Annotated in this window: 58 protein-coding genes, 1 tRNA gene, 3 pseudogenes and 1 riboswitch (1 of these 63 only partly in view); of the genes and pseudogenes, 34 read left to right on the top strand and 28 right to left on the bottom strand. The window is 69.7% G+C overall.

The genetic code is table 11. The features are described from left to right. The 3 genes in view from FVE25_RS19635 to FVE25_RS19625 are tightly spaced (at most 50 nt apart) and all read left to right on the top strand, a layout consistent with a single transcriptional unit that may run on beyond the window. Window positions 1–115, top strand: partial view of a hypothetical protein gene (locus FVE25_RS19635; protein WP_157248465.1) — the 3' portion only. The gene continues 56 nt to the left of window position 1, outside the view; the window shows 115 of its 171 coding nt (coding positions 57–171); its start codon lies beyond the left edge, outside the window; the stop codon is at window positions 113–115. Next, entirely contained in the window at window positions 112–342 is a 231-nt protein-coding gene (locus FVE25_RS19630) for a DUF6412 domain-containing protein (RefSeq protein ID WP_157248464.1), read from the top strand. The genes FVE25_RS19635 and FVE25_RS19630 overlap by 4 nt, the downstream gene beginning before the upstream one ends. Window positions 343–392: 50 nt before the next feature. Continuing rightward, window positions 393–1,010, top strand: a complete 618-nt coding sequence (locus FVE25_RS19625; protein WP_157248463.1) for a YidC/Oxa1 family membrane protein insertase — start codon at window positions 393–395, stop codon at window positions 1,008–1,010. Here the strand turns inward: FVE25_RS19625 and FVE25_RS19620 are convergent. Continuing rightward, on the bottom strand, window positions 994–1,425 hold the full coding sequence (locus tag FVE25_RS19620; protein WP_246267202.1) for an ATP-binding protein: 432 nt from the start codon (window positions 1,423–1,425) through the stop codon (window positions 994–996). The genes FVE25_RS19625 and FVE25_RS19620 overlap by 17 nt on opposite strands. A gap of 148 nt (window positions 1,426–1,573) precedes the next feature. Beyond that, window positions 1,574–3,427 carry a PAS domain S-box protein gene (locus tag FVE25_RS19615; RefSeq protein WP_157248461.1) on the bottom strand — a complete coding sequence of 618 codons (1,854 nt, stop codon included), beginning with the start codon at window positions 3,425–3,427 and terminating at the stop codon, window positions 1,574–1,576. A gap of 102 nt (window positions 3,428–3,529) precedes the next feature. Here FVE25_RS19615 and FVE25_RS19610 point away from each other — a divergent pair, with 102 nt between their 5' ends. Continuing rightward, window positions 3,530–4,099: a methylated-DNA--[protein]-cysteine S-methyltransferase gene (locus FVE25_RS19610; RefSeq protein ID WP_157248460.1), complete on the top strand. Its 570-nt coding sequence runs from the start codon at window positions 3,530–3,532 to the stop codon at window positions 4,097–4,099. On the opposite strand, the gene FVE25_RS19605 is transcribed toward FVE25_RS19610, so the two are convergent. Continuing rightward, window positions 4,068–5,417 carry a purine-cytosine permease family protein gene (locus FVE25_RS19605; RefSeq protein ID WP_157248458.1) on the bottom strand — a complete coding sequence of 450 codons (1,350 nt, stop codon included), beginning with the start codon at window positions 5,415–5,417 and terminating at the stop codon, window positions 4,068–4,070. The genes FVE25_RS19610 and FVE25_RS19605 overlap by 32 nt on opposite strands. Further along, window positions 5,408–5,523: riboswitch (TPP riboswitch) on the bottom strand. (Overlaps the previous gene by 10 nt.) 131 nt (window positions 5,524–5,654) lie before the next feature. Continuing rightward, window positions 5,655–6,086, bottom strand: a complete 432-nt coding sequence (locus FVE25_RS19600; protein ID WP_157248456.1) for a hypothetical protein — start codon at window positions 6,084–6,086, stop codon at window positions 5,655–5,657. Between the two features lie 95 nt (window positions 6,087–6,181). On the opposite strand from FVE25_RS19600, the gene FVE25_RS19595 reads away from it, so the two are divergent. The 3 genes from FVE25_RS19595 (at window position 6,182) to FVE25_RS19585 (ending at window position 7,686) form a co-directional block, all read left to right on the top strand. Beyond that, complete coding sequence (locus FVE25_RS19595; protein ID WP_157248455.1) at window positions 6,182–6,766, top strand: hypothetical protein; 585 nt, start codon at window positions 6,182–6,184, stop codon at window positions 6,764–6,766. 21 nt (window positions 6,767–6,787) lie between these two features. After that, window positions 6,788–7,111, top strand: a complete 324-nt coding sequence (locus FVE25_RS19590; RefSeq protein WP_157248454.1) for a rhodanese-like domain-containing protein — start codon at window positions 6,788–6,790, stop codon at window positions 7,109–7,111. An 89-nt stretch (window positions 7,112–7,200) separates the two neighbouring features. After that, complete coding sequence (locus FVE25_RS19585) at window positions 7,201–7,686, top strand: DUF1203 domain-containing protein (protein ID WP_157248453.1); 486 nt, start codon at window positions 7,201–7,203, stop codon at window positions 7,684–7,686. Here FVE25_RS19585 and FVE25_RS19580 read toward each other — a convergent pair. Beyond that, a complete protein-coding gene (locus FVE25_RS19580) occupies window positions 7,679–8,557 on the bottom strand; it encodes an Fpg/Nei family DNA glycosylase (RefSeq protein ID WP_157248451.1) in 879 nt (292 codons plus the stop codon). The genes FVE25_RS19585 and FVE25_RS19580 overlap by 8 nt on opposite strands. Before the next feature lie 54 nt (window positions 8,558–8,611). Between FVE25_RS19580 and FVE25_RS19575 the strand changes: the two genes are divergently transcribed. Next, window positions 8,612–9,271, top strand: coding sequence for a GOLPH3/VPS74 family protein (locus FVE25_RS19575; RefSeq protein ID WP_157248449.1), 660 nt, complete (start codon window positions 8,612–8,614; stop codon window positions 9,269–9,271). Between the two features lie 7 nt (window positions 9,272–9,278). On the opposite strand, the gene FVE25_RS19570 is transcribed toward FVE25_RS19575, so the two are convergent. After that, entirely contained in the window at window positions 9,279–10,550 is a 1,272-nt protein-coding gene (locus FVE25_RS19570) for an LCP family protein (protein ID WP_246267201.1), read from the bottom strand. 249 nt (window positions 10,551–10,799) lie between these two features. Between FVE25_RS19570 and FVE25_RS19565 the strand changes: the two genes are divergently transcribed. Next, complete coding sequence (locus tag FVE25_RS19565) at window positions 10,800–12,149, top strand: hemolysin family protein (RefSeq protein WP_157248448.1); 1,350 nt, start codon at window positions 10,800–10,802, stop codon at window positions 12,147–12,149. A gap of 2 nt (window positions 12,150–12,151) precedes the next feature. Continuing rightward, the gene (locus tag FVE25_RS19560; protein ID WP_246267200.1) at window positions 12,152–13,162 is read left to right on the top strand and encodes a hemolysin family protein; all 1,011 of its coding nucleotides are present in this window, start codon (window positions 12,152–12,154) and stop codon (window positions 13,160–13,162) included. 330 nt (window positions 13,163–13,492) lie between these two features. On the opposite strand, the gene FVE25_RS19555 is transcribed toward FVE25_RS19560, so the two are convergent. Further along, window positions 13,493–13,575: transfer RNA gene (locus FVE25_RS19555), tRNA-Leu, on the bottom strand. 198 nt (window positions 13,576–13,773) lie between these two features. Here FVE25_RS19555 and FVE25_RS19550 point away from each other — a divergent pair. The 7 genes from FVE25_RS19550 to pknB all read left to right on the top strand — a co-directional run bounded on the left by FVE25_RS19550 (window position 13,774) and on the right by pknB (window position 22,463). Beyond that, on the top strand, window positions 13,774–14,514 hold the full coding sequence (locus FVE25_RS19550; protein ID WP_043619792.1) for an FHA domain-containing protein: 741 nt from the start codon (window positions 13,774–13,776) through the stop codon (window positions 14,512–14,514). A gap of 17 nt (window positions 14,515–14,531) precedes the next feature. Next, a complete protein-coding gene (locus tag FVE25_RS19545) occupies window positions 14,532–15,002 on the top strand; it encodes an FHA domain-containing protein FhaB/FipA (protein WP_157248444.1) in 471 nt (156 codons plus the stop codon). After that, window positions 14,999–16,276 carry a Stp1/IreP family PP2C-type Ser/Thr phosphatase gene (locus FVE25_RS19540; protein WP_157248442.1) on the top strand — a complete coding sequence of 426 codons (1,278 nt, stop codon included), beginning with the start codon at window positions 14,999–15,001 and terminating at the stop codon, window positions 16,274–16,276. Before FVE25_RS19545 ends, FVE25_RS19540 begins: the two co-directional genes overlap by 4 nt. A gap of 44 nt (window positions 16,277–16,320) precedes the next feature. Continuing rightward, window positions 16,321–17,688: an FtsW/RodA/SpoVE family cell cycle protein gene (locus tag FVE25_RS19535; RefSeq protein ID WP_157249021.1), complete on the top strand. Its 1,368-nt coding sequence runs from the start codon at window positions 16,321–16,323 to the stop codon at window positions 17,686–17,688. Next, on the top strand, window positions 17,685–19,151 hold the full coding sequence (locus FVE25_RS19530; protein ID WP_157248441.1) for a peptidoglycan D,D-transpeptidase FtsI family protein: 1,467 nt from the start codon (window positions 17,685–17,687) through the stop codon (window positions 19,149–19,151). The genes FVE25_RS19535 and FVE25_RS19530 overlap by 4 nt, the downstream gene beginning before the upstream one ends. Beyond that, complete coding sequence (locus FVE25_RS19525; RefSeq protein WP_246267198.1) at window positions 19,148–20,524, top strand: serine/threonine-protein kinase; 1,377 nt, start codon at window positions 19,148–19,150, stop codon at window positions 20,522–20,524. Before FVE25_RS19530 ends, FVE25_RS19525 begins: the two co-directional genes overlap by 4 nt. Before the next feature lie 91 nt (window positions 20,525–20,615). Beyond that, a complete protein-coding gene (gene pknB, locus FVE25_RS19520) occupies window positions 20,616–22,463 on the top strand; it encodes a Stk1 family PASTA domain-containing Ser/Thr kinase (RefSeq protein ID WP_157248439.1) in 1,848 nt (615 codons plus the stop codon). 126 nt (window positions 22,464–22,589) lie between these two features. Here pknB and FVE25_RS19515 read toward each other — a convergent pair whose 3' ends face one another. The 3 genes from FVE25_RS19515 to FVE25_RS19510 are packed head-to-tail and all read right to left on the bottom strand — an operon-like array spanning window position 22,590 to window position 23,963. After that, complete coding sequence (locus FVE25_RS19515; RefSeq protein ID WP_246267196.1) at window positions 22,590–23,174, bottom strand: anthranilate synthase component II; 585 nt, start codon at window positions 23,172–23,174, stop codon at window positions 22,590–22,592. Then, window positions 23,171–23,329, bottom strand: coding sequence for a hypothetical protein (locus tag FVE25_RS53885; RefSeq protein WP_181019639.1), 159 nt, complete (start codon window positions 23,327–23,329; stop codon window positions 23,171–23,173). Before FVE25_RS53885 ends, FVE25_RS19515 begins: the two co-directional genes overlap by 4 nt. A gap of 1 nt (window position 23,330) precedes the next feature. Continuing rightward, window positions 23,331–23,963 (bottom strand): class E sortase, encoded by a 633-nt coding sequence (locus tag FVE25_RS19510; RefSeq protein ID WP_157248438.1) that lies wholly within the window; start codon window positions 23,961–23,963, stop codon window positions 23,331–23,333. 115 nt (window positions 23,964–24,078) lie between these two features. Between FVE25_RS19510 and FVE25_RS19505 the strand changes: the two genes are divergently transcribed. Beyond that, on the top strand, window positions 24,079–24,357 hold the full coding sequence (locus FVE25_RS19505) for a cell division protein CrgA (RefSeq protein WP_181019638.1): 279 nt from the start codon (window positions 24,079–24,081) through the stop codon (window positions 24,355–24,357). A 34-nt stretch (window positions 24,358–24,391) separates the two neighbouring features. On the opposite strand, the gene FVE25_RS19500 is transcribed toward FVE25_RS19505, so the two are convergent. After that, window positions 24,392–25,246 (bottom strand): rhomboid family intramembrane serine protease, encoded by an 855-nt coding sequence (locus FVE25_RS19500; RefSeq protein WP_181019637.1) that lies wholly within the window; start codon window positions 25,244–25,246, stop codon window positions 24,392–24,394. A gap of 45 nt (window positions 25,247–25,291) precedes the next feature. Further along, a complete protein-coding gene (locus FVE25_RS19495) occupies window positions 25,292–25,828 on the bottom strand; it encodes a peptidylprolyl isomerase (protein ID WP_181019636.1) in 537 nt (178 codons plus the stop codon). A 159-nt stretch (window positions 25,829–25,987) separates the two neighbouring features. On the opposite strand from FVE25_RS19495, the gene FVE25_RS19490 reads away from it, so the two are divergent. Together FVE25_RS19490 and FVE25_RS19485 are read left to right on the top strand one after the other, a co-directional pair. Then, window positions 25,988–26,467 (top strand): YtxH domain-containing protein, encoded by a 480-nt coding sequence (locus tag FVE25_RS19490; RefSeq protein WP_157248435.1) that lies wholly within the window; start codon window positions 25,988–25,990, stop codon window positions 26,465–26,467. Between the two features lie 203 nt (window positions 26,468–26,670). Beyond that, window positions 26,671–27,744 carry an Rv3169 family protein gene (locus FVE25_RS19485; protein ID WP_157248434.1) on the top strand — a complete coding sequence of 358 codons (1,074 nt, stop codon included), beginning with the start codon at window positions 26,671–26,673 and terminating at the stop codon, window positions 27,742–27,744. 50 nt (window positions 27,745–27,794) lie between these two features. On the opposite strand, the gene FVE25_RS19480 is transcribed toward FVE25_RS19485, so the two are convergent. Further along, the gene (locus tag FVE25_RS19480) at window positions 27,795–28,244 is read right to left on the bottom strand and encodes a hypothetical protein (protein ID WP_157248433.1); all 450 of its coding nucleotides are present in this window, start codon (window positions 28,242–28,244) and stop codon (window positions 27,795–27,797) included. Between the two features lie 123 nt (window positions 28,245–28,367). On the opposite strand from FVE25_RS19480, the gene FVE25_RS19475 reads away from it, so the two are divergent. From FVE25_RS19475 to FVE25_RS19465, 3 genes are read left to right on the top strand one after another with little or no spacing between them, the layout of a single operon-like run. Further along, window positions 28,368–29,039, top strand: coding sequence for a response regulator transcription factor (locus tag FVE25_RS19475; protein ID WP_157248431.1), 672 nt, complete (start codon window positions 28,368–28,370; stop codon window positions 29,037–29,039). Beyond that, window positions 29,036–30,340, top strand: a complete 1,305-nt coding sequence (locus FVE25_RS19470; RefSeq protein ID WP_246267194.1) for an ATP-binding protein — start codon at window positions 29,036–29,038, stop codon at window positions 30,338–30,340. Before FVE25_RS19475 ends, FVE25_RS19470 begins: the two co-directional genes overlap by 4 nt. An 11-nt stretch (window positions 30,341–30,351) precedes the next feature. Continuing rightward, window positions 30,352–30,738, top strand: a complete 387-nt coding sequence (locus FVE25_RS19465; RefSeq protein WP_157248429.1) for a Rieske (2Fe-2S) protein — start codon at window positions 30,352–30,354, stop codon at window positions 30,736–30,738. 51 nt (window positions 30,739–30,789) lie between these two features. Here FVE25_RS19465 and FVE25_RS19460 read toward each other — a convergent pair whose 3' ends face one another. The 3 genes from FVE25_RS19460 to FVE25_RS19450 all read right to left on the bottom strand — a co-directional run bounded on the left by FVE25_RS19460 (window position 30,790) and on the right by FVE25_RS19450 (window position 32,648). Further along, window positions 30,790–31,182, bottom strand: coding sequence for a hypothetical protein (locus FVE25_RS19460; RefSeq protein WP_157248428.1), 393 nt, complete (start codon window positions 31,180–31,182; stop codon window positions 30,790–30,792). 9 nt (window positions 31,183–31,191) lie between these two features. After that, window positions 31,192–31,788, bottom strand: coding sequence for a PadR family transcriptional regulator (locus FVE25_RS19455; protein WP_157248427.1), 597 nt, complete (start codon window positions 31,786–31,788; stop codon window positions 31,192–31,194). A gap of 65 nt (window positions 31,789–31,853) precedes the next feature. Then, on the bottom strand, window positions 31,854–32,648 hold the full coding sequence (locus FVE25_RS19450) for an MBL fold metallo-hydrolase (RefSeq protein ID WP_157248425.1): 795 nt from the start codon (window positions 32,646–32,648) through the stop codon (window positions 31,854–31,856). An 88-nt stretch (window positions 32,649–32,736) separates the two neighbouring features. On the opposite strand from FVE25_RS19450, the gene FVE25_RS19445 reads away from it, so the two are divergent. Together FVE25_RS19445 and FVE25_RS19440 are read left to right on the top strand one after the other, a co-directional pair. Next, window positions 32,737–33,357, top strand: coding sequence for a TetR/AcrR family transcriptional regulator (locus FVE25_RS19445; RefSeq protein ID WP_157248424.1), 621 nt, complete (start codon window positions 32,737–32,739; stop codon window positions 33,355–33,357). Then, window positions 33,354–33,569, top strand: coding sequence for a hypothetical protein (locus FVE25_RS19440; protein ID WP_157248422.1), 216 nt, complete (start codon window positions 33,354–33,356; stop codon window positions 33,567–33,569). The genes FVE25_RS19445 and FVE25_RS19440 overlap by 4 nt, the downstream gene beginning before the upstream one ends. Here the strand turns inward: FVE25_RS19440 and FVE25_RS19435 are convergent. Genes FVE25_RS19435 through FVE25_RS19425 form a run of 3 tightly spaced genes read right to left on the bottom strand, consistent with a single transcriptional unit; the run spans window position 33,566 to window position 39,570 of the window. Further along, complete coding sequence (locus tag FVE25_RS19435) at window positions 33,566–36,127, bottom strand: LuxR C-terminal-related transcriptional regulator (RefSeq protein WP_157248421.1); 2,562 nt, start codon at window positions 36,125–36,127, stop codon at window positions 33,566–33,568. The two genes, FVE25_RS19440 and FVE25_RS19435, sit on opposite strands and share 4 nt — an antisense overlap. 51 nt (window positions 36,128–36,178) lie before the next feature. Beyond that, a complete protein-coding gene (locus FVE25_RS19430) occupies window positions 36,179–36,331 on the bottom strand; it encodes a hypothetical protein (RefSeq protein ID WP_157248420.1) in 153 nt (50 codons plus the stop codon). 35 nt (window positions 36,332–36,366) lie between these two features. Further along, window positions 36,367–39,570, bottom strand: a complete 3,204-nt coding sequence (locus tag FVE25_RS19425; protein ID WP_157248418.1) for an AfsR/SARP family transcriptional regulator — start codon at window positions 39,568–39,570, stop codon at window positions 36,367–36,369. A 113-nt stretch (window positions 39,571–39,683) separates the two neighbouring features. Here FVE25_RS19425 and FVE25_RS19420 point away from each other — a divergent pair, with 113 nt between their 5' ends. Continuing rightward, window positions 39,684–40,196 (top strand): universal stress protein, encoded by a 513-nt coding sequence (locus FVE25_RS19420; protein ID WP_157248417.1) that lies wholly within the window; start codon window positions 39,684–39,686, stop codon window positions 40,194–40,196. On the opposite strand, the gene FVE25_RS19415 is transcribed toward FVE25_RS19420, so the two are convergent. Both FVE25_RS19415 and pdxR read right to left on the bottom strand, forming a co-directional pair. Continuing rightward, window positions 40,156–40,752, bottom strand: a complete 597-nt coding sequence (locus FVE25_RS19415; RefSeq protein ID WP_157248416.1) for a YdeI/OmpD-associated family protein — start codon at window positions 40,750–40,752, stop codon at window positions 40,156–40,158. The two genes, FVE25_RS19420 and FVE25_RS19415, sit on opposite strands and share 41 nt — an antisense overlap. Before the next feature lie 10 nt (window positions 40,753–40,762). Beyond that, window positions 40,763–42,118 (bottom strand): MocR-like pyridoxine biosynthesis transcription factor PdxR, encoded by a 1,356-nt coding sequence (pdxR, locus tag FVE25_RS19410; RefSeq protein ID WP_246267192.1) that lies wholly within the window; start codon window positions 42,116–42,118, stop codon window positions 40,763–40,765. An 82-nt stretch (window positions 42,119–42,200) separates the two neighbouring features. Between pdxR and FVE25_RS19405 the strand changes: the two genes are divergently transcribed. Both FVE25_RS19405 and FVE25_RS19400 read left to right on the top strand, forming a co-directional pair. After that, complete coding sequence (locus FVE25_RS19405; RefSeq protein ID WP_157248414.1) at window positions 42,201–42,713, top strand: carboxymuconolactone decarboxylase family protein; 513 nt, start codon at window positions 42,201–42,203, stop codon at window positions 42,711–42,713. Between the two features lie 63 nt (window positions 42,714–42,776). Further along, complete coding sequence (locus FVE25_RS19400; RefSeq protein WP_157248413.1) at window positions 42,777–44,369, top strand: FAD-binding oxidoreductase; 1,593 nt, start codon at window positions 42,777–42,779, stop codon at window positions 44,367–44,369. Between the two features lie 12 nt (window positions 44,370–44,381). On the opposite strand, the gene FVE25_RS19395 is transcribed toward FVE25_RS19400, so the two are convergent. The 3 genes from FVE25_RS19395 to FVE25_RS53880 form a co-directional block, all read right to left on the bottom strand. Then, a complete protein-coding gene (locus tag FVE25_RS19395) occupies window positions 44,382–44,624 on the bottom strand; it encodes a hypothetical protein (protein WP_157248412.1) in 243 nt (80 codons plus the stop codon). Window position 44,625: 1 nt separating this feature from the next. Continuing rightward, the gene (locus FVE25_RS19390; protein WP_157248411.1) at window positions 44,626–45,747 is read right to left on the bottom strand and encodes a cytochrome P450; all 1,122 of its coding nucleotides are present in this window, start codon (window positions 45,745–45,747) and stop codon (window positions 44,626–44,628) included. Window positions 45,748–45,951: 204 nt separating this feature from the next. Further along, complete coding sequence (locus FVE25_RS53880) at window positions 45,952–46,155, bottom strand: hypothetical protein (protein ID WP_181019680.1); 204 nt, start codon at window positions 46,153–46,155, stop codon at window positions 45,952–45,954. 31 nt (window positions 46,156–46,186) lie between these two features. On the opposite strand from FVE25_RS53880, the gene FVE25_RS56320 reads away from it, so the two are divergent. From FVE25_RS56320 to FVE25_RS19370, 4 genes are all read left to right on the top strand, one after another. Further along, a complete protein-coding gene (locus FVE25_RS56320) occupies window positions 46,187–46,966 on the top strand; it encodes a M23 family metallopeptidase (RefSeq protein ID WP_281367864.1) in 780 nt (259 codons plus the stop codon). A gap of 187 nt (window positions 46,967–47,153) precedes the next feature. Then, entirely contained in the window at window positions 47,154–47,567 is a 414-nt protein-coding gene (locus FVE25_RS19380; RefSeq protein ID WP_157248409.1) for a hypothetical protein, read from the top strand. 86 nt (window positions 47,568–47,653) lie between these two features. After that, the gene (locus tag FVE25_RS19375; RefSeq protein WP_157248408.1) at window positions 47,654–48,265 is read left to right on the top strand and encodes a hypothetical protein; all 612 of its coding nucleotides are present in this window, start codon (window positions 47,654–47,656) and stop codon (window positions 48,263–48,265) included. 49 nt (window positions 48,266–48,314) lie between these two features. Further along, window positions 48,315–50,042: an RNA-binding domain-containing protein gene (locus FVE25_RS19370; RefSeq protein ID WP_181019635.1), complete on the top strand. Its 1,728-nt coding sequence runs from the start codon at window positions 48,315–48,317 to the stop codon at window positions 50,040–50,042. A gap of 666 nt (window positions 50,043–50,708) precedes the next feature. Here the strand turns inward: FVE25_RS19370 and FVE25_RS19365 are convergent. Next, window positions 50,709–51,038 (bottom strand): hypothetical protein, encoded by a 330-nt coding sequence (locus tag FVE25_RS19365; RefSeq protein ID WP_157248406.1) that lies wholly within the window; start codon window positions 51,036–51,038, stop codon window positions 50,709–50,711. Window positions 51,039–51,463: 425 nt separating this feature from the next. Between FVE25_RS19365 and FVE25_RS57035 the strand changes: the two are divergent. Then, window positions 51,464–51,619, top strand: a pseudogene (locus tag FVE25_RS57035) (helix-turn-helix domain-containing protein); the annotation flags it as partial. Here FVE25_RS57035 and FVE25_RS19355 read toward each other — a convergent pair. Together FVE25_RS19355 and FVE25_RS57030 are read right to left on the bottom strand one after the other, a co-directional pair. Next, window positions 51,571–52,569 (bottom strand): alanine racemase, encoded by a 999-nt coding sequence (locus FVE25_RS19355; protein ID WP_157248404.1) that lies wholly within the window; start codon window positions 52,567–52,569, stop codon window positions 51,571–51,573. The pseudogene FVE25_RS57035 and the gene FVE25_RS19355 sit on opposite strands and share 49 nt — an antisense overlap. A 35-nt stretch (window positions 52,570–52,604) precedes the next feature. Beyond that, a pseudogene (locus FVE25_RS57030) lies at window positions 52,605–52,889 on the bottom strand (UTRA domain-containing protein); the annotation flags it as partial. Between the two features lie 72 nt (window positions 52,890–52,961). Here FVE25_RS57030 and FVE25_RS19345 point away from each other — a divergent pair. Beyond that, on the top strand, window positions 52,962–53,339 hold the full coding sequence (locus FVE25_RS19345; RefSeq protein WP_157248403.1) for a nuclear transport factor 2 family protein: 378 nt from the start codon (window positions 52,962–52,964) through the stop codon (window positions 53,337–53,339). Between the two features lie 73 nt (window positions 53,340–53,412). Here the strand turns inward: FVE25_RS19345 and FVE25_RS56835 are convergent. After that, a pseudogene (locus FVE25_RS56835) lies at window positions 53,413–53,529 on the bottom strand (IS630 family transposase); the annotation flags it as partial. Window positions 53,530–53,646: the final 117 nt, after the last annotated feature.

Raw genomic sequence — 53,646 nt, 5'->3', positions numbered from 1 at the left:
CAACTTCATCCTCCCGATGGTCACGGTGCTGTTCAAGGTCGCCCTGGTCATCGGTGTCATCGCCCTGGTCGTCTTCATCGCCGTCCGGGTGATCAGCGGGTCGCCCTCCAGGTGACCGTCCTTTTCGATCCCGCCTGGCTGGTGGCGCTGGCCACGCTGGCGAGTGTCGGCATCCTGCTGCTGGCCGCTTGGGCCGCCAGGTTGCTGCCCGCCCGTGAGAGCGACGCGCCGAGCTTCCCGCTGCGTTACGCCCGCCGTACGGCTTTCGTACGGCAGCGCGATCCCGACGCCGCCGGCCGGGCCCGACCGAGAGCCCCATCACCGAGCCCCGCTGTTCGTTAGGCGGGGCTCGTTTTCACGCGAGCCCTTGGATTCCTCGAAGGAAAGGGCTCATGTTCGACTCTCTGGTCTCGTTCGTCATCGGCACGGCGGGCGGCAATGCCGCGCTCGCGATCGTGCTGTTCACCGTCACCGTGCGTATCCTGCTGCTGCCTTTGGGCGTCAAGCAGGCCCGGGCCGTCAAGATCCGCGAACGGCTGGCGCCCAAGTTGCAGGAGTTGCAGAAGCGCCACGCGCGTGACCCGGAGCGGCTGGGCAAGGAGATGAATGCGCTCTACGCCAAGGAAGGCACCACCCCGTTCGGGGGCATGTGGCCGGCTCTGGCGCAGATGCCGTTCCTGTGGCTGATGTACAACGTGGCCACGCACCCGACCGCGCTGGCCGGGCACACCCTTTTCGGCGCCCCCCTGGGGCACCAGGTCGCCACGCTGGTAGCGAATTACGGTCTGATCAGTTGGCCGGTTTCGGTCTTTGCCTTGGTGATCTTGCTGATCGCCCTCGTCGCCTGGCTCACGGCACGCAAGATGGAGGGACCGGCCTGGCTCAAGGCCGTCCCGTTCGTCTCCGCGCTGTTCGCCCTCGCGCTGCCCCTGGCCGCCGGCCTGTACGTGCTCGTCTCCACGGCGTGGACCGCCGGGGAGCGAGCCGTACTGGCTAGCCGACCTCTCTGAGTGTGGGCACCTGCCCGTTCGCGACGCCGTTCGGAGCGGGCAGGATCGCCCACACCGTGGTGATGTCCCCGTCGTGCCGAACGCCCCAGCTTTCCGCTACGTATTCGACGATGCCCAGGCCACGGCCACCGAGCGAGGAAAGCGTCGGCCGGCCCGCCCGCGGCTCGGTGGCCGCCCCGCCGTCGCTCACCGCGACTTCGATATGATCATCGCTCTGCAACCAGGCCACCCTGACCATGCCGGAAGGCAGGGGGTGTGCATGCCTCAGAGCGTTGCTCAGCAGCTCACTCACGACCAGGACCGCGTCGTCGATGGCATGATCGAAGACGCCACTCGCCTGCAGGTCAGTGCTCAGACGCTGGCGGGCGACGGCGACGCTGGACGGTGCGTAAGGCAACAGCACCACGCTCGACACGCGCACCTCCCCGCTCCCAGTTCCCCCCGAGGGAACACTCCCCGGTACGACCGAAATGCCCCGTTACCCAGTCCCAGAAACCGCATCTCGATCACAGCTTGTACACATTGGACGATAGATCAGCGCATCCGTTACCGCCCCGTTACCGCTACGGTGTGTCGGATCCGATAGTGGAAGCCCGGCCCAGCGCCAGCCGGATCCTGGTGCCCCCACCCGGCCGGGGATGCGCGCTCACCTCCCCGCCCTGGGCCCTGGCCAGACTGCGCACGATGTACAGCCCGAGCCCCACCCCGCCGAACCTGCGCCGGTCCCCGCTGTCCACCTGGACGAACCTCTCGAAGATCCGCTCACGGTGTTCGGCGGCGATGCCCACGCCCTCGTCGTCCACCACCACGACGACCTTGTCATCTTCCGCCCACGCCTCAACGGTGATCAATCCCCCCTTAGGTGAGTATTTGAAGGCGTTTTCCAGCAACTGCCCCAGGATGATGTCGGTGGCCAGCGCGTCCCCCCGCACGAACGGCAGCGTCCCGGGGATGACCACCTCGACGCTGTGCCGATCGGAGAGCACCGGCAGCCCCAGCGTCGCCGCCCGCACCCGCTCGGCCAGGTCGAACGCCTCCATGCGCACGGCCAGCTCGTCGGCCCCGGCCCGCGAGCCGAGCAGCAGGTGATCGATGAGCTGACCGAGCGACCTGGCCCGCTCCGCGATCGTGTGCACCGCCGAGCGCCGCTCGGCATCACCCAGCTTGTCCCAGCGCGCGTCCAGCGTGCTGGCGAACCCGCCCACGATCGTGATCGGGGTACGCAGCTCGTGGCTGGTCATGGCCAGGAAGAGATCCTTGGCCTCCTCGAGTTCCTTGGCCGTGGTCACGTCACGGAAGTCGACGACGACCTCGCCCGTCTCCTCGATGCGCGCGCTGACCACGTCCAGCCAGCGGCCGGTCTCCATCTGGAAGGTGAGCTTCTCCCCCGGCTGCGGCAGGGGGAAGGGCGGCGGCCCGCCCAGCACCGCCTCGGCGCTGTAGGCGGTCAGCTCCGCCGCCGCCGGATTCCACTGCAGCACCCGCCCGTCCTCGTCGAGTACGGCGATGCCGTCGGCACTGGCGTCGAAGACGGCGCGCTCGTGCGCCCGCTGGCGAACCGCGTCCTGGTAGGCCATCGCGTTGCCGACCGCGATCCCGGCGTGCCCGGCCAGCAGCTCGAGGAGTTCCAGCTCCACGTGCCCGGCCTTGCGGTTGGCGAAGAGCGCGTAAAGCGCCCCGTACGGCCGGCCGCCCACCGCCGCCACGCCCAGCGCGATCGTGTGCAGACCCGGCAGCTGGGCCCACACCAGGTCGCCGAGCCCGTGGGATTCCAGCATGACGGTCTTGCCGGTGCGTAAGAGCTTGCCGACCAGGCTGTTGCGGATCTCGGAGGTGGTGTCCTTGAGCGACTCGGGCAGCTGGTGGACGCTGACCAGGCGCAGCCGTTCACCCTCAATGAGCACGAACCCGCCCGCGTCGGCGCCGGTCAGCTCGGTGAGGCTGGCCGCGATGCGATCGAGTACGGCGGGCAGATCCAGCTCGGCGTTGATGTCGCCCACCACGTCGGTGAGCCGGCGCACCAGCCGTTCCCTGCGCGCCACGCGCAGCCGGGCGTCCTCGTCCTGCTGGGTCAGGTGGTACATGCTGACGTAGCCGACCACCGAGTTGCCCTGCAGCAGCGGGCTGGTGTCGACGCGCACGTCGAGCAGGGTGCCGTCACGGCGGAACCGTTTGGTCCGCAGCGAGACCTGCCCGCCGGTGCGCACGCGTTCGAGCACCGCGTTGTGCTCGGCGCTCAGCTCGGCCGGCACGATCGGCGCCCTGCGCCCCAGCACGTCCCCGGCCGCCCACCCGAACATCCGCTCCGCCGCGGGGTTCCAGGCCAGCACGGTCTGGTCCCGGTCGAGCGCGACGACGGCGTTGGGGGAGCTGGCGAGCACCGCCGATGCGAGATCGTCGTCACTTCCGGCCCGCATGTCTCCCACACCTCCATACTGCCCGTGGCGGGCTGCTCCCGTCGGCCGATCCGTCCGATACGCTGCGATCACAGGTTCCCAGGTGGCGAAGTGGGTGAGGGTATGTCGAGCGCTGACCTCGATGCCCTGCTGCGCGCGACCTCCAGTACATACCGCAGCGAAGAACCGCCGGACGTCGCCTTCGGCCGCTACGACGGCGCGGTCGGCAGGCTCATCCTCGCGGTGACCGCCCGCGGGGTCGTGGCCTGCAGTTTCGACGACGAGGACGTGGTCTACGAGCAGGTCTCCCGGCAGCTCGGCACCTTCATCGGCCCCGACGCGGCCCGCCTCGACCCGGTGCGCCGCGAGCTCGACGCCTACTTCTCCGGCCGCCTGCGCACGTTCACCACGCCCGTCGACCTGGCGCTGGCCTCCGCGTTCGCCAGGACGGTCCTGCAGAAGATGATGGCCGTGCCGTACGGGACGACCACGACCTACGGCGAGATCGCCGAGCGCATCGGGCGGCCGCGCGCGCTGCGGGCGGTCGGCAACGCGCTCGCCGGGAACCCCGTCTGCGTGATCGTCCCGTGTCACCGGATCGTGCAGAGCGACGGCGAGCTCGGCGGCTACGCCGGGGGCGTGGCCGCCAAGCAGCACCTGCTCACCGTCGAGAGCCGGTCCGCGCGCCGCTGAGCAGCCCGATCAGCAGCGTCACCACCGCCGCGACGATGGCGCCGCCGAGCGCGCCGTTCATCCACGGCTGGCGTACGGCTTCGCGCAGCGGCTTCCAGAGGTTGTCCCAGGCGGGGACGGTCACCGAGCTCGTCGTCACCCAGTAGGCGGCGAACCCGAGCGCCCAGGGCAGCAGCATCGCCCAGCGGGCCGGGGCGTCCTCGCCGGTGTTCCATCGGTTCCGGCCGCCGAGCACGAAGTAGTCCACGGCCAGCACGGCGAACATGGGCACGAAGACCGCGCCGATCAGCCCCAGAAACGCGCCGTAGGAGGTGACGTCCACGGCCAGCGCGATGGCGATCGTGAGCACGCCGATGGCCGCGGAGATGACCCGCCGGTCCACCCGCGGCATGAGGTTCTGCAGCGAGACCGTCGTGGAGTAGACGTTGGCGAACGACTGGTCGGTCTCACGCAGCACCAGGATGCCGAAGAACAGCGCGCCCACCGGCGCCGCCACGAACGGCCCGAACACGGCCGTGGGGTTGGCCGTGACCGCCGCCGCGCCGGCCAGCGCCACCGCGTACACGCCGAGCCCCAGGCAGGCGACCTGGGCCAGCGTGTACCCGCCGACCACGCCGGTGAAGGCGGCCTTGCTGGAGCGGGAGTGCCGGGCGAAGTCCGCGGCCAGGGGCACCCACGAGACCGACAGCGCGATCACGTAGTCGACGGCCGGTGCGAAGGCGCTCCAGTCGCCGCCGGTCTGCGGCTGCGCCTTGCTCAGGAAGTCCACGGCGAACCAGATGAGCGAGATGATCACGGCGATCGTGACGTACCTGCGCAGCAGCCGGATCGCGCCCAGCGGCCAGACCGTCAGCGCCGTGGTCACGACTCCCGCCACGATCACCCAGACCGCGTACGGCACCGCCGTACCGAAGATCGCCATGGCGCCGTGGGAGATGACCCAGAGCTCGAAGGCGCCCCAGCCGATCATCTGGACGATGTTGAGCACGCTCGGGATGTAGGACAGCCTGGCCCCGAACAGCCCGCGCAGCAGCACCATCGCCGGTTTGCCCGTCTGGGTGCCGGGGATGGCCGACAGTCCCACCATGGCGGTGCCGATCAGGCTGCCGACCACGGTGGCGGTGAGCGCGGCCGCCAGGCTCAGCGGCGCGTCGCCCAGCGGGTTGAGCAGCAGCAGCGCGCCGGAGAAGCCCAGCAGGCTGACCGCGAGGTTGGCCCAGAGCGCGCCCTGGTCGAGCACGCCGAGGGTCTTGGGCGTGGCACCGTCGAGGGTGAGGGCCACTTCTGAGTGATGTGCTTCATCGACGACACGCGTCATCGCGAACGCTCCCTACGCCGGCATTACCCGGTCAGGTTCAGGCGGTCGGCGACGGCACGTGGTCGCCCTCTCAGCCTGGTGGCCCCAAGCTCCCGCGTTGACATGGCGAACAAAGCCGGGACTCGCCCGGCTTGCGCCCCCATGATGCACTACGCATCCAGGTCATTTCCAGACGGGTCGGTATCCACCCGCAAGCCTTTCCCCACCTACGCGAAGACCGGGACTTAAGCGGCACGATCAGAGCAACTTGCCCGTGAAGGTTTTGGTGTTGTTGCACAGGTCGCCGACAAAAAAGCAGCGCCGCGCCTTGATCACTACCGTGTCGGCGCCCTTCGCGGCGGCGACGGAGAAGCCGAAATCCCTGCTGCCCTTCTTCCGGCCCGCCTCCACGCGGCCGCCGGCGCCGCCGACCCCCTTGCCCGCCTTGGAGAAGCTGACCTCGACGACCGCCGTCCACAGATCCGACTTGATGTCGTTCACCGTGCCCGAGGCGGCGGCGTAGCCGTCACCGCACACTTTCCACATGTATTTGACATAGCCGTGCTTGGTGTTGAGCCATCCCCCGCCGCCGGAGCAGCCCCCCGCGGCGGCTGTCGCCGGGGCGGGAGCCAGCGCGATGAGAGCGACGGCGGTGGCGGCGAGGGTCTTTAATCCGGAGATCTTTCGCATGATCGGCAGTTTAGGAACACCGCTTGCAACCCACTGTCAGCCGCAGCCGGGTTCGGAAGGGTGACGAAGGCTCGCGGAAACTCTACGGTTGAGGCATGACACGAGGAGCGCGGCCGGCATTGCTCGCCGCCGTGCTCGCGATCTCCCTGACCGGCTTTCCTCCGGAGAACCCGCCCGCAGAGGCTGCCGCCACCGGCCAGCATGGCTGGTGGCCGTGCGACAAGCAGATGGGCAGTCAGCTGCAGGCGAAGTTCCCCGATGAGTTCGCCGGATCGGAACGAGCAGCAGACGGGTCCGGTGTCTGGTTCGGGTTCAAGGGCGAGGTGCCGCCAGAAGCCATCGCGATGGCGAAGACGCTCCCGGTCCGGGTGGCCTTCACCGGCGGGCTCGGATACACCGAAGAAGAGCTGGCCGCCGCCCGCGACGTCGTTCACCAGGCCGTGCTCGCCCAGCCCGACACGGTGAACGCGGCCTCCGCCTACGACGTCAAGACCGGCACCGTTCAGACCTGGGTCGAGACGACGATCCCGCCGGAGGCCGCGGCCGAGCGCGCCGCGAAGGTGGCGCGGATCAACGCCATCAGCACCTCTGGTCCGCCGGGCATCCGGATCCGGGCGGTTCTGGTCGGGAACATCGAGGTCACCCCGCAGGACAGGACATCCGCGGCGATCTCACGGTGAAGCGGCTGGGACAATGGAGGCATGACCGTTCCTGAGATCGAGGCCAAGGACGTGCCGGCGGACGCCTACCTGCTCGACGTGCGCGAGCCGGGCGAGTGGCTGGCGGGACACGCTCCCGAGGCCGTGCACATTCCCATGGGCGAGCTGCAGGCCCGCCTCGACGAGGTGCCCGCGGCGCGGACCGTCTACGTGGTGTGCCGGGTGGGCGGCCGGTCGGCGCACGCCGCGGCGTGGCTCAACCACGTCGGGCGCGACGCCGTCAACGTGGGTGGCGGAATGCAGTCGTGGGAGGCGGCCAGGCGGCCGATGGTGAGCGAGACCGGGCAGGACCCGTTCGTGGCATAACCAGGGGCGTAACCAGGTCCGCAACCAGAGGCGTAACCAGGTCCGATGGCCGCCAGCGCCGGCCGGAGGCGGTGGGCGAGCATCGGAGCATGGAATTTCAGATCAGCGCGATTGACCCGGCGGTGGTGCGGGAGCTGCTGAAGGCCGACGACGCCGGGCGGGCCCCGCGGGTGAGCGTGGACGAGACGGGCGGGGCGCCGGTGCGGTGCTGCCTGCGCAAGGCGGCGGCGGGCGAGCGGATCGCCCTGGTGTCCTACGCGCCGCTGCGACGGTGGGCGGCCGCGACCGGAGCGGACCCCGGAGCCTACGACGAGCAGGGGCCGATCTTCCTCCACGCCGATCCCTGCCCGGGGCGCGCCGAGGACGGCTGGCCCGCGGCGCACACCTCCCCCCGCGTGCTGCGGGCCTACTCCGCCGACGGCCGCATCCACGGCGGCCGGGTGCTGCCCGAGGGAGCCGATCCCGAGGTGGCGCTGAAGGAGGTCTTCGCCGACCCCGAGGTGGCCGTCGTGCACGTGCGGGCGATCGAGTACGGCTGCTTCCACTTCGAGGCGGCCCGCCCGGCCCTCACTTGAGCAGCCGCGACAGGCGGCGGTCGGCCAGCGGCTTGCCGCCCGTCTGGCAGGTCGGGCAGTACTGCAGCGCGGAGTCGGCGAACGACACCTCGCGAATCGTGTCACCGCACACGTCACAGGGCTGACCGGCGCGGTTGTGCACCCGGAGGCCGGACTTCTTCTCCGCCTTCAGGTCCTTGGCGGCCAGGCCCCTGGCGCGTTCGACCGCGTCGCGCAGCGTGGTGACGATCGCCTCGTGCAGATCGTCCACCTGCGCGTCGGTCAGCGTCGCCGCGATCTTGAACGGGGACATCTTGGCCACGTGCAGCACCTCGTCGGAGTAGGCGTTGCCGATGCCGGCGATCACCTTCTGGTCGCGCAGCAACCCCTTGATCTGGGTACGGCTGCCGCCCACGATGCCCTTCAGCACCTCGGCGGTGAACGAGTCGGCCAGCGGATCGGGCCCGAGCGCGGCGATGCCCGGCACGCTGTCCGGATCCTTCGTCACGTAGACGGCCAGCCGCTTCTGGGTGCCCGCCTCGGTCAGTTCGAAGCCGGGGGCCAGGCCCTCCTCGTCCGGCGCCAGCCGTACGCGGACGGCGAGCGGGCCCTTGCCCGGGCGCACGGGCTTGGCGCCGGACAGGTCGTCCTTCCAGCGCAGCCAGCCGGCCCGGGCCAGGTGGATGATCAGGTGCAGGCCGTCGCAGTCGAGGTCGAGGAACTTGCCGTGCCGGGCCACGCCGGTCACGGTGAGCCCGCCGAGCGCGCTGATCGGCGGGTCGAAGGTCTTGAGCGCCTGGAAGGCGACCACGTCGACGGCCAGGATCGTGCGCCCCACCGCCCGCTCGCGCAGGAACTCGGCGAGCGACGCCACTTCCGGAAGTTCGGGCATGCATCCAGATTATGGTCCACAGCCTGTGGAAAACACGGACGCTAGGGTCAAGGTATGAACGTGACGATCGCGGAGGAAGTCCTTCTCCTCGCCCTCGGCGAAGAAGACGGCCGGCAGCTCATCCCCAGCATGCAGCTGGACTCTGCCCTGGGCGGCGCGATCCTCGCCGAGCTGGCCGTCAAGGAGCGGCTGACGCTCACCGGCAAGAAGGTCACCGTCGTGAACAGCGCCCCGCTGGGGGACGACGAACTGGACGCGGTGCTCACCCGCATCGCCGGGGACGGCAAAGAGCGCCGGCCCGAGTGGTGGGTGCAGAAGCTCTACTCCGGCAAGCTCCGCAAGCGCCTTCTCGAACGGCTGGCCGCCCGCGGCACCCTCACCGAGCAGCGGGCCAAGGTGCTCGGCCTCTTCCCCACGACCCGCTGGCCGGAGGCGGACGGCAGCGTCGAGGCCGAGGTGCGCGCCCGCGTGGCCGCCGCGCTGGCCGGGAGCGACCCGGACGCGGCGACAGCCGTACTGGTCGCGGTGCTGCATGCCGCCAAGCTGGACCGCAAGGCGTTCCCCGGCGCCGACCCCAAGCGCGTCAAGGAGATCGCCGAGGGCCAGTGGGCGGGTGACGCCGTGGCCAAGCTGATCAGCACGATCAACTCGGCCATCATGGTCGCGGTCACCACGGCCGCGGTCGGCGCGGCCACCTCCTCGACCGGCAGCTGAAACGAGCTCAGGTGGCGTCCAGGATCTCCTTCGGGACCGGCTTGTCCTCCTTGAGCGCGTTGAAGAGCGCCAGCGCCTTCTCCCTGTCCCACTTCACCGCGCTCCCGCCTCCGGCGATCTCGTTGCCGCCGAACGGAACCACGGTCGTCACCGGGCTGCCGCCCATCGACAGCCCGAGGGAGAGCATGTCGAACACGCCGGTGGAGTCGTCCACGGTGACCGCGTCCGTCGCGCTCATCGCCAGCGGGATCGAGGTGAACGGGTTGATCAGCACGCCGGGGCTGGCCGCCTTCTTGACCACGGCCCCGAGGAACTGACGCTGCCGCTTGGTCCGCTCGAAGTCGGGCAGCGCGCCGCCCTTGCGGGTGCGGACGTAGCCGAGCGCCTCGCCGCCGGTCAGCACCTGCTTGCCCTTCTTGAGCTTGAGCCCGGCCTTCGGGTCGTTGATGTCGGCCCGGACGTCGATCTCGACCCCGCCGACCGCGTCCACGATGCCCACGAACCCGGCGAAGCCGATCTCCATGTAGTTGTCGATGCGCAGGCCGGTGGCGCCCTCGAGCGTGCGCACGAGCAGTTTCGGGCCGCCGAAAGTGTAGGCGGCGTTCAGCTTGTTACGGCCTTTGCCGGGGATGGTGACCGCCGAGTCACGCGGGAGGCTGACCAGCGTGGGCTTGTCGCTGCCGGCGGGGATGTGCAGCAGCATCATCGAGTCGGTGCGCTGCCCGGCCGCGCGCCCGGTGGCGAGCTTCTTGCGCTGCTCGGCCGAGAGTCCCTTGCGGCTGTCGGAGCCGACCAGCAGCCAGTTGGTGCCGGGGGTGTCGGCCGGGCGGCCCGGGTAGTCGTCGAGCACTTCCGGGATGCCCTGGAGCCTGCCGTTGACCCAGAAGAGCATGCCGACGCCGACCACGAGCAGCACCACGAGCAGGCCGGCGATCGCGATCAGGATCGTCTTGGCCGAGATCCCGCGCCGCTGCCGCGGGGGCCGGTTGTAGGGGCCGCCGCCGCCCGGGCGCGCGCCGGTGGGCGGCATCGGGCCACCGCCGCCGGGGTGCACGGCCGTGGGGGGCACCTGGCCGCCCGCCGTACCCTTGGCCGACTTCAGCGGCTTCACGGGGCTGTTGCCGGAACGCTCGCGCCCGTAGACGCGCGAGCGCCCGCGCGGCGGCTCGGGCGGGGACGGCGGCGCGCTGGACGACCGCATGCCGTCACCGGAGCGGCCCGGCAGGGGACGTCCTTCTCCCGGCGAGCGCATCGGGCGCGTGCGATCTTCCTCTGCCACGTCTTTCCCTCTCCCCCTCTGTTGCCACAACGCTACGTCGAGTCAGAACCCAGTGGAGTCGACCTGCCAAGGATTTCCCAAGGAAAAGTACGCAGAACCCGCGAAGGGTCACTCCGGAAACATCTGACGCCGACATCGTCGTTACGGTTTATGGACGACCTCTATCGAAGGGAAGATTGTGTCCGCTCCGGACTCATGGAGTAGCTGCCCGTGCGCGAGCACGGGTTCCGCTGAAGGCGGCTCATCGCGGTGAGCGCCTATCTGGGCCTGCTGGCCCTCCTCCTCCTTACCGTCGCGACCGGTTACTTCGTCGCGCAGGAGTTCGCTTTCGTCGCCGCCGACCGGGGGATCCTGCGCGAGCAGGCCGCCGCCGGTGACAAGTCCGCCGAGAAGGCGCTCCAGGTGACCTCGCGGCTGTCCTTCATGCTCTCCGGCGCTCAGCTGGGCATCACGGTCACCGCGCTGCTCGTCGGTTTCCTGGCCGAACCCGCCATCGCCGCGCTCGTGCGGCCCTGGCTCAGCGGCCTCGGCCTGTCCGAGGCCGTCATCAAGGGACTTTCGGTCGCGGCGGGCGTCTTCGTGGCGACGATCGTGCAGATGGTCTTCGGCGAGCTGGCTCCCAAGAACCTCGGCATCGCCAGGCCGGAGCCGGTGGCCAAGTTCCTGGCCGGTTCCACGCTGGTCTATCTCGCCGTGGTGGGCCCGATCGTGCGGCTGTTCGACTCCGCCGCGACCGGCCTGCTGCGCAAGCTCGGCATCGAGCCGGTCGAGGAGGTGGAGCACGGCGCGACCCCGGAGGAGCTCTCCCGGATCATCGCCGAGTCCACCCAGGCCGGCGAGCTGCCGCCGCGGCTGTCGGAGCTGCTGGAGCGCGCGCTGGAGTTCGGCGACCGCAACGCCGAGGAGATCATGGTCCCGCGCCCCCGCGTCGTGGTGGTGCGCGCCGACCGGCCCATCGCGGAGCTGGTCGAGACGATGCGCGAGCACGGCCACTCCCGCTACCCGGTCCTCGGCGCCGACGGCGACGTGATCGGCGTGACGGGCGTGCGCGAGCTGCTGGCCGCGGGCGTCGAGGACGGCGTGATCGCCACGATCACCCGCCCGGCGCTCCTGGTGCCGGACTCGCTCCCGCTCCCGCTGGTTCTGGAGCGCATGCGCCAGGCCAAGGACGACATCGCCTGCGTCATCGACGAGTACGGCGGGCTCGCCGGCGTGGTCTCCGTGGAGGACCTGGCCGAGGAGCTGGTCGGCGAACTGGTCGACGAGAACGACCCCGAGCCGGTGGGCGCCAGGGAACACCCGGACGGCAGCTGGGAGGTGCCCGCCTCGCTCCGCCTGGACGAGGTCGAGCGCGCCACGGGCGTCGCGCTGCCGGAGAGCGACGACTACGACACGCTGGCCGGTCTCGTGCTGGCGCGGCTGGGCCGCATGGCCGAGCCCGGCGACATGGTCACGGTCGAGTGCACGCCGGAGTCCGACCCGTTCGCGGAGGACGCCGAGGACCACCTGGCCGAGCTCACGGTGCTGTCCCTCAACCGCAGGGTCCCCGAGTGGGTACGGCTGTCGCCGGTCCAGCATCACGCGGAGGCCGCCCGATGACCATGATCATCATAAGCCTCGCGCTGCTGGCTTTCAACGCGTTGTTCGTGGCCGCGGAGTTCGCCTTCGTCTCCGCCCGCCGCCACCGCCTGGAGGAGGCCGCCAACGGCGGCAACCGCCTGACGAGATTCGCGGCGAAGTCCGCCGCGGGCGGCAGCAGGCAACTCTCGCTCATGCTGGCCGGCGCCCAGCTCGGCATCACGCTGTGCACCCTGGGCCTGGGCCAGGTCACGGAGCCGGCCATCGAACACTTCCTGGAGCCGGCTTTCGCCGCGATAGGCATCCCGGAAGCCCTCCGCATGCCCATCGCCCTGACGATCTCTCTGGCCTTGGTGACCTTCCTCCACATGGTCATCGGCGAAATGGCCCCGAAGTCCTGGGCACTGACGCACCCGGAACGCGCGGCCCTGCTCCTGACGCTCCCCTTCAGAGCCTTCACCTCGCTGATGAAGCCCCTGCTGTGGACACTGAACGGCCTGACGAACCTCATCCTGCGCCTGTTCGGCGTCCAGGCAAAGGACGAGCTCGCCACCACCAGAACGCCCCGCCAACTGGCCATGCTGGTAGGCGAATCGGCTCGCATGGGCCTCCTGGACCGAGAGGAACACGACCTCCTGACAAGGGCCCTGCGCCTGGAGGCAGAAGGCATCGAACGCCTGATGGTCCCCATAGCCAAAGCCGCCTGCGTGCCCCCGGAAGCGGGCGCAGAGGAGATCAAAGCGATCGCGGCCAAAACCGGACACCTGAGACTCCTGGTGGGCTCCTCGGACAGCGTCCAGGGCGTCCTCCACGCACGAGACGCCCTCCTGCAGAGGGACGCGAAGGCATCGACCCTGTCAAGGGACCTCCCCCGCCTGGCCTGCGTGACCCAAGTCCCAGAAGCGGTAACCGCCCTGCAGGAGGCCAGAGCCCACCTGGGTCTGGTGACCAGCGCGGACGGCTCGGTCATCGGCCTGGTAAGCCTGACGGACCTCTTGGGTGAACTCCTCGACATGAGGGCCAAAGCCGCCTAGAGGGTCAAATCTTGTCCGCTCACGGCGAAACAAGAGCAACCCTAGGGAAAGCGACAAGAAACCAGGATGCAAGCGGCGGCGCCAAGATTGAACGAACGCGGGCGCCGCCGTACACGAGAAAAAGAACAGCCCCGGGACCCTTGCGATCCGGGGCTGCTTTCGTCACTGTGGGTCTGCCACCAGCAAGGCAAAGAACTTCCGGAACAAATCCGGCCAAGGAGGGAAGCCGTGGCGAAAGCCTGGCTGGGGGTCCGGGGGTTATCCCCCGGTGTAAACGACGAAGAGGCTTGGGGAGCAGCTAAGCTGCGACCACAAGCCTCCGCCGAATCGTGGGCGAGGAGGGATTTGAACCCTCACGTCCTTTCGGACACACGGACCTGAACCGTGCGCGTCTGCCGTTCCGCCACCCGCCCTTGTTGGGTGCGGAGAAACAGTAGCACGGAACTGCCGCTGGTACTGAACCCGGATACGATCGCATAAGACACGGGAGCGGATGAGCTGGGCGCGACTGCCGACGAGCGCCTGGCTCACGGTCGCGTGGAACGAGCGGAAACCAGGGCACACCCGCCTTGGAGGCCGCGATCATATGCACGGAGGAAGGGAGGTACCCGGTGGGAGTCCTTCAGCGCTTCGAGCGACGGCTCGAAGGCTTGGTTGAGGGGGCCTTTGCGCGGGCGTTCAAGTCTGACCTTCAGCCGGTCGAGGTCGCCAGCGCGGTTCAGCGGGAGATGGACGAGCGTGCGGCGATCGTCGCCCAGGGTCGGACACTCGTGCCCAACGACTTCGTGGTTGAACTGTCCACCACGGACAGTGAGCGGCTTGAGGTCTACGCCGACAGCATCAGCCACGAGCTGGCCAACCTCGCCAGGGAGTACGCCAAGGAGCAGGGCTACTCCTTCGTGGGACCGGTCCGGGTGCGCTTCGAGACGGCCGGCGACCTGGCTGTCGGGTTGTTCCGCATCAGGTCGGGCGTCATCCGCGGCGCCACGGTCGAGCAGGACGAGATCCGTCAGCCGGCCAGCGACCTGCCGCCCTCGCGGCCGCACGCCTTCAACGGCCGGCCCAGGCTGCTCGTCTCCACGCAGGACGACCCGCAGGGCGACCGCTCCTATGAGCTCACCACGCCGGTGACCCTGCTCGGCAGGGGCACCGACTGCGATCTTCGTCTCGTCGATCCCGGCGTCTCCCGGCACCACGCGGAGCTGCGCGTGGAGGGCCAGTTGGTCGTCCTCGTCGACCTGGGATCCACGAACGGCACTTTCGTCAACGGCCAGCCGGTACGCAGGATCGAGCTCCAGAACGGCACGCGAGTGACGTTGGGACGCACGACCCTGGTGTTCCGGCGCGATTAGGGGTAGACAGACGGTCCATGTCCGAGCTCACGCTGCTGCTGATCCGGCTCGCCTTCCTGGCGGTGCTGTGGTTCTTCGTCATTGCCGCAGTCGGTGTCATCCGGACTGACTTGTTCGGGTCACGTACCGCCCCGGCCGGGCCCCGCAAGGCGCCCAAAACCGCCACTACCACGGCCAAGCCCAAAGCCAAGAAGGGGGTCCCGCGCCAGCTCGTGGTGACAGGTGGCCCGCTGCAGGGCACCACCATTAACCTCACGGAGACGCCCATCACCATCGGCCGGGCGAACGACGCCACGCTGGTTGTCAGCGACGACTACGCTTCCAGCCGGCATGCCCGGCTCTTCCCTCAGGACGGTCAGTGGATCGTGGAAGATCTCGGTTCTACCAACGGCACGTATCTCGACCGCTCAAAAGTCACCCGTCCGACCCCGGTGCCGCTCGGTGTTCCGATCCGCGTCGGCAAGACAGTCATTGAATTGCGCAAATGACCATCGCACTCCGCTACGCCGCCCGCTCGGACGTCGGCCTCCTCCGCGAAGGGAACGAGGACTCGGCGTACGCTAGCGGCCGCCTGCTCGCCGTCGCGGACGGTATGGGCGGGCACGCTCACGGTGAGGTGGCAAGCTCTGTCGCCATCGCCGCCATGGCCTCGCTCGAAGAGGCCCAGCAGGGAGGTGACCTGCTCAACGCCATCGAGGCAGCGGTACGCGACGCCAATCGCAAGCTGCACGAGATGGTCGGCAGGGATCCGAGCCTCAAGGGCATGGGCACCACCCTGACCGCCATGCTCTGGAACGGCACCCAGGTCGCCCTGGTGCACGTCGGCGACTCGCGCGCCTACCTGCTCAGGCGCGGGGAGCTCTACCAGATCACCCACGATCACACGCTGGTGCAGCAGCTGGTCGACGACGGGCGCATCACGCCCGAGGAGGCGGCGACGCATCCTCAGCGCTCGATCCTGCTGCGGGCGCTCGACGGCAGCGGTGAGGTCGATCCGGACCTGACGCTGCGCGAGGCGCAGCTCGGCGACCGGTACCTCCTGTGTTCCGATGGGTTGTCGGGGGTGGTGAGCGCGGAGACGTTGCACGCCACGCTGACCAACATCGACGACCCGGAAGAGGTCGTGCGCCAGCTGATCGACCTGGCCAACCGGGGCGGCGGTCCCGACAACATCACGTGTGTGCTCGCCGACGTGATCGAGCTGACCGACGGGCAGCAGGTGCCCGTGGAGGCGGCGGTGGTCGGCGCGGCGGGCATGAACCGCTTGCGCAGTAGCCCGGCCGGTGATTCGGCGGGGCGAGTAAGCGCGGTGACAGCTCCCCAGCCGGCCATCACCGACGATGACTTCGACGACCCCGGCGCGCGTGCCTCGCGCCGGGCGCCGAAGCGCCGCCGGGCGTGGCCTGTGCTGGTCACCGTGCTCGCCATCGGCATCGTCGGCGTCACCGTCGGCGGCTATGTCGGCTGGCAGTGGACCCAGGGCCAGTTCTTCGTCGGAGCTAGGGGCGACGAAGTGGTTGTATATCGCGGCATCCAGCAAAAAGTCGGGCCGCTCGAGCTCTTCAGCGTCGAGAAGGCCACGGGCCTGCAGTTGTCGACGCTGTCCGATCCCGACAAAGCCATCATCCAGGAAGGCATTCCCGTCAAAAGCCTTGAAGAGGGCGTAAAGAAGATCAATGGCATGAAGCCCGCCGAGGGCGACAAACCCAGTCCCACGTCGTCGGCCTCGCCGAGCCCCACAACGACGAAAAAGTCGCAGTAGGGTCCGAATAGGTGAGTAACGAAGTGGTCGCAACCCCCGTCCCCATGCCCGCGAAACGGCGTGTGGCGCAGCTCCTCATGCTCGCGCTCGCGGTGGCCATCGTGATGGGCGCCTACGCCAACGTCGGACTGGCGCTGGACGAGCAGATCCCCTCGGGCATGCTGACGTACGGCTTGAGCCTGGGCGGCCTGATGCTCGCCGCCTACCTGGTGCTCGCCAAGTTCGCGCCCTGGGCGGATCCGCTGATCCTGCCGCTGGTGACGCTCGTCAACGGCCTCGGCCTGGTGATGATCTACCGGCTGTCCGAGTCCGACTCGAACATGCCGTCGGCCAAGCTGGCCTCGCCCAACACGCAGCTGCTCTGGACGCTGATCGGGATCGTGCTCTTCAGCGTCACCCTGATCTTCCTGCGCGACCACCGCGCGCTGCAACGGCTGACCTACACCGCCGGCGCGGCCGGGATCTTCCTGCTGCTGTCGCCGCTCCTTCCGGTCATCGGCCAGGACATCAACGGCGCCCGCATCTGGGTGGGCATCCCGGGCATCGGCCAGATCCAGCCGGCCGAGTTCGCCAAGCTCGCGCTGGTCATCTTCTTCGCCGGCTATCTGGTAGCCAAAAGGGACGTGCTCGCGCTGGCCGGGCGGCGGCTGCTCTTCATCGACCTGCCCCGCGCCCGAGACCTCGGCCCCGTGCTCATCACCTGGGGCGTCAGCCTGGGCGTGCTGGTCATGCAGAAGGACCTCGGCTCGTCGCTGCTGCTCTTCGGCACGTTCATCGCGATGCTCTACATCGCCACCCAGCGCATCTCCTGGGTCATCATCGGCATCCTGCTGTTCGTGGGCGGCGCCATCCTCGCCGGAATCGCCTTCGACCACGTCGGCGACCGCCTCGAGATCTGGCTCGACCCCGGCAAGCCGGAGTTCTACGATCGGGAACTCGGCGGCAGCGCGCAGCTCATGCAGGGCCTGTTCGCGATGGGCTCCGGCGGCATCCTCGGCACCGGCCTCGGCCAGGGTCACCCCGACCTCATCCCGCTGGCCTTCTCCGACTTCATCTTCGCCGCCACGGGCGAGGAGATCGGGCTCACCGGGATCATGGCGCTGCTCATGGTCTACGCGCTGATCGTGGAGCGCGGCCTGCGCACCTCGCTGGCGGCCCGCGACCCGTTCACCAAGCTCCTGTCGGGCGGCCTGTCGTTCCTGCTGGCCTGGCAGATCTTCATCATCGTCGGCGGTGTCACCCGGCTCATCCCGCTGACCGGCCTGGTCACCCCGTTCATGTCGCAGGGCGGCTCGGCCCTGCTGGCTAACTGGATACTTATCGCCCTTCTGGTACGCATGTCGGACGCAGCGAGAAGGCCTCCGCCCCAGGCGATCCAGGACGAAGGACTGACGCAGGTGTTCCAGCGATGAACAGCACACTCAAGCGCGCTGCCGTGGCCTGTCTGGCCATGTTCGCGCTGCTCATGATCAACGTCAATTATCTGCAGGCGGTCAGAGCCGACGAATACCGCGACGATCCGCGTAACACCCGCAACTACTACGAGCGCTACGCCGTACAACGGGGGCGGATCACCGCGAGCGGCAAGACGATCCTCGCGCAGTCCAAGGAGACCAAGGGCCAGTTCAGGTTCGTCCGGGAGTATCCGGAAGGGCCGCTGTACGCGCACATCACCGGCTTCTTCTCCCCGGAGAGCGCCTCGGACATCGAGGGCTCGCAGAACAGCCTGCTCGACGGCTCCAGCCCCGACCTGCTCCTGCGGCGCAGCATCGACCTGTTCACCGGCGAGCCCACCAAGGGCGCCAACGTGGACCTGACGGTCGACCCCCGGGCGCAGAAGGCCGCCTACGACGCCCTGCGGCGCAGCGGCAAGCGCGGGGCCGCGGTGGCGCTCGAGCCCAAGACCGGCAAGATCCTGGCGCTGGTCTCGCTGCCCACCTACGACCCGGGCAAGATCTCCGTGCCGGACAAGCCGGACGCCTTCGGCGCGTACGCCAAGCTGGAGAAGGACCCGGACAAGCCGCTGATCAACCGGGCACTCGGCGACATCTACGCGCCCGGCTCCACGTTCAAGGTGCTGACCACCGCCGCCTGGCTGGAGAACGACTCCAGCCGCGACGGCAACACCACCGTCGAGGCGCCCACCCGGCTGCAGCTGCCCAACACCACGGCCACCCTGCCCAACTACGGCGGCGCCGCCTGCGGCACCGGCCAGGTGACGATGACCTACGCGCTCGAGCGCTCCTGCAACACGCCGTTCGGCAAGATCGGCCTCGACCTCGGCTACAACGCGGTCGCCGAGCAGGCCGAGAAGTTCGGCGTGGGCAAGCCGCTCAAGGTACCGATGAACGTCCAGGCCAGCACGATCGGCGCCGAGGAGAAGGAGGACCCGGCGGCCATCGCCATGACCTCCATCGGCCAGCGCAGCGTCGTCATGACCCCCCTGCAGATGGCCATGATCGCCGCCGGCATCGCCAACGACGGCAAGGTCATGCAGCCGTACCTGGTCAACAAGGTCACCGACGCGAAGGGCGAGAGCGTCGAAGAGGGTGAGCCCAAGGAGTTCTCCCAGGCCATGAGCTCCGAGAACGCCCAGAAGCTCAAGGCCATGATGGTCAGCGTCGTCAACAACGGCACCGCCAAGACCGCCCAGATCCCCGGCGTCGAGGTGGGCGGCAAGACCGGTACCGCCGAGACCCGCGAGGGCAAGGCGCCGCACGCCTGGTTCATCGGCTTCTCCCCCGCCGCCGACCCGCAGGTGGCGGTGGCCGTCTTCGTCGAGTCCGGCGCCGCCCGGGTCGGCGAGGAGGCGACCGGTGGCGGCGTCGCCGCGCCCATCGCCAAGGACATCATGGAGGCGGTGCTCAACAAGTGACGCCGGGCACGCAGCTGGCCAGCCGCTATCTCCTCGTCTCCCGTATCGCCGCCGGCGGCATGGGTGAGGTCTGGCGTGCCCGCGACCAGCTGCTCGGCCGCGAGGTCGCGGTCAAGGTCCTGCGCAGCCACGTCTCCGGGGATCCGAGCTTCCGCGGGCGCTTCCGCAACGAGGCGCGCTTCACCGCGGCGCTGTCCGACCCCGGCATCGCGCAGGTCTTCGACTACGGCGAGCAGGCCGACCTGGCCTTCCTCGTCATGGAGCTGGTCCAGGGCGAGCCGCTGTCGGCCATCCTGGCGCGCAACGGCGCGCTCGGTCCCGACGTGGCGCTCGACGTCCTCCACCAGACCGCCAAGGCGCTGCACACCGCCCACACCGCGGGCGTCATCCACCGCGACATCAAGCCGGGCAACCTCATGGTCACCCGCGACGGCGTGATCAAGGTGACCGACTTCGGCATCGCCAGGGCCCTGGAGGCCGCGCCGGTCACCCAGACGGGCACCGTGCTCGGCACCGCCCAGTACGTCAGCCCGGAGCAGGCCCAGGGAACCACCCTCACCGGGGCGACCGACCTCTACTCCCTCGGCGTGGTCGCCTACGAATGCCTGGCCGGCCGGCCGCCGTTCCAGGGCGACACCCAGGTGGCCATCGCGCTGCAGCACCTCCACGAGGCGCCGCCGCCGCTCGGCGCCGACGTGCCCGGCCCGGTGCGCGAGCTGGTGATGGCGCTGCTGTCGAAGGACCCGGAGCGGCGGCCCGGGTCGGCGCGGGAGCTGGCCGACCGGGCGTACGTGCTGCGCGACTCGCTGGCCCACCTCCAGGAGCGGGCCGATCTGAGCATGCTGACCGACCCCGCCGGGTTCCAGGTCCGCCGGCCGTACCAGCAGCAGGCGGAGGACACCACCGACGACCTCGGCGGCGGGCCCTTCGCCACGCGGCAGCAGCCCGCGGCGCGCAAGGGGCGGCGCACGGTGGTGCTCTTCGCCGCGGCCGCCTCCGTTGCGGCGGTCGGCCTGGGGGGATTCTTCGTGGTCCGCGGGCAGGAGGCTCCCCCTCCTGACGTGGCCGAACCCACCCAGTCCTCGCTCAACAGGCCGGCGGAGATCAAAACCCGCAAGACGAAGACAGGAACTCCGCGCCCTCCGGTGGTTCCGGTGAAGTCGACGCGGCCGGTAACCTCGCGGTCGGCTACCGTAAGCTCGTCGGCAACTCCAAGTCAGAAGCCGACGCCGAAACCGACCCCGACAACGACCACCACGCGGACTCGGACTCCGACTCCGACACCGACTCCAACGCCCACGATGACGCCGACAACGACACCGACAGGCTCACCTGACCCGGGTAACACAAACCCGCCGAAGGAGGAGACGTGATGCGTCGCGGGGTCGATGATGGACACCGGCGGCCACTTCGCTCAGCACGATGCCGGTACCTAATGATGAACGGTAAGGGACAGTGCAGGAAATGACTCAGCCTCGGCTACTCGGAGGTCGTTACGAGCTCGACGGTGTCGTCGGGCGCGGCGGCATGGCCGAGGTGTATCGTGCCCGAGACATCCGGCTGGACCGCATCGTCGCCATTAAGACGCTTCGGTCAGATCTCGCCAGAGACCACACCTTCCAGGCCAGGTTCCGGCGTGAAGCCCAGTCGGCGGCTTCCCTGAACCACCCTGCCGTCGTCGCCGTCTACGACACCGGCGAGGACGGCACGGAAGGCACGCCCGTGCCGTACATCGTGATGGAGTACGTCGACGGCCGGACGCTGCGCGACCTGCTGCGCCAGGACCGGCGCCTGCTGCCCGAGCGTGCGGTCGAGCTGGTCGACGGCATCCTGCGGGCGCTCGACTACAGCCACCGCGGCGGCATCGTCCACCGTGACATCAAGCCGGCCAACGTGATGATCACGCGGGCCGGCGACGTCAAGGTGATGGACTTCGGCATCGCCCGCGCGATGGCCGACTCGGCCGCCACCATGACGCAGACCGCGCAGGTGATAGGGACCGCCCAATACCTCTCGCCCGAGCAGGCGCGGGGCGAGCGGGTCGACGCCCGCAGCGACATCTACTCCACCGGCTGCGTGCTGTACGAGCTGCTGACCGGGCAGCCGCCGTTCACCGGCGACTCCCCGGTGGCGATCGCCTACCAGCACGTGCGCGAGGAGCCGATCCCGCCGTCGCAGATCGACCGGGAGATCCCGCCGTGGGCCGACGCGATCGTGCTCAAGGCGATGGCCAAGGACCCCGCGCATCGCTACCAGAGCGCCCAGGAGATGCGCGCCGACATCCAGCGCGCGATGTCCGGGATGCCGGTCGACGCGCAGACGATGGCGGTGACCGGGTACGGCGGCGCCACGCGCACCCTGGCGGCCACCACGCAGGCCGGCGGCCCGGCCACCGGCCGCACGAGCGCCATCCCGCCCTACGAGTACGGCGACACCGAGCACGGTGGCCGGGGCGGGCGCCGGCGGGCGAGCGGAGGCGGCGGCAACAAGGCGGTCAAGACCGCGCTGTGGATCGTCATCCCGCTGCTCATCATCGGCGCGTTCATCGGCGTCGCCTACGCCTTCCTGGGCGGTGGCGGTGGCCAGCCCACGGGCGGGGAGAAGATCAAGGTTCCGTCGCTGGTCCAGATCACCCAGAAGCAGGCCGAGGACCAGCTGAAGGCTGCGGGCCTCGTGCCCAAACTCGCCGACGCGTTCGATCCCGACGTCAAGAAGGGTGTGGTGATCTCCAGCGACCCGCCCGCCGGCGCCGAGGTGCCGAAGGGCAGCACGGTCACGATCACGGTCTCCAAGGGTGTGGCGAAGACGCAGGTGCCCGAGGGCCTGATCGGCATGGACATCGAGGCGGCGCGCGAGGCGCTGGAGGCCGCCAAGCTGAAAGCGGTGCCCAAGCAGAAGCCCTCGTCCAAGCCGCAGGGCAAGGTCTTCCTGACCGATCCCGTGGCGGGCACCGAGCTTGACGAGGGCGCCTCGGTCACGATCTACGTGCCCACGTCGCTGACGGAGATCCCGAGCGTGATCGACCTGACCGAGGCCGACGCCACGAGGGCGCTCAAGGCCGCGGGCTTCAAGGTGAAGGTCGTCACGCAGGCCAGCGCCGACAAGCCCGAGGGCGTCGTCATCCAGCAGAACCCCGGTGAGGGGACCAAGGTGGCGCCCAAGACGACGGTGACGATCGTGGTTTCCACCGGGCCGGAGGTCCCGACCGAGCAGCCGACGATCACGCCGACGGAAGATCCGTCGATTCCGACCGACGATCCCGGCACGGGTGATCCCACGGACGACGAGCCACCGGGCGACGGCGGCTTCTAGAACGGCGACAGGCCCTCCGGGAGATCCCGGGGGGCCTGTCACTGTTGAGGCGCAAAAAGGCGCCCCCGCCGCTCGGGGGCAACGGCGGGGACGCTTACTGAGTAGTCGTACGCGGCCCCGAACGTGTTACAGGGTCGAGTTGAGCCAGTTGGCCAGGAGTCGGTGACCATGATGGGAAAGAATCGACTCTGGGTGGAACTGGATGCCTTCCAGAGGCGCCGTACGGTGGCGCAGGCCCATGATGGTGCCGTCAGGGGTCCGGGAGGTGACCTCCAGGACGTCGGGGACCGTGGCGGGCTCCACGGCCAATGAGTGGTAGCGGGTCATCTCGACGGGGCTGGGCAGCGACTCGTAGACGCCTTTGCCGTCGTGCTCGATCGGGCTGGTGCGGCCGTGCATGAGCTCGGGCGCGGTGGTGACCGTGGCCCCGTAGGCGACGGCGATCGCCTGGTGCCCGAGGCAGACGCCGAGCAGCGGCTGGTGGCGGCGGGCGGCGTGGTGGACCAGCGGGACGCTGATGCCGGCGGCCTCGGGGGTGCCGGGGCCGGGGCTGATCAGGACGGCGTCGAAGGCGTCGGCGTCGGGCGGCAGCACCTCGTCGCGCGGGCGCACGTCACAGACGGCGCCCAGTTCGCGCAGGTACTGGACGATCGTGTGGACGAAGCTGTCGTGGTTGTCGACGACCAGGACCCTCGTCACCGTGGAGCTCACTTTCTGACGGTGACCTCGTCCAGGGTCACCGCGGGTTCTAGCAGAGGGAAGACCAGATACCAGAGTACGGCTGCCGCGATCGTGGCCAGAAGGGCGGCCGTGAGGAGCCGCTTGCCCAGCGGGCCGGGGAGCTTGCGCCAGAGCCAGCCGTACATGTCAGACCTTTCGCTCTTCCGTCTTCTTGAGCACGCCGTAGACGATCAGGCGCTGGGCGGCGGAGTACTCCGGGTGGCACGTGGACAGCGTGATGAACGAGCGGATGGGCGTGATGTCGGGCTTGCCGGGAACCGGGGCGACGACCTGGATCTCGTTGGGCTCGACGATGTCCTGGGAGGTCACGCGGTAGGTGTAACGGGCCTCCCTGGCCTCGACGACGATCTCGTCGTCCCGGTGCAGCTCGTCGATGCGGTTGAACGGCGCGGCGTACGTCGTCCGGTGCCCCGACAGGACGAAGTTGCCCACCTGGCCGGGCATCGCCGTGCCCGGGTAGTGGCCGGGGCCCTTCTTCAGGTGCTCGTCGTCCACCCCCTCGACCACCGCGTACCGGTAGTCGCGGCCCAGCTTCGGGATGCGCAGCAACGCCACCGCCTTGCCCAGCGAGATCTTGGCGATCTTCCCGTCTGCGGCCGGTTGGGCCACCGCCTGTTCCTCGGCCAGTTGCCGCTGCAGCAGGAGTTGCTGGCGCTCGGTGTAGGCGCTGGTTCCCCAGAGCAGGTAGGCGCAGAAGAGCAGCATGATCACGCCGCCGGTGATGCTCAGCTCCCCCACGGTCCGCAGGATGGACCTCACCCGGCCAGCGTATTCGTGACAGATCCGTTCCCCGGGGATCGCCATGTGCTGCGCGTGGCGACTATCCTTGGCCAGGCTTCAACTACGCTAACCACAGAGCCTGTGGACGATCCGGATGCCCCAGGCCCTCAGCAGGAGTTATCCAGTGCCCAAGCCCAAGGCCCGCAAGAAGGCGGTTTACACCCCGCCGCAGAAGACCCAGCAGGTCAAGGTCAGCCCTCGCTGGCTGGCACCGACCATGGTGGCCGCGTGGATCATCGGCATTCTGTGGATCGCGGTCTACTACATCGCGCCCAGCAGTGTGCCCCTGATCAAGGATCTGCAGAACTGGAACCTGTTGATCGGGTTTGTTTTCATCATCTTCGGTGTGGTGCTTTCCACCCGCTGGCGTTAGTTCTTTCCACAGTCTTTTCCACACCTGGGGAAAGTCAGCCCACAGCCGTCATCGTCCGTAGCAGGACGAGGGCGCCGAGGATGACGAGCGCTCCCACCACGGCCGCCACCTGCATCGCGGTGCGGTTCTTCCTGGGAGCGTAGGCCAGGGCCGCGGCCAGCGCCGATCCGGTGATCAGGCCGCCCACGTGGCCGGTCCAGCTGATGTTGAACCCGGGCAGGAACGTGATCACCAGGTTGATCACGATGAGTACGGCGATGCCGCGCACATCCATGTTGAGCCGGCGGCCCACGACGAAGATGGCGCCGAACAGGCCGAAGATGGCGCCCGAGGCGCCGACGGTGAACGTGTTCGGCGCGTCCAGCCACAGCCCCAGGGTGGAGCCGCCGAGCGCGCTGATGAGGTACAGGGCGATGAACCTCACATGCCCGAAGGCGCGCTCGAGGTTGGGGCCCAGGACGAACAGCGCCCAGCTGTTGAACAGGATGTGGAAAACTCCGCCGTGCACGAACGCGGCGGTGATCAGCCGGTAGTACTGGTCGCCGAGGACGACTCCGGCCGGCCACATCGCCAGCGTCGCGGTGACCGAGGTGCCGACGAGGTACTGCGCGCCGTAGACCAGGAGGTTGATGGCCAGGAGCGCCCAGGTGACGTACGGGGTGTTGACGACCGTGCCGCCGAAGGTGGCCTGTGCCTGCCGTACCCCTCGGTTGCCTTCCGCGACGCATTCGGGGCACTGGAAGCCGACGGCCGCGTCACGCATGCAGTCGGGGCAGATCGGGCGGTCACAGCGCTGGCAGCGAACCCAGGTCTCTCGGTCGGGATGCCGGTAACACGTCGGCACCGCCTCGGCGGGCTGCTCGGGCGGGCTGGGCGGCTGGCTGGTCATGCCCGCAGCCTATGGCCTGCAGCCCGCCCGATGCGCAAACCGGCCTTATGCGGGCTGCCGGTCGATGGTGACCGACTCGAGCACGACGTCGTTCACCGGACGGTCGGCACGGCCCGTGGCGACCTTGGTGATGGCGTCGACGACGTTCTTGCCCTCGACGACCTCGCCGAAGATCGTGTGCCCCTGGTTGAGGTGCGGCTGGGCGCTCACGGTGATGAAGAACTGCGAGCCGTTGGTGCCCTGGCCCATCCGCACGCCTGCGTTGGCCATGGCCAGCAGGTAGGGGCGGTTGAAGTTGTTCTGGCCGTGGATCTCGTCGTCGAAGGAGTAGCCAGGGCCGCCGATGCCCTGGCCGAGCGGGTCACCGCCCTGGATCATGAAGCCGTCGATGACACGGTGGAAGATCGTGCCGTTGTAGAGCGGCGTCGTGGACTTCTCGCCGGTCTCCGGGTGGGTCCACTCGCGCGTGCCCTCGGCGAGCTCGACGAAGTTGGCGACCGTGATCGGAGCGAGCTCGGGAAAGAGCTTGATCCGGATCAGGCCGTGGTTTGTCTGCAGGTTTGCGATCAGCTTCTCAGCCACGAGACAGCTGCCCCCCTCTATGCACAGGGTTGGTTTTGTGATCTTTGTTGATTCCGGCCATTTGGGCCTTGGGCAGCATCCTCCCACGTCTCCCGATGATTGAGCCGCCTTGTACCGGGAAGGTCACGCTCCGGGGCTCCAACGACAGGGGAGGTTGTCGTGTCCCTGACACTCAGAAGACGCCGTGTGGTGATCGAAGTACCGCGGACATGGATGGGCCGTTTCCGGGCTCGTGCCATGGACACGGGCCGCCGGCTCGCGCCTATGGCGGATCAGGCCAAGACGGCCACCGCCCAGCGCATCGAAGACGCCCGCTACTGGGCGGCGCCCAGGCTGGAAGACGCCGCGCACCAGGTCGAACAACGACTCGCGCCGGCGGTCAGCTCCATGTTGACCCAGGCCGCACACAAGATCGATCCGACGCCGCCCAGAGCGCGGCGCTGGCCGATGATCATGTTGCTGGCCGGGGTGGCCGTGGGCGCTCTGGGCGTGGTGTTCTATCGCCGCAACGCCCAGCAGTGGACGGACCACATGAAGGATTCCGCCGCGGACGCCTCTCAGTGGCTGAACGACCGCGCGGAGAAGACCTCGGACGTGGCTTCGTCCACGGCCAACGAGGCGACTCGCAAGATGTCGTGAGATTTTCCCGACACGCGGAAGGCGCGCCACCCCGATCGGGGGCGCGCCTTCCGCGTGTCGGGAAAGCCTCTGAGGTACGGCGGGCCACACGGCGGTATGGCGGGCCACACGCAGGTACGGCCGGCCACACGGAGGTACGGCGGGCCGGCCCCCAAGACCGGGCACCCGTTGACCTCTGACCAAGCGCTTGCTACAACGCTGGCATGGCGCTCTCACCCCTAGACGACTACCCGATCCACCAGACCGCCCAGGTCATGCGGCACGTGGCCACCTCCGATCGCAACTTCTACGACCGGTACTACTTCAACTGCCACAACGCCACCCCCGAGCTCATGCTCATCATCGGCATGGGCCAATACCCCAACCTCGGCGTGACCGACGCCTTCGCCTGCGTCCGCACGCCGAGCCTGCACAGGGTGGTCCGCGCCTCCAGGGAACTGGGCGCGGACCGGATGAATACCGAGATCGGCCCGTTCCGGGTAGAGGTCATCGAAGGGCTCGAACGGCTACGTGTGGTGCTGGAGCCGAACGAGCATGGCCTGTCCTTCGACCTCTCCTGGACGGGCACGATCCCGGCGACTGTGGAGCCGCGTCACTTCGTGCGCTGGCAGGAGCGGGTGGTCTTCGACTCGGTCCGCATGGCGCAAACCGGCCGCTGGTCCGGACATATCCGGATCGGCGAGGAGGAGGTCGCCGTCACCCCGGACCGCTGGCAGGGCACCCGCGACCGTTCGTGGGGCGTGCGCCCGGTCGGCGAGCCGGAGCCGCCGGGCATCCAGGCGAAGAACCCCGGCACGTTCTACTGGCTCTACGCGCCCATGCAGTTCGACGACCACGCGATCCTCTGCATCGTCCAGGAGGACGAGAAGGGCCGCCGGGTGCTGGAGGAGGCGACCCGGGTCTGGTCGGACGGCCGGGAGGAGGAGTACCTCGGCCGCCCCGAATACCAGCCCGTCTACGCCCCCGGCACCCGTGACGTGGTGGAGGCGGTGATCGCCTTCAACCCGCCGGGCGGCAAGCCCTTCGAGGTGCGCGCGACCCCGATCCTGCCGGTCCACCTGATGGTGGGCACCGGCTACGGCCTGGAGCCCGACTGGAAGCACGGGATGTACCAGGGACCGGGGCCGGTGGTGCAGGGCGTCACCCACCCGCTCCCGGACGACGCCGCGCGCATGTGGGGCATGGTCGACGCCGTCGGCCGGTTCGAGTACGACGGCCAGGTCGGGCACGGCCTGTTCGAATACTGGGCCCTCGGGCCGCACCCGTCCTTCTCATGAGCCGGTCACGCCTGCCGTACTCCCCCGCCGGTACGGCAGGCGCACACGGCCTAGTCGACCTTCTCGCACTTGAGCGTGGTGGCCTCGGCCCGCTCGCCCGCCCCCGGCGGCGTGCCCTTCTCGCTCAGCACCGGCCCGTCGGCGGGCCCGGACTCGTCGTCCAGCTTCGCGCCGGCCTCCGCGGGCTGGGCGGGCACGGCCTCGGCGAACTCGATGACGGTCTCCGCGGGCGCGTGCTTGCCGTCCTTGTCGGCGGTCACCGTGGGGGCGGCGTCCAGCCTGGGAAGCGTCTCGCCCTTGGTGACCTTGCCGTCCTTGTCGATGGCGATGGCCTTGACGGCCTTGGTGAACTCGGCCACGACCTTGCCGTTCTCGTCCGTGCAGACGATCTTGCCCCCGGTCCCCGGCGCGGGCAGTTCGTCGGCCATCGCCGATCCTGCCAGCGCGGCGAGCCCGAGAACGCCTACCGCCGCAAGGGTCATGATGCGTCGCTTGAACATGTGTTCTCCCGTCCGTGTCGGTCTTTCGTGGACGAATCTGCTCCGCCGTACCTGAAGTGGTCCTGAAGGCGCCCTAAATGATCTTCAGGTTGGCTTTAGGTGGCGTGCTGCACTCTGAGAGGCGTGCGAGTGCTACTGGTGGAGGACGAACAGCGTCTGGCCGACCTGGTCAAGGGCGGGCTGACCGGCGAGGGGTTCGCGGTGGACGTGGCCTATGACGGGCGCGACGGGCTGTGGATGGCCACCGAGAACGACTACGACGTGATCGTGCTCGACGTGATGCTGCCGCGGCTGAACGGCTACGCCATCTGCACACGGCTGCGCGAGGCGGGCAACTGGACGCCGATCATGATGCTGACCGCCAAGGACGGCGTCTACGACGAGGCCGAGGCGCTCGACACCGGTGCCGACGACTATCTCGCCAAGCCGTTCTCCTACGTGGTGCTCCTGGCCCGGCTGCGCGCGCTGGTACGCAGGGGCGGGCGCGAGCGGCCGGTCTCCATCACGGTCGGGGATCTGGTCATCGACCCGGCGGGGCTGCGCTGCCGCAGGGGTGAGACGGCGATCGCGCTGACGCCGAAGGAGTTCGCGGTGCTGCACGGGCTGGCCCGGCGCGCGGGCGAGGTGGTGTCCAAGAGCGAGTTGCTCGCCGCGGCCTGGGACTTCTCCTACGACGGGGACCCGAACATCATCGAGGTGTACATCAGCGCGCTGCGCCGCAAGATCGACGTGCCGTTCGGGCGGACGTCGCTGGTGACGGTCCGCGGCGCGGGTTACCGGCTGGAGGCGGCATGAGCGTGTCGGAGCGTCTGTCCTCGGTACGGCTGCGCGCCACGCTGGCCGCCACGCTGGTGGTCGCGCTGGCCCTGGGCGTGACGGCGCTGGTGCTGACCCAGTCGATGCGCGGCAGCCTGGAGGCCAGCGCCTACGCCGACGCCACCCGGCGGGCGGTGGAGGTGGCGCCGGCGTTCCAGAAGGCGGTGTGGCTCCAGGACACGGCGAGCGTGCCCGCTGAGACGACCGCCTCCCTGGCGACCACGCTGACCGTCAACGACCCCGACATCATGTTCAGCGCGGACGGAAAGGCCATGACCACCGCGCGGTGGGAGAGCGTGGACGGCTACAGCGTGGTCGGCATGGCGGTGCCCACCGAGGCGGGACAGGGCATGGTCTTCGCGCGTTCCTCGCTGCTGCCCACCGAGGAGGCGCTGACGACGCTCAACAGCGTGCTGCTGCCGGGCGTGCCGGCGTTGCTGGCGGTGGTGGCCCTGATGACCTGGCTGTCGGTCGGCCGCACGCTGCGCCCGGTGGCCGCGATCCGGGCCAAGGTCGCCGACATCACCGCCCGCGACCTGCACCAGCGGGTGCCGGTGCCGCGTTCGGGAGACGAGATCGCCGCGCTGGCCACCACGGTCAACGCCACCTTGGACCGGCTGGAGACCGCGGTGGACCGGCACAAGAGCTTCGTCGCCGACGCCGCCCACGAGCTGCGCAGCCCGATCGCGACCCTGCGCGCCCGGCTGGAGCTGGCCGAGCCCAGCGAGCTGACCGAGGAGGCGCTGGCCGACGTGGCCCGGCTCCAGACGCTCGCCGCCGACCTGCTGCTCCTGGCCAGGCTCGACGCCGGCGAACCGCTGCAGGCCGCCGACCTGGACCTCGGCCAGACGGCGGCCGAGGAGGCGGTCCGCGTCGAGCGGCGGCCCGAGGTGGCACTCAAGCTGGACATCCAGCCGGACGTGGTCGTCCAGGGCGTGCACGGGCACGTCGGCCGCCTGGTGACGAACCTGGTGAGCAACGCGGTACGGCATGCCGCCTCGGCCGTCGAGGTGCGGGTGCGCAGTGAGGGCGGGACGGCGGTGCTGGAGGTGAACGACGACGGCCCGGGGATCCCCGAGGACGCCCGCGAGGCCGTGTTCGGCCGGTTCACCAGGCTCGACGAGGCCAGGGCCCGCGACGGCGGCGGCGCGGGGCTCGGCCTGCCGATCGCCAGGGACATCGCGGTCCTGCACGGCGGCTCGCTGCGCGCGGTCGCCGGCGGATTCGTCGCCGCCTTCCCCATGAACCACGCGGGCATGGCGATACGTGTGGATGGTTGAAGGAGGCAACTATGCTCACCCGTCGTGCCTTAGTCACCCGCGGCGCCGTCACCGGCGCCGCATCCGTGCTCTTCCTGTGGCCGCGCCCGGCCGAGGCGGAGGCCGAGACCGCCAAGCCTGTCCTGGCCCGCACCAAGGACATCCGCGTCGGCGGCGGCAAGATCGTCAAGGGCAAGTACGTGATCACCCGCCCCAAGAAGAACGTCTTCCGGTGCTTCAGCGCCACGTGCACCCACCAGGGCTGCACCGTGGCCAGTGTCAGCGGCGGCACGATCAACTGCCCCTGCCACGGCAGCAAATACGACATCGCGACCGGCGCCGTCGTCCGCGGCCCGGCGCCCCGCGCGCTCCCCCGTAAGAAGATCAAGGTCTCCGGCGGCCGGATCAGGCTCGCCTGACCGGTTCCCGATCTCGGCGAGCGCGCGGGCGAAGAGCGCGCTCGCCACCCCTCAGGTCAGCCGGGTCGCGCAGCCCAGCCGCTGCCCGGCCCGGGCCAGGCTCTCGGCGAAGCCCTTCCTGGTGTTCTCCCTGAAGCCGATGAAGAAGCGGTTGGCCATGCCGACGCCCCAGCGCATCCGGTCGGCCACGTTGAACACGCGGTGCACCAGCAGCGAGCCCTGCGGATGCGGCTCCACGCTCCACTCGCCGCGGTACCACCAGCCGCCCTGGAAGGCGATGGTGTGGCCGGTGACCTCGACGGTCGAGGTGTGTCCGGGGAAGTCCGCCACGGTGAACCCGCCTTCTCGGCGTCCGCCGGGCAGCATGGTCGCGAGCAGGTCCTCCCAGACGGTGGCGCCGGGCGCTTCGACGACGCCGGCGACCTCGGTGATCAGCTTCTTCATGGCGTTCTCCTATTCGAGGGTTTTCTCCAGCAGGTCTCTCGTGACCGTCCCCTCCCAGGACAGCTCGCCCTTCTCCATGCGGGCGAGCAGCCGTTCCACCCATTCGAGCTCGGTCTGGTACAGCGCGCGCTCGTAGTCGGTCTCGACCATGAGCATCGCGGGCAGCCCGCTGTCGGTCAGGGCCTCGATGTGGGCTTCCTGCGCGGTGATCAGGCCGATGAGCGTGGACGTGCGGGTGCGGAGGGCGCGCCGCGCCTCGGGCATCGGCAGGCAGCCGATCAGCGAGAGGGCGGCGGTGAACGTGCGGCGTTCGCCGGTGGGCGTCTCGATGAGGACGCGCAACCGGCTGGCCAGCTCCTTGCGGCCTTCCTCGGTGATCTCGTAGACGGTCCGCTCGGGGCGCCGGCCCTCCTTGCTGGTCTCCACCGGGACGATCAGCTCCTCGCTCGCGAGTTTGTCCACCGCGTGGTAGAGGCTCCTGGGCAGGCCGGAGATGTAGTCCTTGTGCGTGTCGACGATGAACCGGTGGAGCTCGTAGGGGTGGCCGGCACGCAACGAGAGCATGGCCAGCACCGTCAGGCCCACCAGATCGGGACGACGCGCCATATTGCCTCCTTCTATATTGCACTATGCACTATTACGACCTGCCTGCGCGAGGCCCGCCGTACCGGTCAGTCGAGCTGCAGGAACGCGCGCTCGATCGCGGCGCGCGCCACGTCCTCGGGGTAGGGGAACTTGCCGATCAGGTCGCGCAGGCCCTCGGCGTGGGCGCGGCGGGCGAGGTTCGCGACCTCGGCCAGCTCGGCCTGCTGCGCCCGCGCGAACGCGCGGTCCACGACCGCGCCGTGGCCGGGCACGATCACCGGATCCGGCAGCTCGCCCAGGACCGCGGCCATCGTCGCCGGCCAGTCCAGCGGATAGGAGTCGCCGAAGGCCGGCGGCGCGCCCTCCTCGACCAGGTCCCCCGCGAAGATCACCCCGGCGTCCGGCACGTGCAGGACGACGTCGTTGTCCGTGTGCCCCCGCCCGAAAAACCGCAGATGTACGGCACGGCCGCCGATGTCGAGCGTGGCCCGGTCGGCGAAGGTGTGGTCGGGCACGACCAGATCGACCTCCTCGACCTCCTCCCGGCGGTCCTCGCCGACGAAGCCCAGGACGCTGTCCCGCTGTCGTTCGCCGCTCTCCCGGATCTGCTCGGCGCACCTGGTGTGGGCCCAGATCTCGGCCGGGAGGAACATCGCGTTGCCGAAGAAGTGGTCCCAGTGGGCATGGCTGTTGACCACGGTCCACGGGTCGGGGGTGACGCGGCGCACGGCGTCGATCAGCTCGGAACCCTCCCGGTGCGACATGCGGGTGTCGAACACCAGGCAGTGCCCGTCGCCGACGACCAGGCCCACGTTGAGGTCCACCGATGCGTGCCGGCGCACGTAGACGCGGTCGCCGACCTCCTGCCACGGCTCGTTCATCGTCCTATCGTCCCGCATCCGATCAGGGAGGCCGGCCGATAAACTTAGGTCGATGACAAACTTAAGTCGGTCATGCCAATATGGCGGTATGACCGCAGGGCTCCGCGCCATGAAGAAGCAGCAGACCAGGGAGAACATCTCCCACCAGGCGACCAGGCTCTTCCTGGAACGCGGCTACGACAAGGTGACCATCGCCGACGTCGCCGCCGCCGCCCAGGTGGCCAAGATGACCGTAACCAACTACTTCCCGCGCAAGGAGGATCTCGCGCTCGACCTGAGCGACGCGTTCGTCGGCGGCCTGGCCCGCACCGTCGCCGAGCGGCCCTCGGGCCGGTCCGCGCTGGCGGCCCTGAAGGAGGCGTTCCTGGCCGCCGTGGCCCGCAAGGACCCGGTCATCGGCTTCGCGCCGGTGGAGTTCGCCCGCATGATCACCGGCAGCCCGGCCCTGGTGGCGCGGCTGCGCGAGTTCCACGACGAGCGCGAGGCCGCCCTGGCCGCCCAGCTCGCCGCGGAGACCGGGCCCGGCCTGCCGCCCCGCCTGGTCGCCGCCCAGCTGGGGGCGGCGCACCGGCTGCTGTTCGACGAGACGCTGGCCAGGGTCCTCGACGGCCAGGACCCCGACGAGATCGCCCGCGCCCTGGCCGAGGCGGGCACGCTCGCCTTCGACCTCCTGGAGCCCTCCTTCGGCTCCTACGCGATCAGGGCATGACGCCGGCGCGGAGCCCGGCCGAGCTCGCCGCCGACTACGCCGCGTTCTCGGCAGAAGGCCGTGCCGCGCTGCTCGCCGGCCACGCCACCCACGACGTGCCCTTCACCGAGGGCGCCCCGCGCTGGGGCATGACCAGCATCCTCCGGATGCGGATCCACCGCGGGTCGCGGGTCCAGCTGAACCCCCTCGAAACGGTCACGGTAGGGGCCTAGAAAGACGTTCCCAGCAGCCGGGCCACCTCTCCGCGATCGTTGACGCCCAGCTTGTCGTAGACCGCCTGAAGGTGGTTGGCCGCCGTCCGCATGGACAGGGTCAGCCGGTCGGCGATCTCCCGGTTCGTCAGCCCGGCCGCGGCGAGCTGGACGATCTCCCGCTGGCGCGGGGTCAGCTCGGGCGTGGCCAGCTCCACCAGCGCCGGGGTGGTGACGCCCGGGCAGCGGCGGGCCAGCGCCCAGGCCCGGGTCCTCGCCCCCCTGGCGGCGCTGCCCCTGCCGAGCCGGTGATAGGCGGCGGCCTCCTGCGCGGCGGCCTCGGCCGCGTACACCACCATGCCCAGCGCCTCGAACTCCGCCGCCACCGCGCGCAGGGCCGGCGGGTCCATCGCGGCCGCGGCCCGCGCGTGCCGGGCGCAGATCTGGGCGAACGGCCCCTCCATGCGCCCGGCCAGCTCCGTCAGACGCTCGCTCACCCGGCCGGCCGCGCCCAGCCGTACGACGTCGTGCAGGGCGAGCATGCGGTAGCCCGGGTAGGGGCCCGCGGCGGCCAGGGCGGCGTGGACGGCGCCGTCCAGGTCGCCCTCGGCGGCCACCAGCCACGCCTTGGCCAGGAGCACCGGCTGGAGGGTGTAGGCCCAGCGGCCGGCCAGTTCCTCGGCCTCGGCCAGCGCCTTCCTGGCGGTGTCCAGGTCGCCGAGCAGCGCCGAGGAGTGGGCCAGCTCGGCCAGGCACCGGCCCAGGTACGGCGAGCGGGCGCGCAGCCGTACCACGTCGTCGCGGCACCAGCGCACGGCGGCGGCCACGTCGCCACGCAGGCGGCTGACCTGCGCGCGGTAGGCGCCGAATCCGCCGACCGACAGGTCGGGGGCGGCCAGTTCCATGCCCTGGACGGCCACGCGGGCGGCCTCGGCCAGGTCCCCGGCGAACAGGTGGGCGGCGCAGCGCGCGTCCAGCATGACCGGCAGCGCGTGCGGCGCCTGGTCGCGCCAGGCGTCGGCATCGGACATGGCACGTTCCACAACGGCGACGCACGCGGTCCCGCGGCCCGTGTGGGCCTGCACCCAGGACTCCAGCGCGGCGGCGTGGCCGCTGCGCACGGCCAGCTCGGGCGCCAGCGCCCTGGCCCTGGCCAGGGTGCGCGCGGCGGCGTCGAGACGGCCGGTGAAGAAGTCCACGACGCCCCGGTAGACGAGCAGTTCCTGGCGCCAGGCGGGGTCGGTCAGCCTTCCCGCGGCGCCTTCGAAGACGCGGCCCGCCTCCGCGCTCTCGCCCGACCACAGCAGGTTCACCCCGAGGGCGAGCGCGTGCTGGGCGCGTTCGGCGTCGGTGACGCCCCGCTCCCTCTGCCGGCGGAGCATCTCCTGCGCGCCGCCGGTGTCACCCAGGATGGTCAGCACCTGGCCGAGCAGCGCGACCGCCTCGATGCCCGCGCCCGCCTCGACCGCCGCCCGGCCGAGCCGCGCGGCCAGGTGCGGGTCCTGCCGTCCCCAGGCCAGGCGGGCGGCGACCAGCAGCATGCGCGGGTCGGCGGGCGAGCCGCTGTCGAGCCGCCACACGGCCGCGCGCAGCACGTCCTCACGCCCGCGCAGCCCGCCGGCCTCCAGCGACTCCGCCAGCGTGCGCAGCCTGCGCCGGGCCCTGAGCGTACGGCAGCGCCCGCGCACCACCTCCCCGTACAGCGGATGGCCGAGCCGCATGTCCCGGCCGTCGGCGACGATCAGCCCCCGGTCCTCCACCCGCTCCACCGCCGGCGGCGCGGCCATCGAGACCAGCAGGTCGAGGCGGAGTGGCTCGCCGAACGCCACCAGCTCCAGCACCTCGCGCTCGCCGGGGTCCAGGTGGCCGATGCGTTCGCTGACCAGCTCGCGCAGGCGGGTGGTCATGGACAGCTCACCCCGCCAGCGCCACCGGCCGCCCTCCTCGGCCAGGGAGCCGGCGTCCTGCCCGGCGTGCACCAGCTCGCGCAGGTAGAGCACGTTGCCCTCGCTCACCCCCGCCAGGCGGCGCACGGTCTCGGGCGCCACCTCGCCGCGCAGCGCGCCGGCCAGCGTCCGGCCGACCTCGTCGCGGGTCAGCGGCGGCAGCTCGATCCTGGTGACCAGTTCCTCTTTCCACAGGGCGGCGACCGGCTCCGGCACCGGCTCGCCGGTGCGCACGGTGACCAGCAGCGCCGCCTCGCCCCGGGTGGCCAGGTAGTGCAGCAGGGCGGCGGAGGCGGCGTCCAGCCGGTGCGCGTCGTCCACGCTGACCAGCAGCGGCGCCCGTCCCGCCCGCGCCTTCAGATGCCGGGCGGCCCAGTGCAGCAGGTTCTCGCCGCCGTCCGGCGGCCCGCCCAGCACATGGGCGAACGCCCCGAACGGGATCATCGCCGCAGTTTCCGTGCCCAGCGCCCTGACCACGCGATACCCCGTCAGCCTGGCCACCGCCTCCACGGCCAGCCTGCTCTTGCCCACGCCCGCCTCGCCCGCGATCATCGCCCCCGCGCAGGATCGCAGCGCTCGGTGGACCGCGGCCAGCGGCCCCTCCCGTCCGACAAAAGGCCATCGGTTGCTCATCGCAGCCCCTCCTCCCGGATCTCATCGTCGGGATCCCGGTTCGCGGGAGGTTCAGGTCTTCAGCCCCGCCGCGGCCAGCAGAAGGGCGAGCACCGCTTCGGTCCCGCTGAACGGCACCGGCTCGCGCCCCACCTCTTCGAGCAACCCACGCAGTTCCCCACCGGACTGTTCGGGCTCCACCAGGCGTACGATGACCGTTCTCATGCCCGCACGATCCCCCGCGCCGGTTCAGGTCTGGTTCAGGTGGGGAACGGCGCGGGCTCGACCTCCAGCTCACGCATCCGCTCGGCGTAGACGTGGTAGCGCCGCCGGGCGTCGCCGCGCCGGCCCGCCTGGTCGAGCGCGCGGATCAGCCCCAGGTGGGCGCGCTCGTCGTAGCCGTCCCGCTCCAGCAGCCGCAGCCAGTAGCGGGCCGCCTCGTGGTGGCGTCCCTCCCCCGCCCGCGCCGCGGCCAGCCGCGCCGCCGCCTGCACATAGGCGAGCCTGGCCTGCTCACGCAGCCCCACCGCCCAGTCGGCATAGGGGTCCTCCTCGCAGAACTCCCCGCCGTAGGCCGCCTCGGCCGCCTTCCACCGCGCCAGCGCCTCCCCGCCGCGCCCGGCCTGCTCCAGCCGTACGGCGGCGCCGGCCAGGTCGAAGAAGCGCTCGACGTCGACGTCCACGTTCTCCAGATCCAGGCGCAGCGCCCCCTCGTCGGAGACCACGGTCTCGACCTCGTGCCCGGGATCCAGGACCGCGCGCAGGGTGGAGACCATGACGTTGAGCCGCTTGAGCCCCACCGCCTCGTTCTCCTGCTCCGGCCAGAGGATCTCGACCAGGCGCTCCCTGCTGATGGCCTTGCCTCTCCTGCTGACCAGGATCTTCAGCAGGTCGCGGGCCTTGCGGGACTGCCACGCCGTACGCGGGACGGGGACGGCGCCGCGCAGCACGCGGAAGGACCCCATCGTCTCGACCGTCACCCGCGCGCCCGCGGCGGGGGCGACGCGGGCCAGGAGCGCCTCGACGCGGTCGTCGAGCACGCGGCAGCCGATCCCGTGCATGCGCTCGGCCACCCGGGCGGCCACCTCGGCGCCGACGGCCGGGTCGGCCAGCGACGCCCGGACCAGCTCGGCCCTGGCCTGCCCGATCGGGTCGCCGAGCGCGCCCCAGCGGCGGACGGCCTCGTCGGCCAGATCGGGGTCCTTGTCCAGTTCGGCGCGGAGTTCGGCGGCGGTGGCCAGGCCGGTGTGGTGGCGGCGCTCGGCGGCGATGGGCTCGAGTTCGTCCAGCAGCGCCCTGGCGGCCTCGGCCCGGCCGGCGGTGAGCGCGACGCGGGCGGCGGCCAGGCGGGCGCTCACCGCGGCGATGCCCTCGCTCCGCTTGAGCGCCCGGGCCGCCAGGCGGGCGGCCTCCTCCGGATCCTCCGCGGCCAGGAGTTCCGCCAGCTCCGGCAGCGCGATGCCGAGGGCTTGCAGGTCGCGGGAACGTTCCGCGTCCTCCTGGATCCGGCGATAGGTGGACACGGCCGCGCCGTGCTCGCCGCGCAGCGTCTGGATGCGGGCGAGTTGCAGGAGGCCGTAGCCGATGCGCGAGCCCATCGCCTCCCAGCGCGCGACGGCGTCGGCGGCGTCCACGGCGGCCTCCTCGAGCCGGCCGAGCCCGATGAGGGCCTTGGCCCGGTTCGAGACGGTCAGCGCGGCCCAGGGCGCGAAGGCGACCAGGTCGGCCAGCCGACCGGCGATCTCCACGTCGCCCAGCGCGCCGTGGTAGTCGGCCTCGTCGATGTGGCGCGAGGCGCGGTTGCTGCGGATGCGGATGAGCTGCAGGATGTCGCCCGCGCGCTCGGCGTACTCCAGCGCCCGCAGGTAGTAGGCGTCGTTGGCCCGCCGTTCGCCGTCGAGTGCGGCGACCATGCCGAGCACGGTGTTGGCGGCTGCCAGCGCGCCCGGGTCGCCCAGGGCCGCGGCCGCGTCCAGCGCGCGGTCGGCCAGCTCGGCGCAGGCCGTCCGGTCGCCGCGCAGCCACAGCACCGAGGCGGCCGAGGCGGTGCAGATCGCCGCGTCGGCGGGAGGCGAGCCGTGCTCGGCCCCGCGCAGGTACATCGCCATGGCGGCGTCCAGGTCACCGCGCAGATGGTCGATGAAGCCGAGGCGCCTGGCCAGGAAGGAGTCGAAGGCGGCGCTGTCGGCCGCCCTGGCCAGCAGTTCGCGGGCGCGGCGCCAGTCGCCGCGGTTCTGCTCGGCGATCCCGGCCAGCCTGACCATCGCCGGGCGCTCCCTGTGCTCCTCCGGGAGGAGGGCCAGCGCGGCCAGCACGTCGTCGCCGCGCTCGGCCAGCCTGGAGCCGTGCGCCGCCAGCAGCGCCTGGGCCAGGTCGGGGTGACGGGTGGCGACGGCGGCGCGCAGCGCCTGCTCGGGCTGGTCGTGCTCGACGTACCACCGGGCGGCGACCGCGGCGGTGTCGTGCGCCTCGTGCCGGTCCAGGGGGGCGTGCCTGGTCAGCACGTGCCTGCTGGTCGTGGTCAGGCGATGGCCACCCCCGGCGGCTGAGGCTTCGGCAGCCTCCAGGAACAGGCCGCGGCTGGTCAGCGCGGCCAGCGTGTCGGGCGGGGAGCCGAGCGTGGCGGCCAGTTCGGCGGTGAGGACGGGCAGCACGGTCGCCGCCCGCAGCAGCGCGCGCATGGGCGGGGGCAGGTCGCGCAGGGCGTCGAGCGTGAGGCGTTCGAGCGTGTCGGAGGTGGCGGCCAGGCCGGAGGCGATGGCGGGCCACTCGGCGGGTTCGGCGCGGGCCATGGCCTCGAGGGCGGCCCGGACCGCGGCCGGCCAGCCGCCGCTGGCCGCGTGCAGCTCCGGTGCGATCGCGGCGCCCGCCGTACCCAGCCGCTCGCGGGCCCATGCGGCGCTCTCCTCGGCGCTCAGCGCGAGGTCGGTGGCGTCGAAGGCGAGCACCTCGAGGTCCTGGCGGAGCCGGGCGGTCGGGAAGGGCAGCGGCGCCCGCGAGGCGGTCACCACGTGCAGGTGGCGGGGCGCCGCGCGCACCAGCGTCTCGACGAAACGCACCGGGCCGGGGGCGTCGGCGATCACGTCGAGGCCGTCGAGAACCACCACGAGCGCCCGGCGTAAGCGCAGCCGCAGCGCCTCGGCCAGCGCTCCCGCGAGCGCCGCGGCCCGCGCGGGCTCGTCGGCGTCGGGACCCAGCGGCGCGTCCGCGGCGGCCAGGAGCTCGGCGGGCAGATCCGGCACGCGGGCGGCGATCCCGGCGAGCACGGCGGCCGACAGCGCGGGAAGGTCGCGATCACCCGGGCCGAACCGGTGCAGGACGCCGCCGACGGCCTCGCTCCAGCCCGCCAGCGCGATCGACTTGCCGTACCCGGTGGCCGCGACGAGCGTGGTGAGCCGGTGCGTCAACGCCCCGTCCAGCCGGCGGTCAAGGGCCGGTCGGGGCCGCACCCACCCGCGTTCCACCCCCGCATGGTACGCCGCGCGAGGAGGACGACTCCAGAGTCCGAAAAGTGCCACCTCGCGATAACGCATGGAGAGGAGCACTATGGTCAGGTACCTCTTTCGAGGAGGGCGCCGTGGATCAAGACCTGCCCGGCGGGGCGCGCGTGATCGTCGGAGTGGACGAGTCGCCGGCCGCGCGCTTGGCCCTGGCCTGGGCCATCGGAACAGCGCGGCTGCGCCGGATGCCGCTCGTCGCCGTGCATGTGAGCCGGGCGCCCATCCATCCCTTCCCCGAGGCGTTGCCGCTGCAGCACGCGGCCAGGGCCGGGGAGGAGGCGCGCGGCACCGAAGTCGTGGCCGCCGCCTTCGACGAGGTGTGCGGCGGCGTGCCGGGCGACCTCGTGACCGCGGTCGTCGGCCGGATGGGCGACCCCGGCTACCACCTGGTCGATCTGGCCGGGGAGAGCGACCTGCTGGTCCTCGGCCGCAGCAGGCGGGGCCTGCTCAGCCGGATGCTGCTGCCCTCGACCAGCATGTACTGCGCGCGGCACGCGCGGGCGACCGTGGTGATCGTGCGCGAGCCCGCGCCGCCCGACGAACCCGAGATCACGGGCGAACGCGGGCGGCGTCGTTTCTGGAGCCGCTGACCAGAAGCTCCACGGCCTTGCCCAGCCGCTCACTCCGCGCCTGCGGCGTGAGCGCCTGCAGCAGGGGCAACATGACCAGGTACCTGCCGGTCTTGTCCAGCTTCTCGAAGGCGGCCTTCGCCTCCGGAGCCGCCTCCAGCGCCTCGGCCAGGTCGGGCGGGACCGTCGCCGCCTTCTGCGACTCGTACGCCGCCGCCCACCTGCCGTCCTCCTGCGCCTTGCGCACCTCGGCCAAGCCCGGCTCGCGCATCCGGCCGGCCGCGGTCAGCATCGCCACCTTGTCCACGTTCACCTGCGACCACAGGCTCCTGGGCCGCCGGGGCACGTACTTCTGCAGGTAGTACCGCTCGTCGAGCGACTTCCGCTGCCCGGAGATCCAGCCGTAGCACAGGCCGATGTCCACGAGCTCGTCGTCGGTGACGCTCGGGAGGCCGGACTTCTTCTTGGCCACCTTCACCCACACGCCCTCCTGCCGCGTGTGGTGCCCGGCCAGCCAGTCCTCGAATGCCGCACCGTCCGCGAAGGCGCGGACCTCCACCCCGTCCAGCTCGTTCATGCCCGACACACTAGCGATAGAGGGAGGCCGCCAGGCGGCGCAGGCCGTCGGGGATGGCGGCCCTGGCGATCGCGCCGTAGCCCAGGACCACGCCGTTCTGCGGGGCATCGCCTGCGCAGTAGCCGGCAAGGGATTCCACGGCCAGGCCGGCGGCCGGCCGTACCTCGAGGCCGGGGTCGAGACGGGCGCAGACGTGCAGGCCCGCGGCCGACGGGATCGTCTGGAAGCGGTCGTCGAGCAGGTCGGTGATCAGCTCGTGCCGGGCCGCGTACTCCCGGGTGGCCTTCCTGACGTGCCTGGCCAGCAGGCCCTCGTCGATGAACCGGGCCAGGGCGGCCTGGGCGAACGGGTCGCCGTGCCAGTCGGTGAGCTGCTTGGCCGCGTGCAACGCCGTGCGCAGGGAGGCGGGCGCGATCAGGAAGCCCAGCCGGAGCGTCGGCAGCAGCGTCTTGGAGAAGGAGCCCACGTAGACCACGCGGCCGGCGCCGTCCAGGCTCTGCAGCGGCTCCAGCGGGCGCTCCCCGAAGCGGAACTCGCTGTCGTAGTCGTCCTCGATGATCACGGCGTTGCGGTGCCGCGCCCATTCCAGCAAGGCGGTACGGCGGGCCAGCGACATCGGCACGCCCAGCGGGAACTGGTGAGACGGCGTCACGTAGACCAGCCGCGCGGTCTTCGGCAGCGCGGCCACGTCCAGGCCCTGCTCGTCCACCGGCACGCCGACCACCCGCGCGCCCAGCGAGCGGAAGAGCCTGCGGGCCGGCGGGTACCCCGGCTCCTCCACGGCCACGCACCCGCCCGGCTCGATGAGGACCCGGCCGATCAGGTCGAGCGCCTGCTGCGCCCCCTGGGTGACGATGACGTCGTCGGCCCCGGCGCGCACCGACCGGCTGATGCCCGCGTGCCGGGCGATGGCCTCCTTGAGCGCGCCGACCCCCGACGGGTCGATGTATCCCGGTTCCCGCACCCGCAGCTCCCTGCCGAGCAGCCTGCGCCAGCTCGCGATCGGGAACAGCCGCGCATCGGGCACACCCACCGAGAAGTCGTACACCGCCCGCTCCCGCGCGGTCGCCAGCGGCTCGGCCTTCCGCCAGACCGGCCGCGGCTGCACCACTCCCCGCGGCGCCGCCCGCCCCCGCACCGGCTCCCCCGACACGAACGTGCCCGCCCCCGCCCGCCCGACGAGAAACCCGTCGGCCACCAGCCGGTCGTAGGCCACGGCCACGGTGTTGCGGGAGACGTCCAGCCGCCTGGCCAGCTCACGGGTCGGCGGCAGCCGTTCACCCGAGCGCAGCCGCCCGTCGAGGATCGCGTCGAGCAACTGCCGGTAGATCCGCGCGGCCAGGTCGCCCCGGCCGTCGAGACTCACGTGGACGTCCACACTTGGCCCAATCGTCTTGCCGTCGAATTGGAGCTTACGCCGGGACAATCCACCTCGTAGCGTCAGCGGTATGACTGAGAGAATCTCCATGGGCAAACTGGCGGCCAATGCGTACAAGGCGATGGCCGGACTCGACCGCTTCGTGGGCGCGAGCACGCTGCCCGCGCCCCTTCTCGAGCTGGTACGGCTGCGCGCCAGCCAGATCAACGGCTGCGTGTACTGCGTGGACATGCACAGCGGTGACGCCAAGCGGGCCGGGGAGAGCGACGTCCGCCTGCACGCCGTCGCCGTCTGGCCCGAGGCCCCTTTCTTCACCCCGCAGGAGCGGGCCGCGCTGGCCTACACCGAGGCCGCCACCCGCCTGGCCGGCGGGGACGTGAGCGACGAGGTCTGGGCGCTTGTCACCGGGCAGTTCACCGAGGAGGAACAGGCCGCCCTGGTCGTGGCCGTCGCCACCATCAACGCCTGGAACCGGATCGCCGTCTCCTCCCGGATGGTGCCGGAATCCTTCAAGGTCCAGGGTGGGGTCCAGCACGACCTGAGCGGGTGCGGGGTGCATCTAGCCGGTGCGGGGTGCATCTAGCACCACCTAAGTCGGCAACTGGGTGCATTCTGCCGCTCCGGGCGCGCTTCTAGCGTCGGTGCCATGACAGTCTCACGTCGCGGATTCATCGGCGGTACGGCGGCGCTCGGCGGCACGGCGGTCCTCGCGGAGCGCGCGAACGCGGCCGGGGCCCCTTCTACCGGCCCCGTCATCGTCCGGCCGGACGATCCCCGGTACGCGGACCTGGCCGAGCGTCGCGTCAACCTCCGGCACCGGCACGCACCCGAGTACTTCCACCTGGTCACGACCACCGCCCAGGTCGTCGCCGCGGTCAACCAGGCCGTTCGCGCCGGGCACCGGGTCACCGTGCGCAGCGGTGGCCACTGCTACGAGAACTTCATCGGTGACGGCTCCCAGGTCATCGTCGATCTGGTCGAGATGAACGAGGTCGCCTTCGACGCCAAGCGCGGCGCCTTCGTCGTCGAGGCCGGGGCCACGCTCATGCAGGCATATCGCACCCTCTACTACGGGTGGGGGGTCACCCTCCCCGGCGGCCAGTGCGGGGGCGTGGCCGCCGGGGGGCACATCATGGGCGGAGGTTACGGGCCGCTGTCGCGGCGTCACGGGCTCACCGCCGACTACGTGCACGCCGTCGAGGTCGTGGTCGTCGACGCCTCGGGGCGGGCGCGGGCGGTCATCGCCGATCGCGGCCACGACCTCTGGTGGGCGCACACCGGGGGCGGCGGCGGGAACTTCGGCATCGTCACCCGGTACTGGCTGCGCGATCCCCGCGCCCGGGGCAACGACCCGTCACAGCTCCTGCCGCGGCCGCCGGCCACCGTACTGTCCGGAGTCGCCATCTGGGGCTGGGAGGGGATGAGCAAGGAGTCGTTCCGGCGGCTGCTGCGCAACTACGGGACCTGGCACGAGCGCAACAGCGCCGCGGACTCTCCGTACACCGCGCTGTGGAGCTCGATGATCATCCCCGCCCGGAAGACGGGCGACGACCAGGGCGGGATGATCATGCCGACCCAGATCGACGCCGGTGTCCCCGGGGCGGAGCGGTTACTCCAGGACTTCTTCGCGGCCGTCGGCGACGGGGTCCCGCCCTACGTACCGCCGGTGACGCGGCAGCCCTGGTACCAGGCGGTGCGCAGCCTGTCCCTCGGCGCCGATCGGGAGGTCGGGCACAACAAGGGCAAGTCCGCGCACCTGCGGGCGCGCTTCACCGACGAGCAGGCCGACGTGGCCTACGACCACCTCACCAACCCCGGCCCCGAGGTCGCCGACGGGGGCATGCTCTGGCTGCTGTCCTACGGCGGCCAGGTCAACTCCGTCGCCCCTACCGCCACCGCCACCCACGAGCGCTCGTCGGTGATGAAGGTCATCCACCTGGCCGCCTGGTCTCCCGAGCAGGACGGCAAGGCCCACATGGAGTGGGTGCGCAGCCTGCACAGCAAGACCTTCGCGGCCACCGGAGGCGTCCCCGTGCCCGGCGGGAACTGCGGCGGGGCCTACATCAACTACCCCGACGCCGACCACGCCGATCCGCGGTGGAACACCTCCGGGGTGCCGTGGTCCACGTTGTACTACGGCGAGAACTATGCGCGGCTGCAGCGGATCAAGGCGCGGTGGGACCCGCGTGACGTGTTCCGGCACGCGTTGTCGATCCGGCCTTCCCTCATCAGGTCGTGAAAACGTCTGACGTCAGGTCGTGAAACGTCTGGCGCGCTCCACGCAGGCGGGGCAGATGGGCTCCTTGACCGATCTGGCCAAGGCTTCCGGGGATGGTTCACGCTGGCCGCCCAGAACCGTCATGTCCGGCGGGACACCGGTCTCGGGGTCGATCGTGATGGTCATGACCTTCGCCGGGATGTAGGCGAAGGTGCGCTTGCACGCGTAGCACTTGCCGATCGTGGTGATCTGGTCCTCGCCCTTGCCTGCGTTCATGTCAGCCAGACTTTACGGCGAGGCGCAGGGGCCGGTAGATCAGGCCGTCGGAGCTCCAGCGGATGTCGGCCGGGTCTTCCTGCGGGCGGAGATCGGGCAGGCGGGTGGTCAGCGCCCTGAAGGCTTCCTGGAGCTCCATTCTGGCGAGGTTCGCGCCGAGGCAGTAGTGGGTGCCGTAGCCGAAGGACAGATGGGCGGGGGGCGGCCCGCCCGCCTTTCCTCCCGCTTCTCCCTCCACGAATCGGCGGATGTCGAAGCGCCTCGGGTCCGCGTACACCTCGGGATCCTGGTTGGCCGCGGCCGGGTTGGGGAGGACGACGACGCCCGCCTGGACCACGCCGCCGGACAGGGCGATGTCCGCGGTGGCCCGGCGCAGCAGGCCGTTGCCGCCCGGGCCCTCGTAGCGCAGGATCTCCTCCACCGCGGGCTCCAGCAGTTCCGGATTCCTCACCAGGTCCGCGTATTGCTCCGGGTGGCTGAGCAGGCGGAACATCCCCCGGATGATGATCGAGGCGGTGGTCTCGTGGCCGGCCAGGATGAGCGTGAAGACCATGTTGGTCAGTTCGTCCTCGCTGAGCCGGTCGCCCTCGTCCCTCGCCGCGATGAGGAGGTCCAGCAGGTCGTCCCCCGGCCGTGCCCGGTGCTCGGCGATCAGCTCGCCGGCGTAGGCCATGAAGCTGGCATACCCCTCGCCTCTGGCCTCGGCGTTCGCCTCCGAGGTGGACAGGAACACCTCCGTCCATTCGCGGAACTGCGCGTACCGGTCCATGGGCACGCCCAGCATCTCGCAGATCACCCGTGCGGGCAGCGGCAGCGCGAAGCCGGTGACCACGTCGAACTCCCGGCCCGCCGTATCGATCAGCTCGTTCGCGATCGCCGCCGCCCTGGGGCGCCATCGCTCGATCTGCCGGGGTGTGAACGTGCCCTGCATGATGCGGCGGTAGCGGGTGTGCGCCGGCGGGTCCTGGTTGATCAGCGCCGCCGGGTCGTCCTCCACGGTCGTGCCGTTGACCATCCTGGGCAGGCCGGGTTCCCGCAGGTTGCGGCTGCTGGCCGGGGAGCTGAGCAGCGTCCTGACGTCCTCGTGCCGGACGGCCATCGGGACCTTGTCGCCGCTGGGCATCGTGGCCGGCTCCAGAGGGGCCTCGGCGTGGCGTCGGGGCAGATCGGGTGAGGGTGAACCGAGAGGGCCGGGAGGGAGATCCGGCCAGGGCCATGTGGTGCTGGACTCGTCCTTCAAGGTCGCCTCCTGGCGAGATGTCCAACGCGCTGACTGGACCGTACGAGACGGCCCCTTACCGGTCAATCGGTCGGCGGCGGGTGGAGGCTAGAAAATTTCATCACGAAACGATTGATGAAGACATCCTTCACGACTATCTTCATGATCGACCACTTCGGTTAACCGGGCGCCCAGCCGTACATCACCCCCCAACGTCGCACCTTCCAGAGAGGTGAGCATGCCCGCAACCTGGTCGAAGATCTTGAGTTCCGCGTTGTTAACGCTGTTATGCGCCTTCGCGACGGCGTTCATTCCGCAGGCCGCTTCGGCGCAGCAACTGGCCGTGTCCCACAAGAGCCCGTTCAACTGCGGCAAGACCTTCAACGCCAATAACTGGTACCCCAACCACAGCCCCTCGGGCTCCATCGACTGGCAGGACTACGGCGGCGACGACATCAACGGCGAGCCCGTCCGCGCCACCGCCGCCGGAACCGCCTACTTCAACGACGCCGGCAGCACCAGCTACGGCAAATGGATTGAAATCCGGCACACCGACGGCACCAGGACCCGGTACGCGCACCTCGCCAGCATGGTGCGGGGCGCCGGCAGCTCGATGAGCGTCAGCCAGGGCACCCAGATCGGGACCGTCGGCTCCACCGGCGGCTCCAGCGCACCCCACCTCCACTACGAACAGCGCACCTCCACCGGCGCCATGGACACCAGCCCCACCGTGGACGGCGTCACCGTGTCCCTCGGCCAGAGAAAGCCCGTCACCAGCACCAACGGCTGCGGCGGCACCAGCAACCCCTACACGCCGGAGGAAGCCTGCGGCAGCGGCTACGCCGTGATCGACTCGGCCGCTCTCACCGGCGGGCGGACCTATCTGCTGTACAACTCGGGTAACGGCAACAACTGCGTCGTGACGATGAAGTCGACGAGCCTGGGTACGCCGTCGCCGGTTTCCGCCTTCCTGGAGCCGCAGGGCGAAAGCCGGACTACCGATTCGGGGAACTACGGGTATTACGCGGGGCCGGTCCGGCTGAACGCCGCCAACCAGTGCGTCAAGTGGGGCGGGTCGGTCGGGAGCAGCTCTTACACCAGCCCATTTGAACACTGCGGCTGACGACCTCCACATCAAAGGCCACTTCCCTTTGTTCAGGGGAGTGGCCTTTGCGGTTCATATCTTCAGAGATTATCGGGAAATAGCCACCTATAGTCCATCAGGCGGGCATGCTATGGATCCGCATCATTCCTGGGCCTGATATCGCGGCCGGGCACCTTGCCGGCGGCATTTCCGGCATGCTTGGTGCGTGACGAGCGTTCTGCGGCTTGGGCCGGAAGACAACTCCTCCCTGCAGGAGGCGGGCCGGATCCTTTATGCGCAGGGGTGGCCGGAGGTTCATACCGTCCGGAACATGCTCGCGCAGTGGGAGTGGCTGGGTTCCCAGGTCGAGCGTGGGTACACCGCGACGCTGGCCGAGTACCTCGACGACCTGTCCTGCCGCGAATGGCTGGCCCGGGCCGGACTCCTGGTGACCGAACCGGCGCGGACGCTGCTGGATCAGGCTCTTCAGCCGCTGGACACACGCTTCCAGGCCGCCACGGAGGACGACGGGAGCGGCGTGCTCTCTGGCCACGGCCAGGCCGGGCGAGGTGACGGCTGGTGGTGGAAGCGCATACCGCGCCGGCTCATCGGCGGCCTGGCCCAGTTCAAGGGTCACTGAACGTCCGGGTTTGTGGGCGATGTGCGGAGATTCGCGAAGCGCGGTGACGACCCGGGCCTGACGCCCGGCGGCTCATGATGGTTACGGTGATCGACATGGGAACTAGCGCGGCATTTCTGCAGCTGGCGGATGTAACGTCGGCCTTAGACTCCACTCTCACCGCCGTAAGGGCAGCGGGAGCCGACCCGAGATATCGCATGGGTGGCACCGGCGCCGCTCTGCTGCAAGGTGTCCGTCTTCCCGTCGGAGACATCGACCTGCTGGTGGCGCGACGGGAGGACGTGGACACGATCGCCGCCGCCCTTTCGTCCTTCCCCTGCCTGTATGCGGCGTCGTGGATCCCCGAGAGTTCGCAGTATTTCGCCAGATACGAAGTGAACGGGGTCCATGTCGAGATCAGCACGGTGGAGGTGGAGGACGACTCCGACGCCATGGAGTGCGTCGGCCGTGGCCCGTGGCAGCACTACGTCCTTGTCACGTGCGGCTCGCATCGTGTTCCCGTGGTGCGCCTCGAACTGCGGCTGGCCACGGAGCTCCGGCGTGACCGGCCCGATCGATACGAACCGCTCCTCGACCACATGGCGGCGCGGGGGTTCGATGCCGGCCTGCTCCAGAGGGCTATGACCGCGCACGGTCTCCCGCCGGAACGCCGACGCTGGGTCAACGACCGCCTGAACGGTTCTCCTCATCCCAGGTGAGTGCTTGCGAAGCGGTGCGATGGCGCCGAGCCACGGTTACCCTCGGCGAGTGGACCAACACGAAGCGCTCGCGGCCCTGGCTCTCGTGGGGAACGGTGTCACTCCAGGCGCCGTTGAGACGGAAACACTCGACTTCCAACAAGTAGCCGATTCGCCGAAGGCGACCTTCAGCTTATTGGCGGACACTCTGGCGTGTTTCATGAACGCTCGTGGTGGCACAGTCGTGCTGGGCGTTGACGATAGTGCGGTCGATCGATCCCACGCCCTCAAAGGGGTGCCGGAGAGCTACAGCGTTGATTCCATACGCAAAGGCATATTCGACCGCACCAGACCGCCTATCACGGCATTCGCCCACGAGCTGCTCGTTGATGGAGTTCGCCTGATTCTGCTCACCGTCCCGGAGGGCGTGGTGCCCCACAGCAATACAGCCGGCCTCTCCACTCGTCGCCAGGGCACGGAATGCCTGCCCTACTCGCCCGGCCAGCAGCGCGAAGTCATGATCGCGCGTGGGCACGTAGATTGGTCCGCGGACGCCTCGGGTCTCGATGTGGCGGACCTTAGCGGTATTGAGCTTGACCGTTTGCGTCGCATCCTGAGTAGCAGCGGCCGAGGCCACTCGGCAGAATTGCCGGACCGAGCCCTAGTACAGTCACTCCAGCTTATCGCCGGGAACGGCAGCGTAACCAACGCGGGAGCGCTTCTCCTGGCCGATGAGGCCACCATAGACGACCTCATCCCCACCTATGGCTACTCATACAGGTTCCGGCCGACCGCTGGCAGCGAGGCCACGGAGAGAATGCGAGGGAGCCGCCCTTTGATGGCGGCGGTTCAGGCATTAGCTAGAATCATAGAAGCGCGTCGAGAAATTCTTCCCCTCGCTGTGGCCGGCGGAGTGCAGCTCTCACTCACCGACTACCCGAGCGACGCGGTCAGCGAACTGATCATAAACGGGTTCATTCACCGCTCCTATGAGGTGGGTGGCACCGTGGACGTGGAGCAGTCTCCACAGTGCCTGGCGATCACGAGTCCGGGAGAGCTTGTGACCGGAGTGACCCCGTCCAATATCCTCACGTATCCGCCGACCCCAAGAAACAGACTGCTGACCGAAACGGTTTCCCTTCTCCTCCTGGCGGAACGAACCGGACCAGGAGTGGATAGAACCTACAGAGAAATGCTACGCGTAGGCAAAGAGCCACCCATCTTCGAGGAGATGGGAGGACGAGTGCGCGCAACTCTGGCCGGCGGACTTGGAAATGAATCATTCGCCCGGTTCGTGAACAACTTGCCGGCGCGCACAGGAAGAGATCTGAACGCTCTCCTCGCCCTTTCATGCCTTCGCCACAGCAGCAGCATCGAGGCCGTCAGGCTGGCCACCATAATCCAACGCACGCCAGTAGAGGCCCAGGGAGTGCTCACGACGATGGCCAGCGAATACCATCTCATAGAGCCGACACGACGAACCTTCAGAAGATCCTTTCCAACGTACCGATTGAGGTCTGAGACGCTGGCCGCGATGTCTCGATCGGTCACCTACGGAAGCCGCACGATAGACGACACCGATCACAAGGTCGTCGAGCACGTCCGGGAGTATGGATTTGTCACGAACCAAACCATACGCCGCCTGTTCGACCTCCATGTCTACGCAGCCCGCGACCTGCTGACCGACCTCAGAGAACGAGACATACTAGAAAAGATCGGAAATGCCAGAGGAGGGGCCGGGGTCCGCTACGGCCCGGGATCCAAATTCCCTCCGGGGAAGGCCGAGCAGAGCAAGTGAATGCCACACCTGGATGCCCACCAAGCAACGTCACAAGGAGCACCAGCAGTAGAGCAGATCGGACACGACGGCAGGCTCCAATCCGGTTGACCTATGCCACCAGGTGTCTATCCCGGTGGGGATCACTGTTGCGCAGGCAGACGATCCCTATCTCCGCGAAGTGGGTTTCCTAGTGGTCCAGCACCGAGTAGAGGCGGACGGCGACGGCTCTCTGTGGCAGCCCTAGAAGCAGGGAGGGGGCCGGATATCAGTCGCAGATGGTTGCCTAGTCAGTTTGTGCACGGCTGCCGCAAACTCAACAAGAAGAACACGCGGAGCGAAGCGGAGCACTTTTGATCAGGGCGGGCTCCAACTGGTTCGGAGATACAGCCTCACCCCACACGTCCGAAGGGCGCATGAGGGTAAGGCCGTGTCTGTGGAGCCTAGAAGATTGGAACTCCTGACATCCTGCTTGCAAATAGCCACGACGATCTTGACCCATGTGGGGAGATGCAGCTCAGCGTCTTGATCGGGTTACCCATGGTTCCCCACCGTTGCCCGTTGTTTCCCGTCCCATCGGGCACGCAACGGGCACGGCTGAGGAGACTCACTACATGATCGCGGATGCGCTCGCCTTCCCTGGAGCCTTGGTGGACCCCAAACGGTCTCCACCACCGACCGATACCGTCACGGGGCCGAGCGCTGATTGCTGACTCTCGATGTAGAACGAGACCGATAACGGTGCACTAAGGCTGCGACCGCCCACGTGAGAGCAAAGACCATGCCGCCCAAGATGAGACCATGCTCAATCCATTCAGCAACGACACCCCACCCCTCGACCAACCAGCTCTGCGGTTCACCCGAGATGATGCCGATTATGTGAGTGAAGACGCTCCATGCAGCGATAGCTGCCAGCAGCCAATTTCTCCAGGCAGGGCTGTTGTCAGCCGATATCGATGTGATCAAGCCCTGACGTAGCTGCGCATACATTGAACTACGACGTTCGCGATCGCTCACGAGGATCACTATGACACTGCTACTCCACGCAGCGGAAGAGTGTCCGCTCCTCGTCGGCTTGGCCACGGGGTGAATGCCGATTCCCGGACCGACGTGCATTCTCCGTCCCCGCCTGATCGGCTTCGTTCGTCGCGATCATCCCGGAGCCAGAGGCCCCCGCCGGAGGCATGCTTGAACATCTGCCCCAGATGACGGCGCGCCTCGTCCTGCGCGGTGGTGCGGCGCTTGGTCGGCGGGTTCGGGGTGTACGGCGTGGCGGGCGTACGGCGATGCCCCGCGCGGCGCCTGCGCCGTGACCGGCCCCAGGCCGCAGCGCGGCGCGGGGTCGCTAGCGCGGGGCGTACGGCGGCGCGGCGCGCCGCCGCTTGATCCATATAGGAGGGATTCTGCAGTGGTCTGCGTGGTCGGGTGGTAGAACGCTGGGTGTGGAGGATCGTCGGGATCGGCTTCGGGCGCTTGGGGAGTTCGTCCGGCGTCGGCGTAAGGAAGCCGGGTTGACAGGTAAGGATCTTGCCCTTCGGGCTCAGATTGCTCAGCCGACGATTTCGCGGATCGAGACCGGACACCTCCTCCCGACCCCTGAGACCGTTGATCGGCTGGTTGAGGCGCTCGGCCTGGATGCCGCCTCCCGCGCGGAGTTGGACGCCCTTGTCCTGAGGTTGCGTGATGAGGTCGCCCGGTTGAAGGGTGGTTGGCCGGTCGGGAGTCGGCGAACATGGCGCGGGTCCGTTCCGCCGGCCGGGTGGTGTCGTTTCAGGCAGTAGACCGAGATAGAGCGGCCCGGCTCGATGCGCAACGTCTCACCGGGGCGTCGGAGAGCGGTAAGTCCCGCGCCGTACGTCTGCCAGTCGAAGCGTGATGCTGGGTCGGCGTAGGACACGGCCATCCCGCCACCGATGTTGACCTCAGTGACGCCAAGGCTACGAGCGTAGTCGAGAATGGCGCTGGCCAGCTCAAGCATGGTCGGTGCATCCATGCCGCTGGCCAGGTGGGCGTGGATGCCGCGAAGCCGTACAGCGTCCTGGCCCTTGAGCATGTCGAGACACTCGGCAACGCCGGTCGGGTCCATGCCGAACGGCGTTGCACCGCCGCCCATGGCCAGGGAAGCGCCCTTGATCGGAATGTCGAGATTGACCCTCAGGAGCACGTCAGCCGATCGGCCGGCCATGAACAGTCGCCGGATCTCGCTCGGGCTCTCGATGTGGAGCCGGTAGACGTCGGCGAAGAGTTCCGCGTCCGTCTTGCCGGGGCCGCCTATGGCGATGCGAGATCCGGGGAAGTGCTCGCGCACGTGGGCAAGCTCTCCTCCGGAAGCGATCTCGAAGCCCTGGACGTAGGGCGCGATGACCTCCATCAGCTTCGGGTCCGGATTGGCCTTGACGGCGTAATAGACCTCGATGTCACTCATGGCGTACCGGATAACGGCCATGTGCTTGTCAAGTTCACCAAGGTCGTAGACGTAGGCAGGCAGTTGGCCCGCGTCAGCCAGTTCCAAGGCCCGTGCGCGGATCGGCAGGGTGCTTACTGTCATCTCGCATCGTCTTCTTCGGGTGGTCTGGCCGTGCGTCAGCTCAGCGGGAACGTGTGCTCGATCACCAGATAGTGAGCGGGCGTCACTGTCGTAGTCACCTCGACAGCCTGCCCTGATTCCGTCTTGCCTACGTGGAAGATGTTGAGCACTGTGCGCTCCGGGCTGATCTCCAGCGCGTCGGCTTCCTCCTCCGTGGGCGGCCTGACGTGGATGCGCTCCGTCGCTTCGACCTGAGCGTAGCCAAGCTCGGCCAGGGCGGTTTTGACGCCACCCCGAATGTTCGGCCCTTCGACTTCCAGCTCGCTCCCCTCCGCAATGGAGAGTGGGACCCGTGATCGGGAGACGGCTCACGGGCCGACCGCGTTTCGCGAAGCGACTGGTATTACTGGCATATGCAGGAAGAGACCGCGCGGTCCGCGATCGACACATTCATCTCCGCGTTCAACGCCTCGGACGACAGCTATGTGACTGCGCTGCTCTCCCAGGCTCTGACCTCGGACGTGATCTTCTGGGGGCCGTTGGGCCGCAGCGAAGGGATCGAGGCGGTCGAGCGGTTCGTGCTGGACATCCGGCGCCACCCGGCGGGGACCGGCACGATGGTGCGCTGCTCGGCGGTAGACATGCCTGACGAGTGGGCCCGGTACCGGTGGGTCTTCACCACGCCGGATGGAGGTCCCCGCCTGGCGGGAACGGACGTCGTCCATCTGCGGCGGAGCCTCATCGACCAGGTCATCGTCTTCGCGGGGGAGATCGAGCCGTCCGCCTCCTAAGTCATCCTTCTCTGGCGTCGTCCTTCTCCTGAACCAGCCCGTTCGGCGCTCCGGGGCTGCGGTTCGCGGTTGGTCAGGCTGCGGTATTGAGGGGGCGTCCGCCCCAGCGGATGCTTTTCTCGCTGCGGATGCGGGCGCGTTCTTTGCGTTCGGCGGCCAGGACGTCGCGGTGGCGGGCGTTGAGGGGCCTAGCGTTTTCCGGACAGCCAGCTTGCGGGCGTAGCCTACGCGGCCATCTGGGATGAATCGTGTTCGTTGAGGACTTCCTGGGGCGGCCGGTAGCCCAATGCGGAGTGCAGTCGGCGGC

The sequence above is a fragment of the Nonomuraea typhae genome (assembly GCF_009760925.1).
In the GTDB taxonomy this organism is placed as follows: domain Bacteria; phylum Actinomycetota; class Actinomycetes; order Streptosporangiales; family Streptosporangiaceae; genus Nonomuraea; species Nonomuraea typhae.
The sequence above is the reverse complement of the archived record's forward strand: the minus strand, read 5'-3'. Positions and strand labels throughout refer to the sequence as shown.

What these genes read in the sequence shown, in the direction of transcription:
- FVE25_RS19485 (WP_157248434.1), top strand. Translation starts at nt 26,671, where the DNA reads ATGGCGCTCTCACCCCTAGACGACTACCCGATCCACCAGACCGCCCAG.
- FVE25_RS19610 (WP_157248460.1), top strand. Translation starts at nt 3,530, where the DNA reads ATGTCGAGCGCTGACCTCGATGCCCTGCTGCGCGCGACCTCCAGTACA.
- FVE25_RS19575 (WP_157248449.1), top strand. Translation starts at nt 8,612, where the DNA reads ATGAACGTGACGATCGCGGAGGAAGTCCTTCTCCTCGCCCTCGGCGAA.
- FVE25_RS19585 (WP_157248453.1), top strand. Translation starts at nt 7,201, where the DNA reads ATGGAATTTCAGATCAGCGCGATTGACCCGGCGGTGGTGCGGGAGCTG.
- FVE25_RS19470 (WP_246267194.1), top strand. Translation starts at nt 29,036, where the DNA reads ATGAGCGTGTCGGAGCGTCTGTCCTCGGTACGGCTGCGCGCCACGCTG.
- FVE25_RS53880 (WP_181019680.1), bottom strand. Translation starts at nt 46,155, where the DNA reads ATGAACGCCGTCGCGAAGGCGCATAACAGCGTTAACAACGCGGAACTC.
- FVE25_RS19415 (WP_157248416.1), bottom strand. Translation starts at nt 40,752, where the DNA reads ATGAACGAGCTGGACGGGGTGGAGGTCCGCGCCTTCGCGGACGGTGCG.
- FVE25_RS19355 (WP_157248404.1), bottom strand. Translation starts at nt 52,569, where the DNA reads ATGACAGTAAGCACCCTGCCGATCCGCGCACGGGCCTTGGAACTGGCT.
- FVE25_RS19595 (WP_157248455.1), top strand. Translation starts at nt 6,182, where the DNA reads ATGACACGAGGAGCGCGGCCGGCATTGCTCGCCGCCGTGCTCGCGATC.
- FVE25_RS19545 (WP_157248444.1), top strand. Translation starts at nt 14,532, where the DNA reads ATGTCCGAGCTCACGCTGCTGCTGATCCGGCTCGCCTTCCTGGCGGTG.
- FVE25_RS19395 (WP_157248412.1), bottom strand. Translation starts at nt 44,624, where the DNA reads ATGAACGCAGGCAAGGGCGAGGACCAGATCACCACGATCGGCAAGTGC.
- FVE25_RS19535 (WP_157249021.1), top strand. Translation starts at nt 16,321, where the DNA reads ATGCCCGCGAAACGGCGTGTGGCGCAGCTCCTCATGCTCGCGCTCGCG.
- FVE25_RS19615 (WP_157248461.1), bottom strand. Translation starts at nt 3,427, where the DNA reads ATGCGGGCCGGAAGTGACGACGATCTCGCATCGGCGGTGCTCGCCAGC.
- FVE25_RS19400 (WP_157248413.1), top strand. Translation starts at nt 42,777, where the DNA reads ATGACAGTCTCACGTCGCGGATTCATCGGCGGTACGGCGGCGCTCGGC.
- FVE25_RS19530 (WP_157248441.1), top strand. Translation starts at nt 17,685, where the DNA reads ATGAACAGCACACTCAAGCGCGCTGCCGTGGCCTGTCTGGCCATGTTC.
- FVE25_RS19605 (WP_157248458.1), bottom strand. Translation starts at nt 5,417, where the DNA reads ATGACGCGTGTCGTCGATGAAGCACATCACTCAGAAGTGGCCCTCACC.
- FVE25_RS19500 (WP_181019637.1), bottom strand. Translation starts at nt 25,246, where the DNA reads ATGACCAGCCAGCCGCCCAGCCCGCCCGAGCAGCCCGCCGAGGCGGTG.
- FVE25_RS19450 (WP_157248425.1), bottom strand. Translation starts at nt 32,648, where the DNA reads ATGAACGAGCCGTGGCAGGAGGTCGGCGACCGCGTCTACGTGCGCCGG.
- FVE25_RS19540 (WP_157248442.1), top strand. Translation starts at nt 14,999, where the DNA reads ATGACCATCGCACTCCGCTACGCCGCCCGCTCGGACGTCGGCCTCCTC.
- FVE25_RS19465 (WP_157248429.1), top strand. Translation starts at nt 30,352, where the DNA reads ATGCTCACCCGTCGTGCCTTAGTCACCCGCGGCGCCGTCACCGGCGCC.
- FVE25_RS19345 (WP_157248403.1), top strand. Translation starts at nt 52,962, where the DNA reads ATGCAGGAAGAGACCGCGCGGTCCGCGATCGACACATTCATCTCCGCG.
- FVE25_RS19590 (WP_157248454.1), top strand. Translation starts at nt 6,788, where the DNA reads ATGACCGTTCCTGAGATCGAGGCCAAGGACGTGCCGGCGGACGCCTAC.
- FVE25_RS19580 (WP_157248451.1), bottom strand. Translation starts at nt 8,557, where the DNA reads ATGCCCGAACTTCCGGAAGTGGCGTCGCTCGCCGAGTTCCTGCGCGAG.
- FVE25_RS19625 (WP_157248463.1), top strand. Translation starts at nt 393, where the DNA reads ATGTTCGACTCTCTGGTCTCGTTCGTCATCGGCACGGCGGGCGGCAAT.
- FVE25_RS19405 (WP_157248414.1), top strand. Translation starts at nt 42,201, where the DNA reads ATGACTGAGAGAATCTCCATGGGCAAACTGGCGGCCAATGCGTACAAG.
- FVE25_RS19430 (WP_157248420.1), bottom strand. Translation starts at nt 36,331, where the DNA reads ATGAGAACGGTCATCGTACGCCTGGTGGAGCCCGAACAGTCCGGTGGG.
- FVE25_RS19440 (WP_157248422.1), top strand. Translation starts at nt 33,354, where the DNA reads ATGACGCCGGCGCGGAGCCCGGCCGAGCTCGCCGCCGACTACGCCGCG.
- FVE25_RS19480 (WP_157248433.1), bottom strand. Translation starts at nt 28,244, where the DNA reads ATGTTCAAGCGACGCATCATGACCCTTGCGGCGGTAGGCGTTCTCGGG.
- FVE25_RS19600 (WP_157248456.1), bottom strand. Translation starts at nt 6,086, where the DNA reads ATGCGAAAGATCTCCGGATTAAAGACCCTCGCCGCCACCGCCGTCGCT.
- FVE25_RS53885 (WP_181019639.1), bottom strand. Translation starts at nt 23,329, where the DNA reads ATGTACGGCTGGCTCTGGCGCAAGCTCCCCGGCCCGCTGGGCAAGCGG.
- pknB (WP_157248439.1), top strand. Translation starts at nt 20,616, where the DNA reads ATGACTCAGCCTCGGCTACTCGGAGGTCGTTACGAGCTCGACGGTGTC.
- FVE25_RS19435 (WP_157248421.1), bottom strand. Translation starts at nt 36,127, where the DNA reads ATGAGCAACCGATGGCCTTTTGTCGGACGGGAGGGGCCGCTGGCCGCG.
- FVE25_RS19455 (WP_157248427.1), bottom strand. Translation starts at nt 31,788, where the DNA reads ATGGCGCGTCGTCCCGATCTGGTGGGCCTGACGGTGCTGGCCATGCTC.
- FVE25_RS19390 (WP_157248411.1), bottom strand. Translation starts at nt 45,747, where the DNA reads ATGCCCAGCGGCGACAAGGTCCCGATGGCCGTCCGGCACGAGGACGTC.
- FVE25_RS19505 (WP_181019638.1), top strand. Translation starts at nt 24,079, where the DNA reads ATGCCCCAGGCCCTCAGCAGGAGTTATCCAGTGCCCAAGCCCAAGGCC.
- FVE25_RS19445 (WP_157248424.1), top strand. Translation starts at nt 32,737, where the DNA reads ATGACCGCAGGGCTCCGCGCCATGAAGAAGCAGCAGACCAGGGAGAAC.
- FVE25_RS19560 (WP_246267200.1), top strand. Translation starts at nt 12,152, where the DNA reads ATGATCATCATAAGCCTCGCGCTGCTGGCTTTCAACGCGTTGTTCGTG.
- FVE25_RS19460 (WP_157248428.1), bottom strand. Translation starts at nt 31,182, where the DNA reads ATGAAGAAGCTGATCACCGAGGTCGCCGGCGTCGTCGAAGCGCCCGGC.